Origin of the sequence: Mycolicibacterium agri (assembly GCF_002553505.1) — a bacterium.
Taxonomy (GTDB): Bacteria; Actinomycetota; Actinomycetes; order Mycobacteriales; family Mycobacteriaceae; genus Mycobacterium; species Mycobacterium agri.
The window spans coordinates 1-57,671 of the sequence record NZ_PDCP01000025.1; the positions used below are offsets into that span (position 1 = coordinate 1).

52 protein-coding genes, 1 tRNA gene and 1 pseudogene (1 of these 54 running past the window's edge) are annotated in these 57,671 nt (G+C 67.3%); 25 read left to right on the plus strand and 29 right to left on the minus strand.

The window, feature by feature from the left end:
- From CQY20_RS15290 to CQY20_RS15300, 3 genes are all read right to left on the minus strand, one after another.
- Positions 1-671 (minus strand): FtsB family cell division protein (locus CQY20_RS15290; protein WP_097940934.1); only part of this gene is annotated, 671 nt, incomplete at its 3' end.
- Between the two features lie 3 nt (positions 672-674).
- Entirely contained in the window at positions 675-1,964 is a 1,290-nt protein-coding gene (gene eno / locus CQY20_RS15295; RefSeq protein ID WP_097940935.1) for a phosphopyruvate hydratase, read from the minus strand.
- A 135-nt stretch (positions 1,965-2,099) separates the two neighbouring features.
- Positions 2,100-2,831 carry a lytic transglycosylase domain-containing protein gene (locus CQY20_RS15300; protein ID WP_097940936.1) on the minus strand — a complete coding sequence of 244 codons (732 nt, stop codon included), beginning with the start codon at positions 2,829-2,831 and terminating at the stop codon, positions 2,100-2,102.
- 164 nt (positions 2,832-2,995) lie between these two features.
- On the opposite strand from CQY20_RS15300, the gene efeO reads away from it, so the two are divergent.
- The 3 genes from efeO (at position 2,996) to CQY20_RS15315 (ending at position 6,370) form a co-directional block, all read left to right on the plus strand.
- Positions 2,996-3,922 carry an iron uptake system protein EfeO gene (efeO, locus tag CQY20_RS15305; protein WP_097940937.1) on the plus strand — a complete coding sequence of 309 codons (927 nt, stop codon included), beginning with the start codon at positions 2,996-2,998 and terminating at the stop codon, positions 3,920-3,922.
- Positions 3,919-5,166, plus strand: a complete 1,248-nt coding sequence (gene efeB / locus CQY20_RS15310; protein ID WP_097940938.1) for an iron uptake transporter deferrochelatase/peroxidase subunit — start codon at positions 3,919-3,921, stop codon at positions 5,164-5,166. The genes efeO and efeB overlap by 4 nt, the downstream gene beginning before the upstream one ends.
- A 355-nt stretch (positions 5,167-5,521) precedes the next feature.
- On the plus strand, positions 5,522-6,370 hold the full coding sequence (locus tag CQY20_RS15315) for a type IV toxin-antitoxin system AbiEi family antitoxin (protein ID WP_097940939.1): 849 nt from the start codon (positions 5,522-5,524) through the stop codon (positions 6,368-6,370).
- A 512-nt stretch (positions 6,371-6,882) separates the two neighbouring features.
- Here the strand turns inward: CQY20_RS15315 and CQY20_RS15320 are convergent.
- The 4 genes and pseudogenes from CQY20_RS15320 to CQY20_RS15335 all read right to left on the minus strand — a co-directional run.
- Positions 6,883-7,858 (minus strand): annotated as a pseudogene (locus CQY20_RS15320) (nucleoside triphosphate pyrophosphohydrolase); the annotation flags it as partial.
- A 171-nt stretch (positions 7,859-8,029) separates the two neighbouring features.
- Positions 8,030-8,275, minus strand: a complete 246-nt coding sequence (locus tag CQY20_RS35505; RefSeq protein WP_234816260.1) for a hypothetical protein — start codon at positions 8,273-8,275, stop codon at positions 8,030-8,032.
- Between the two features lie 437 nt (positions 8,276-8,712).
- Positions 8,713-12,330, minus strand: coding sequence for a transcription-repair coupling factor (gene mfd, locus CQY20_RS15330; protein ID WP_097940940.1), 3,618 nt, complete (start codon positions 12,328-12,330; stop codon positions 8,713-8,715).
- A gap of 170 nt (positions 12,331-12,500) precedes the next feature.
- Entirely contained in the window at positions 12,501-13,103 is a 603-nt protein-coding gene (locus tag CQY20_RS15335; protein WP_097940941.1) for a TetR/AcrR family transcriptional regulator, read from the minus strand.
- Between the two features lie 86 nt (positions 13,104-13,189).
- Here CQY20_RS15335 and CQY20_RS15340 point away from each other — a divergent pair.
- From CQY20_RS15340 to pth, 8 genes are all read left to right on the plus strand, one after another.
- Positions 13,190-13,261 (plus strand) — tRNA-Gln (locus CQY20_RS15340).
- 34 nt (positions 13,262-13,295) lie between these two features.
- Positions 13,296-14,777 carry a bifunctional UDP-N-acetylglucosamine diphosphorylase/glucosamine-1-phosphate N-acetyltransferase GlmU gene (glmU, locus tag CQY20_RS15345; RefSeq protein ID WP_174814794.1) on the plus strand — a complete coding sequence of 494 codons (1,482 nt, stop codon included), beginning with the start codon at positions 13,296-13,298 and terminating at the stop codon, positions 14,775-14,777.
- A 105-nt stretch (positions 14,778-14,882) separates the two neighbouring features.
- Entirely contained in the window at positions 14,883-15,863 is a 981-nt protein-coding gene (locus CQY20_RS15350; protein ID WP_097940943.1) for a ribose-phosphate diphosphokinase, read from the plus strand.
- A complete protein-coding gene (gene arsC / locus CQY20_RS15355) occupies positions 15,864-16,211 on the plus strand; it encodes an arsenate reductase (glutaredoxin) (RefSeq protein WP_097940944.1) in 348 nt (115 codons plus the stop codon).
- Entirely contained in the window at positions 16,208-16,855 is a 648-nt protein-coding gene (locus CQY20_RS15360; RefSeq protein ID WP_371871144.1) for an LpqN/LpqT family lipoprotein, read from the plus strand. The genes arsC and CQY20_RS15360 overlap by 4 nt, the downstream gene beginning before the upstream one ends.
- Before the next feature lie 54 nt (positions 16,856-16,909).
- On the plus strand, positions 16,910-17,782 hold the full coding sequence (locus tag CQY20_RS15365) for an oxidoreductase (RefSeq protein WP_097940946.1): 873 nt from the start codon (positions 16,910-16,912) through the stop codon (positions 17,780-17,782).
- 143 nt (positions 17,783-17,925) lie between these two features.
- Positions 17,926-18,618: a 50S ribosomal protein L25/general stress protein Ctc gene (locus tag CQY20_RS15370; protein ID WP_097940947.1), complete on the plus strand. Its 693-nt coding sequence runs from the start codon at positions 17,926-17,928 to the stop codon at positions 18,616-18,618.
- A 23-nt stretch (positions 18,619-18,641) separates the two neighbouring features.
- Positions 18,642-19,220 carry an aminoacyl-tRNA hydrolase gene (pth, locus tag CQY20_RS15375; RefSeq protein ID WP_097940948.1) on the plus strand — a complete coding sequence of 193 codons (579 nt, stop codon included), beginning with the start codon at positions 18,642-18,644 and terminating at the stop codon, positions 19,218-19,220.
- A 195-nt stretch (positions 19,221-19,415) separates the two neighbouring features.
- Here the strand turns inward: pth and CQY20_RS15380 are convergent, their stop codons facing one another.
- Positions 19,416-20,450: an epoxyqueuosine reductase gene (locus CQY20_RS15380; protein ID WP_097940949.1), complete on the minus strand. Its 1,035-nt coding sequence runs from the start codon at positions 20,448-20,450 to the stop codon at positions 19,416-19,418.
- Between the two features lie 215 nt (positions 20,451-20,665).
- Between CQY20_RS15380 and CQY20_RS15385 the strand changes: the two genes are divergently transcribed.
- Complete coding sequence (locus CQY20_RS15385; protein WP_097940950.1) at positions 20,666-21,208, plus strand: DUF6611 family protein; 543 nt, start codon at positions 20,666-20,668, stop codon at positions 21,206-21,208.
- A gap of 83 nt (positions 21,209-21,291) precedes the next feature.
- Here CQY20_RS15385 and CQY20_RS15390 read toward each other — a convergent pair whose 3' ends face one another.
- Both CQY20_RS15390 and CQY20_RS15395 read right to left on the minus strand, forming a co-directional pair.
- Complete coding sequence (locus CQY20_RS15390; protein WP_097940951.1) at positions 21,292-22,926, minus strand: fatty acyl-AMP ligase; 1,635 nt, start codon at positions 22,924-22,926, stop codon at positions 21,292-21,294.
- Positions 22,927-23,182: 256 nt separating this feature from the next.
- Positions 23,183-24,151 (minus strand): 4-(cytidine 5'-diphospho)-2-C-methyl-D-erythritol kinase, encoded by a 969-nt coding sequence (locus tag CQY20_RS15395; RefSeq protein ID WP_097940952.1) that lies wholly within the window; start codon positions 24,149-24,151, stop codon positions 23,183-23,185.
- Positions 24,152-24,238: 87 nt separating this feature from the next.
- On the opposite strand from CQY20_RS15395, the gene CQY20_RS15400 reads away from it, so the two are divergent.
- Complete coding sequence (locus CQY20_RS15400; protein ID WP_097940953.1) at positions 24,239-25,030, plus strand: serine/threonine-protein kinase; 792 nt, start codon at positions 24,239-24,241, stop codon at positions 25,028-25,030.
- A gap of 17 nt (positions 25,031-25,047) precedes the next feature.
- Here CQY20_RS15400 and rsmA read toward each other — a convergent pair whose 3' ends face one another.
- The 3 genes from rsmA to CQY20_RS15415 all read right to left on the minus strand — a co-directional run bounded on the left by rsmA (position 25,048) and on the right by CQY20_RS15415 (position 28,042).
- Complete coding sequence (gene rsmA / locus CQY20_RS15405; RefSeq protein ID WP_097940954.1) at positions 25,048-25,947, minus strand: 16S rRNA (adenine(1518)-N(6)/adenine(1519)-N(6))-dimethyltransferase RsmA; 900 nt, start codon at positions 25,945-25,947, stop codon at positions 25,048-25,050.
- Positions 25,944-27,071, minus strand: a complete 1,128-nt coding sequence (locus CQY20_RS15410) for a resuscitation-promoting factor (protein WP_097940955.1) — start codon at positions 27,069-27,071, stop codon at positions 25,944-25,946. Before CQY20_RS15410 ends, rsmA begins: the two co-directional genes overlap by 4 nt.
- Positions 27,072-27,196: 125 nt before the next feature.
- The gene (locus CQY20_RS15415; RefSeq protein WP_371871145.1) at positions 27,197-28,042 is read right to left on the minus strand and encodes a TatD family hydrolase; all 846 of its coding nucleotides are present in this window, start codon (positions 28,040-28,042) and stop codon (positions 27,197-27,199) included.
- Positions 28,043-28,060: 18 nt separating this feature from the next.
- On the opposite strand from CQY20_RS15415, the gene metG reads away from it, so the two are divergent.
- The 7 genes from metG to CQY20_RS15450 all read left to right on the plus strand — a co-directional run bounded on the left by metG (position 28,061) and on the right by CQY20_RS15450 (position 36,698).
- Positions 28,061-29,647, plus strand: coding sequence for a methionine--tRNA ligase (metG, locus tag CQY20_RS15420; RefSeq protein WP_097940956.1), 1,587 nt, complete (start codon positions 28,061-28,063; stop codon positions 29,645-29,647).
- A 9-nt stretch (positions 29,648-29,656) separates the two neighbouring features.
- Positions 29,657-31,000: an NADP-specific glutamate dehydrogenase gene (gene gdhA, locus CQY20_RS15425; protein WP_097940957.1), complete on the plus strand. Its 1,344-nt coding sequence runs from the start codon at positions 29,657-29,659 to the stop codon at positions 30,998-31,000.
- Between the two features lie 166 nt (positions 31,001-31,166).
- On the plus strand, positions 31,167-32,345 hold the full coding sequence (locus CQY20_RS15430; RefSeq protein WP_097940958.1) for an NAD(P)/FAD-dependent oxidoreductase: 1,179 nt from the start codon (positions 31,167-31,169) through the stop codon (positions 32,343-32,345).
- Positions 32,342-33,244: an RNA polymerase sigma-70 factor gene (locus CQY20_RS15435; RefSeq protein ID WP_097940959.1), complete on the plus strand. Its 903-nt coding sequence runs from the start codon at positions 32,342-32,344 to the stop codon at positions 33,242-33,244. Before CQY20_RS15430 ends, CQY20_RS15435 begins: the two co-directional genes overlap by 4 nt.
- A gap of 101 nt (positions 33,245-33,345) precedes the next feature.
- Positions 33,346-34,518 (plus strand): NAD(P)/FAD-dependent oxidoreductase, encoded by a 1,173-nt coding sequence (locus CQY20_RS15440; protein WP_097940960.1) that lies wholly within the window; start codon positions 33,346-33,348, stop codon positions 34,516-34,518.
- The gene (locus CQY20_RS15445; RefSeq protein WP_097940961.1) at positions 34,515-35,420 is read left to right on the plus strand and encodes an RNA polymerase sigma-70 factor; all 906 of its coding nucleotides are present in this window, start codon (positions 34,515-34,517) and stop codon (positions 35,418-35,420) included. Before CQY20_RS15440 ends, CQY20_RS15445 begins: the two co-directional genes overlap by 4 nt.
- A gap of 12 nt (positions 35,421-35,432) precedes the next feature.
- Positions 35,433-36,698 (plus strand): aminodeoxychorismate synthase component I, encoded by a 1,266-nt coding sequence (locus tag CQY20_RS15450; RefSeq protein WP_097940962.1) that lies wholly within the window; start codon positions 35,433-35,435, stop codon positions 36,696-36,698.
- Here the strand turns inward: CQY20_RS15450 and rsmI are convergent.
- Positions 36,668-37,504: a 16S rRNA (cytidine(1402)-2'-O)-methyltransferase gene (rsmI, locus tag CQY20_RS15455; protein ID WP_097940963.1), complete on the minus strand. Its 837-nt coding sequence runs from the start codon at positions 37,502-37,504 to the stop codon at positions 36,668-36,670. The two genes, CQY20_RS15450 and rsmI, sit on opposite strands and share 31 nt — an antisense overlap.
- Positions 37,505-37,527: 23 nt before the next feature.
- Here rsmI and CQY20_RS15460 point away from each other — a divergent pair, with 23 nt between their 5' ends.
- Complete coding sequence (locus tag CQY20_RS15460; RefSeq protein ID WP_097940964.1) at positions 37,528-39,063, plus strand: dolichyl-phosphate-mannose--protein mannosyltransferase; 1,536 nt, start codon at positions 37,528-37,530, stop codon at positions 39,061-39,063.
- 15 nt (positions 39,064-39,078) lie between these two features.
- On the opposite strand, the gene arcA is transcribed toward CQY20_RS15460, so the two are convergent.
- On the minus strand, positions 39,079-40,290 hold the full coding sequence (arcA, locus tag CQY20_RS15465; RefSeq protein WP_097940965.1) for an arginine deiminase: 1,212 nt from the start codon (positions 40,288-40,290) through the stop codon (positions 39,079-39,081).
- A gap of 66 nt (positions 40,291-40,356) precedes the next feature.
- On the opposite strand from arcA, the gene soxR reads away from it, so the two are divergent.
- Together soxR and CQY20_RS15475 are read left to right on the plus strand one after the other, a co-directional pair.
- Positions 40,357-40,788 carry a redox-sensitive transcriptional activator SoxR gene (gene soxR / locus CQY20_RS15470; protein WP_097940966.1) on the plus strand — a complete coding sequence of 144 codons (432 nt, stop codon included), beginning with the start codon at positions 40,357-40,359 and terminating at the stop codon, positions 40,786-40,788.
- Between the two features lie 35 nt (positions 40,789-40,823).
- Positions 40,824-41,420, plus strand: coding sequence for an alpha-ketoglutarate-dependent dioxygenase AlkB (locus CQY20_RS15475; RefSeq protein ID WP_097940999.1), 597 nt, complete (start codon positions 40,824-40,826; stop codon positions 41,418-41,420).
- 22 nt (positions 41,421-41,442) lie between these two features.
- Here the strand turns inward: CQY20_RS15475 and CQY20_RS15480 are convergent, their stop codons facing one another.
- Both CQY20_RS15480 and CQY20_RS15485 read right to left on the minus strand, forming a co-directional pair.
- Positions 41,443-42,111: a DUF5642 family protein gene (locus CQY20_RS15480; RefSeq protein WP_097940967.1), complete on the minus strand. Its 669-nt coding sequence runs from the start codon at positions 42,109-42,111 to the stop codon at positions 41,443-41,445.
- 28 nt (positions 42,112-42,139) lie between these two features.
- Positions 42,140-42,814, minus strand: coding sequence for a DUF5642 family protein (locus CQY20_RS15485; RefSeq protein ID WP_234816262.1), 675 nt, complete (start codon positions 42,812-42,814; stop codon positions 42,140-42,142).
- A gap of 104 nt (positions 42,815-42,918) precedes the next feature.
- Here CQY20_RS15485 and CQY20_RS15490 point away from each other — a divergent pair, with 104 nt between their 5' ends.
- On the plus strand, positions 42,919-43,245 hold the full coding sequence (locus tag CQY20_RS15490) for a hypothetical protein (RefSeq protein ID WP_165789263.1): 327 nt from the start codon (positions 42,919-42,921) through the stop codon (positions 43,243-43,245).
- A gap of 4 nt (positions 43,246-43,249) precedes the next feature.
- Here the strand turns inward: CQY20_RS15490 and CQY20_RS15495 are convergent, their stop codons facing one another.
- The gene (locus tag CQY20_RS15495) at positions 43,250-44,860 is read right to left on the minus strand and encodes a PE-PPE domain-containing protein (RefSeq protein WP_097940969.1); all 1,611 of its coding nucleotides are present in this window, start codon (positions 44,858-44,860) and stop codon (positions 43,250-43,252) included.
- 334 nt (positions 44,861-45,194) lie between these two features.
- Here CQY20_RS15495 and lpqN point away from each other — a divergent pair, with 334 nt between their 5' ends.
- Positions 45,195-45,896 (plus strand): envelope biogenesis lipoprotein LpqN, encoded by a 702-nt coding sequence (lpqN, locus tag CQY20_RS15500; protein WP_097940970.1) that lies wholly within the window; start codon positions 45,195-45,197, stop codon positions 45,894-45,896.
- Positions 45,897-45,899: 3 nt separating this feature from the next.
- On the opposite strand, the gene CQY20_RS15505 is transcribed toward lpqN, so the two are convergent.
- The 11 genes from CQY20_RS15505 to CQY20_RS15555 form a co-directional block, all read right to left on the minus strand.
- Entirely contained in the window at positions 45,900-46,718 is an 819-nt protein-coding gene (locus CQY20_RS15505; RefSeq protein WP_174814795.1) for a shikimate 5-dehydrogenase, read from the minus strand.
- Entirely contained in the window at positions 46,718-47,716 is a 999-nt protein-coding gene (locus tag CQY20_RS15510; RefSeq protein ID WP_097940972.1) for an acetyltransferase Pat, read from the minus strand. The genes CQY20_RS15505 and CQY20_RS15510 overlap by 1 nt, the downstream gene beginning before the upstream one ends.
- Positions 47,717-47,768: 52 nt before the next feature.
- Positions 47,769-49,244 (minus strand): adenylate/guanylate cyclase domain-containing protein, encoded by a 1,476-nt coding sequence (locus tag CQY20_RS15515; protein ID WP_097940973.1) that lies wholly within the window; start codon positions 49,242-49,244, stop codon positions 47,769-47,771.
- Positions 49,245-49,271: 27 nt separating this feature from the next.
- Positions 49,272-50,540 carry a cytochrome P450 gene (locus CQY20_RS15520; protein ID WP_097940974.1) on the minus strand — a complete coding sequence of 423 codons (1,269 nt, stop codon included), beginning with the start codon at positions 50,538-50,540 and terminating at the stop codon, positions 49,272-49,274.
- 55 nt (positions 50,541-50,595) lie between these two features.
- Positions 50,596-51,834 carry a cytochrome P450 gene (locus CQY20_RS15525; protein ID WP_097940975.1) on the minus strand — a complete coding sequence of 413 codons (1,239 nt, stop codon included), beginning with the start codon at positions 51,832-51,834 and terminating at the stop codon, positions 50,596-50,598.
- Positions 51,835-51,848: 14 nt separating this feature from the next.
- Complete coding sequence (locus CQY20_RS15530; RefSeq protein ID WP_097940976.1) at positions 51,849-53,333, minus strand: aldehyde dehydrogenase family protein; 1,485 nt, start codon at positions 53,331-53,333, stop codon at positions 51,849-51,851.
- Positions 53,326-54,258 carry an SDR family oxidoreductase gene (locus tag CQY20_RS15535; protein WP_097940977.1) on the minus strand — a complete coding sequence of 311 codons (933 nt, stop codon included), beginning with the start codon at positions 54,256-54,258 and terminating at the stop codon, positions 53,326-53,328. Before CQY20_RS15535 ends, CQY20_RS15530 begins: the two co-directional genes overlap by 8 nt.
- Entirely contained in the window at positions 54,251-55,384 is a 1,134-nt protein-coding gene (locus CQY20_RS15540; protein WP_097940978.1) for a spirocyclase AveC family protein, read from the minus strand. Before CQY20_RS15540 ends, CQY20_RS15535 begins: the two co-directional genes overlap by 8 nt.
- A gap of 6 nt (positions 55,385-55,390) precedes the next feature.
- Entirely contained in the window at positions 55,391-56,503 is a 1,113-nt protein-coding gene (locus CQY20_RS15545; RefSeq protein WP_097940979.1) for an ABC transporter substrate-binding protein, read from the minus strand.
- 24 nt (positions 56,504-56,527) lie between these two features.
- Positions 56,528-57,331, minus strand: coding sequence for a CbbQ/NirQ/NorQ/GpvN family protein (locus tag CQY20_RS15550; protein ID WP_097940980.1), 804 nt, complete (start codon positions 57,329-57,331; stop codon positions 56,528-56,530).
- Between the two features lie 74 nt (positions 57,332-57,405).
- Positions 57,406-57,671: the end of a nitric oxide reductase activation protein NorD gene (locus CQY20_RS15555; protein WP_174814796.1), read on the minus strand. The gene runs 1,474 nt beyond the window's last position; 266 of the gene's 1,740 nt are visible here — the last part of the coding sequence; the start codon falls outside the window, past its right edge — the gene reads right to left on this strand; the stop codon is at positions 57,406-57,408.

The following is a 57,671-nucleotide window of genomic DNA, read 5'->3' on the forward strand; positions in this document are numbered from 1 at the left end:
GTCGGAGGTGGGCCCGGCGGGGGCGGCGTCGGTTCGGGCACATTGTGCGGTTCGTCGGCGATGGTGTGCCACAGCGCGCCATACCAGGGCTGGCCTGCCCGCTCGGCGGCAGCCTTGGCTTCCGGCGTCTGCTCCCCCGGCACCTCGGCCCCCGGCGGCAACTGCACCTGATACGGGATGTCACCGGGCTTGACGAAACCGAGCCGTTCGCGGGCCTGGGCCGCAATGTAAACCGGGTCAGCCAGTTTCGCCTTCTGCTCCTCGAGTTCGGCGATCTCGGCACGTAGCCGCGCCTCGGTCGCCTTCAACTGGTGCATCTCGGTCCGCTGGGCGAAGTAGGTGCGCACCGGGCCTGCGATCGTCAGCGTCAGCACGCACACCACCGCAGCCAGAATGGCCGCGCGACGCGCCGCCGAGCCGAAGCGCTGCTCGGACTGTTGCTCGACGGCTTCGGCGATCGTCTTCCGGATCGAGGTGGCGACGGTCTGCTCGTCGGCCTGCGGCTTCGTCGGCTTGGTCGACGAAGCAGTCTTACGCGGTTCGCGGCGCGCAGGCGCTCCCGGGCGTGGACGGCCGCGGGCGGCGTCACCCGGCTTGCCCGACTTGCCGGTCTTAGCCGGTCGGGATGCCGGTGACCTCCGCTTGGGGTCGGGCCGTTTCGCTTCGGGCACAGGCTATTTGGTCTCCAATGCAAACCGCGGGAAGGCCAGGTCGCCGGCGTAGCGTGCGGCGTCGCCGAGCGTCTCCTCGATCCGCAGCAATTGGTTGTACTTGGCGACGCGCTCGCTGCGGGCGGGTGCGCCGGTCTTGATCTGGCCGCTGCCGACCGCGACCGCAAGGTCGGCGATCGTGGTGTCCTCGGTCTCGCCGCTGCGATGGCTCATCATCGTGCGGTAGCCGCTGTTGTGTGCCAGCGACACCGCGTCAAGCGTCTCGGTCAGAGTGCCGATCTGGTTGACCTTCACCAGGAGCGCGTTCGCCGCACCGCGCTGGATGCCGTCCTCGAGCCGCTCGGGGTTGGTGACGAACAGGTCGTCGCCGACGAGCTGGACGCGGTCGCCGATCGCGGTGGTCAGTGCCACCCAGCCGTCCCAATCGTCTTCCGACAGTGGATCTTCGATCGACACCAGCGGATAGGAGTCCAGCAGTGAGGCGTAGAACTGCGACATCTCCTCGGCACTCCGGGTTTCCTTCTCGAAGCTGTAACCCGTTCCGGCGGTGTAGAACTCGGTGGCCGCGACGTCGAGTGCCAGAGCGACGTCACTGCCCGGCTTGAAACCGGCCGACTCGATGGCCGAAAGGATGAGATCCAGCGCGGCCTTGGTGCCCGCCACGTCGGGCGCGAAACCGCCCTCGTCGCCGAGGCCGGTGGCCAAGCCCTGCTTCTTCAGAACGGATTTCAGCGAGTGGTAGACCTCGGCGCCCCAGCGCAGCGACTCCTTGAAGCTGGGCGCCCCGATCGGCGCGACCATGAACTCCTGCACGTCGACGCCCGTGTCGGCGTGCGCGCCGCCGTTGAGGATGTTCATCATCGGCACCGGCAGGACGTGCGCGTTGGGCCCGCCGACGTAGCGGAACAGCGGCATCCCGGCCGACTCCGCGGCGGCCTTGGCCACCGCGAGCGATACGCCGAGGATGGCGTTGGCGCCCAACCGCGACTTGTCCGGTGTGCCATCGAGGTCGACGAGGGCCTGGTCGACCAGCCGCTGGTCGTCGGCGCTCATCCCGATGACCGCGGGTGCGATCTCGTCGAGCACCGCTTCGACGGCCTTCTGCACACCCTTGCCGCCGTAGCGAGCGCCGCCGTCGCGCAGCTCGACCGCCTCGTGCTCTCCCGTCGACGCGCCCGACGGCACCGCCGCCCTGGCGAATGTGGCGTCCGTCAGGGCCAACTCCACCTCGACCGTGGGGTTGCCCCGGGAGTCGAGGATTTCGCGAGCTCCGACCTGCTCGATGATGGGCACTGGCGTTCTCCTTGGTCGGTCTGGGTTCGTCTATGGGCTAGAGGTTGAGACTAGTCGGATGACGATCAAGCGGCGGGAGCCGCGTTGAGGAATCCGGCAACTTGGGCCTAGTCGGATGACGATCAAGCGGCGGGCTCAGAGTGGGTGGCCGTTGGCGTAGGCGGTGGCCCAGTCACGAACGGTACGGGCGTACTGGTCGGAGAGGTTGTAGGCGCGCAGCGCATTCATCCAGCCGCGCGGTGTGGCCAAATCCTTGCCGCTCCAGCAGAGGTAACCGGCCGCCGACAGCGCCGCGTCGTCGAAGTTGTCGGGACTGACCTTGCCGTCGTTGTTGGCGTCGACGCCGTAGAGCCGCCACGTCTCCGGGATGAACTGCATCGGGCCCATCGCGCGGTCCAGGCCGGGGTCCCCGTCGAGCAGGCCGGAGTCGCTGTCGAGGATTTCCAGATTGCCCATCGTGCCGTCGAGCCGCACACCGCGGATGAACGGGGTGACGTCGCCGTTGGGTGCGATGGACGCGCCGCGGTAGGTGCCGTGATGGCTCTCCACCATGCCGATGCCGGCCAGAGTGGGCCACGTCAGGTGGCAATCGGGGTTCTCCACCTCGGCGACCCTGGCGGCATAGGCGTATGCCTCCAACGCGCTGGCGGGGATGCCGAGCGCAGGCGCGCGTTCGGCGGCCCAGTCACGGAGCTGGTCGGCCGGCCTGCCCTTGGCATAGGTGTCGATCGGCGGCACGGGGTCACCCCCAGGAGGCGGGACGCCCTCGGGAATAGGAATGCCAAGCTGCCACGAGCAACTTGAGGCCATCAGCAGCACTGTCGCGCATATCACCGCGACAGCCCGCGGCCAAAGCACTGGCGACACCGGACTCCCTCGAACCCCTCTTGTTGCTGATCCATCGTCCCATGGCCGAAGGCGTGCTTCGGGGGACCCGGCGCCGAAAAGGGTTCAAGTTTGTGATTAGGTATGCCTACCCTTCGTGCGACAAAAGCGGGTATTGTGCACGCGTCTGACAACTAGGAGGCTCAATGAAACTGCATCTCGCCTGGCCCGTGACGGTCGCGGCCACGGCCCTGGTCCTTGCCGGCTGCTCCAGCAGCGACGCGGACAGTTCCGAAGAGACCAGCGCCTCCCCGACAGCCGAGACGACGACGTCGGCGACCGCGACGGCCAGCCCCGAGGTGCAGAAGGCTGCCGAAGACTACAAGACGTATGCGACAGGCCAGATCGACGAGCTCGTCGGCGTCGTAAAAGTGTTCACCGACGCGGTGCGCGCCAACAACCTGCAGGCCGCGCAGGACGCATACGCCCCATCGCGCGTGCCGTGGGAGCGCATCGAGCCGCTGGCCGGCCTGGTCGAGGACATCGACGGCAAGGTCGACTCCCGCGTCGACGATTTCGCCGGCGAGGACGACCCGGAATTCACCGGCTGGCACCGGCTGGAGTTTTTGCTGTTCAACCAAAACACCACCGAGGACGGCGCGCCCTTCGCCGACCAGCTCGACAAGGACATCGCTTCCCTGAAGGAACAGTTCGCAACGGTCGAGGTGACGCCGCTGGACGTGGCAAACGGCGCCGCCGAGCTGATCGAAGAGGTCTCCGAAGGCAAGATCACCGGCGAGGAGGACCGCTACTCCAAGACCGACCTGTGGGACTTCGGCGCCAACCTCGAGGGGTCACAGGCCGCCGTCGACACCCTGAAGCCGGCGCTGCAGACGGCGGACCCGGAGCTGCTCGCCAACATCGAGAAGGGCTTCGCCGACATCAACGCCACGCTGCAGCCGCTGCGGCGCGGTGATGGCTGGGTGCTGTTCTGCCCGGAGGACGACCAGTACCCGTCGCCGCGCTGCCCGGAGGTCACGGTGACACCGCAGGTGGTTGACACGCTCAAGGCGCAGCTGGCCGGGCTGTCGGAGAACCTGTCCCAGGTCGCCGGGGTGCTGAAACTGCAGTGACCGAGCGGCGGGGAATCTCGCGCCGCGGCTTTGTCGCCGGGGCGTTGGGGGCCGGCGCCGCAGTCGGCGCGGGCGCGCTGGCCGGGTGCTCGTCGCCCGAGCCGGCCACGCCGTCGTCGCAGCCCGCGTTCATCCCTTTCGAGGGCCCGCACCAGGCGGGCATCACGACGCTGCCGATCCCGGAACAGGGGTTGGTGGCGTCCTTCAACGTGCACGCCGCCGACCGGCGCGCGCTGACGGTGATGTTCCGCGAGCTCACCGAGGAGATCCGCGGGCTGATGGCGGGCAAGCCGCCCGAGACGCGGGATCCGGCGTATCCGCCCGTCGACTCCGGCATCCTCGGCGACAAGCCGCCACCGGACAACCTTGCGATCGTGGTCGGCGTCGGTGCGTCGCTGTTCGACGACCGCTTCGGGCTGGTCGACCGCAAACCCAAAGAACTGGTCACGATGCCGTTTCTGGCCAACGACCGGCTGGACCCGACGCTGTCGCACGGCGACATCTCGATCATTTTCGAGGCGGGCCACAACGACACCGTGCAGTTCGCGCTGCGGCAGCTGATGCGCCGCACGCGCAGGCATCTGACACTGCGCTGGATGATCGACGGCTACGCGCGCGGCATCGGGGCGGGTAAGACGTCAGCAGATTCAACACCGCGAAACCTGTTGGGCTTCAAGGACGGAACCGCCAACCTCGATGTGCGCGACGGCGCACTGATGGACCGCCACGTCTGGGTGCAGCCAGGCGACGGGGAGCCGTCGTGGGCGGTCGGCGGGTCCTATCAGGCGGTGCGGATCATCCGCATGTTCGTCGAGTTCTGGGATCGCACGCGCCTGGCCGAACAGGAGGCGTTGATCGGCCGCAAGAAGGTCAGCGGGGCTCCGCTGGGGATGACCGACGAATTCGCCGACCCGAACTACGCCGAAGACCCCGACGGCAAGCGCATCCCGCTGGACGCCCACATCCGGCTGGCCAATCCGCGGACCGCCGAAACCGAGGAAAACCTCATCCTGCGAAGGGGTTTCAACTACTCGCGCGGATTCGACGGCGCAGGCCGACTCGATCAGGGCTTGGCGTTCATCGCCTATCAGCGCAGTCTGCAGAAGGGATTCTTGACCGTGCAGTCGCGGTTGAAGGGCGAGCCGCTGGAGGAGTACATCCTGCCGGTTGGCGGCGGCTTCTTCTTCGTACTGCCGGGCGTGACGGGCTCGGACCGCTTCCTCGGCGACGAACTCGTGGCGTAGCCGTCTAGCCGGTCTAGCCGGCATCCAGCCGCCGAACGTGAAACCTCTGCGATTTTTCGGCCGTTTTCTCGCAAAAGCTTCACGCTCGGCAGCTTGTCGGGGTGTCGCGGCCGGGGTGCCGGGGTGCCGCGGCCGGGGTGCCGGGGTGCCGCGGCCGGGGTTCCGGGGTGCCGCGGCCGTTCTAGCGCCGCTTAGCCGTCGCGCCTGCGCGAACCCGCTGAGCCCGCTTCTGGCCGACCCCGATCCTGGCCGACCCTCATCTGGCCCAACGTGAAGCCTCTGCGATTTTTCGGCCGTTTTCTCGCATAAGCTTCACGCTCGGCAGCTTGTCGGGGTGTCGCGGCACACTCCTGCCATGGGGGAGTCATTCATTGCATTCAGGGGAAGTGACGCGGTCGCATCCGGTGCGACGACGCCGTATGCGCTGCGTAGCAAGTGTGTCGCCGTATATCCGGGCGTCTATGTGCCGCGGGAAACCACACTGACCGCCATCGACCGCGCCGCGGCGGCCTGGTTGTGGTCGCGTTGCCGCGCTGTCGTCGCGGGGCAGTCGGCTGCGGCGCTGCACGGCGCGAAGTGGGTGGACGGTCGCAGGCCCGCGGAGCTGCTGTGGCCGAATCGACATGCGCCGCAGGGTATTTCGACGTGGTCGGACCGGTTCTCCGACGACGAGATCGAAGTGATCGATGGCATGCGGGTGACGACGCCCGCGCGGACAGCGCTTGACCTGGCGTGCCGATACCCGCTGGGCAAAGCGGTAGCGGCGATCGATGCACTTGCCAATGCGACTCAGTTGAAGATGGCCGATGTCGAATTGCTCGCCGAGCGGTACCCGGGCAGGCGCGGCATCGTCAAGGCGCGCAAGGTTCTTGACCTGGTCGATCCCGGCGCAGAGTCCCCGCAAGAGACATGGCTGCGACTTGTCGTCATCCGCAACGATTTTCCGCGTCCACAGACACAGATCCCGGTGTATGACGAGTTCGGCGTGCTGGTCGCCGTGTTCGATCTCGGCTGGGAGGACCTGAAGCTCGCAATGGATTACGAAGGCGAACACCATTGGCTCACTCGTAGCCGGCTCAACCGCGACATCCGCAAGGCTGAAGCGGTGGCCGAACTCGGCTGGATAGACCTGCGCGTGACGGCCGACGACACCGAGGGCGGGATCGTGCGACGGCTGTCAGCGGCTTGGCAACGACGAACGTGAAGCCTGGGCGATAATTCGCGCGTTTTTTCGCAGAGAGTTCACGCTCGGCGGCTACTGCGGCTCTGCCTTCGCCGGTTCGTCGGTTTCGGCGCCCTCAGCCTGGCCGTCTTTCGCCGATTCGTCGGTTTCGGCGCCCTCAGCCCGGCCGTTTCGCGCCGGTTCGTCGGTTTCGGCGCCCTCAGCCTGGCCGTTTTTCGCCGATTCGTCGGTTTCGGCGTCGTGGGCGACTTCAGAGTCGACGTCTTCGGGCGTGGACTCGGGGACGTCGGTGGGCTCGGCTTCGGGCACCTCGACGGGAGCGGGTTCGGGCACGTCAGCGGGCGTCGGCTCCGGTACCCGATCCGGCGCCGGCTCGGTGTCCTCGGCGTCGGCGGACTCGCCCTCGAGTTCGTCCTCGGTAGTTGCCTGGGCTTCGTCTTCGACGGCATCTTCGTCGTCGACGGCATCTTCGTCGTCGGCGCCCTCGTCATCGACGGCCTGAGCTTCGAGAACCTCAGCTTCGACGGCCTCGGCCTCGTCATCGACATCTTCGCCCGGGGCGATCACGTCGTCGGACGGCCAAAACGCCCGCCACTCCTCTTCGGTGATCGCCCCCAGCGAGTTGACGTCGAGCTCTTCGGGCACGTCCTCGCCGCGGCGGTCGGCGGCGATCGCCTTCTCCACCGCGCGGACGGTGTCCATGAACTCCAAAACCGATGCCCGCAGCTCGTTTTCCGCATCGCCCTGCACCGATAGGGCCACGCTTGTGATTCCCGCCGGAATCAGATCGCCGGGCAACCCCGCCTGTGTGACGCGGTCAATCACCTTCTGCGCCAAAGCTAATGCGGGTTGACCCGTCGGCACGTCATCGAGGACCGACTTGCGCGCCTTCGACCTCTTCTCGGCTGCCTTGCGCTCTTCCCATTGCGCCAGTTGATCATCCAGCGATATCGGCTCGCCGGCGAGCACCGCGGGCACGCGATTGGCCAGCTTGCGCAGCAGCGAATCAGCGACGTCGTCGATGGTGAACGGATGCGACGGTGCATCCTCGGCGATGCGCGCATGGAACAACACCTGCAGCAGCACGTCGCCGAGTTCCTCGCGCAGCGAGTCGGCGTCGCCGGAGCGCACGGCGTCGAACAACTCGTACGTCTCCTCCAGCAGATAGCGGCGCAGCGAGTCGTGCGTCTGCTCGCTCTCCCACGGGCCGGAGGTCCGCAGCTTGTCCATCATCGCGACCGCGTCGACCAGCCGCTCACCGGCTTGCGGCTCCGGCGCCGAGATCAGCTTGTCGCCGGCAGCCAGCCGCGCCTGCACCGCGGGATGCTCTGGGTCCGACGACAGCAGGACAGGGGCGTCCTCGCCCTCGTATGCAGGGCGCGCCGAAGGCAACGACCACGGCACCTTGATCGGCATTTCCTCGGTGTATTGCACGTCACCGGTGAGCAGTTCGATCGCTTCGACCGGGATCAGCGAAGGGCGTCGGGGGTCGACCAATACCACGGTCATAGGCTCTCCCCCTCACGCTCTCCGAATGACACCGTTGACCTCGGTTATACCAACACGTTGCCGGCCCCGGCCCTTCCGGTGGGAACCGCCAGCGCTACACGTTGCTGACCGCCAGATGAGGAATGGCCGCCCGACCCGAAGGCAAGGCGGCCATCCTGCCACATTCGTTACTTAGCTGTCTTCTGGCAGATCAGGGATCTCCCAGTGCTCCGGGTTCCCCTCGAAGAACGGGTTCTCGAGCCCGTTCACCTCGGGCAGCTTCTTCAGCTCGCCAGGAGCGATTCCGAAGAACGGATTCTCGACACCGTTGATGGTCTCGGCGTTCATCAGCTGGCCGGGCGGAATGTGTCCGGTCGGCAGGTGGAAGTACTCACCGATGTGCGGGAACTCCACCACCGGCAGCTCAACGTCCGGCACATTCCCGCAGGAAGGTTCACATCCGGCACATGCACACCCGGCACGCTCACATCAGGAACGTTCGGCGCCGGAATCGAAGGCGGATGCGGCACACCATGATCGGCCTGCGCGAGGCCCGATCCCAGGCCAAGCGCGCCGAGTCCCAACGCACCGGTCATCGTCGCCGTTACAGCAAGCTTCTTCAGGTCCATGCATTACTCCTTCGCCTTGCGTCAACGCGACGCACGCCGATGGGCATCGCGTGATGTTCGGTTTAGGAAATTGCTTGACCGCCGGATGACGATCGCCGCGCTGTGGACTACACGGCCACGCAATACCTTGACCCCCCGCGAGGTATGTCGGACCCGGCGCGGTCAGCGTTATCAGCGCCCGTTCGATTCAGCGGCCGCAAAACGCTATAAATGCGCGCTGCGCAGGCAATAGTCGACACGAAAAAACTACGCGGTTAAGTCGACGCTTCCCTGCGGTTTTCCGTTGAGCGCCAAGATCAAATCAGCGACCATCTGCACGAGCTCGACGTCGCGGATCCGCGGTGACCCGACCCCGCTGCCTGCCCGCGGGATCGGCACCTGCACCGTCGACGTGGTGGCCCGGTACCCGGCGCCGGGATACATCCGCTTCAACCGCAACTGTTGCGAATCGAGCAGCGTCATCGGCGCCAGCCGCAGCGTCGCCTCCGACGGCGCGCTGATCTCGGTGACGCCGTACTCGCGGGCCAACAGCCGCAGCCGCGCAACCGCCACCAGCCGCTGCGCCGGCTCGGGCAGCGGGCCGTACCGGTCGACCAGCTCCTCCACCACCGCGCTGACGCCGTCCTGATCGGCGGCCGAGGCCAGTCTGCGATAGCCCTCCAACCGCAGCCGGTCGCTGGCGATGTAGTCCGGCGGCAGATGCGCGTCGACAGGCAGATCGATGCGCACATCCTTCGGTTCTTCAACGGCGGCAATGGTTTTCCCGTCGGCGGCGGCGCGGTACGCCTCCACGGCCTCGCCCACCAGCCGCACGTACAAGTCGAATCCGACACCCGCGACATGCCCGGACTGCTCGACGCCGAGCACGTTGCCCGCGCCGCGGATCTCCAGATCCTTCATCGCGACGGCCATGCCCGCACCCAACTCGTTGTTCTGCGCGATCGTGGCCAGCCGGTCATACGCCGTCTCCGTCAACGGAACCTCCGGCGGATACATGAAGTACGCGTAGCCGCGCTCGCGCGAACGGCCCACCCTGCCGCGCAGCTGATGCAGCTGTGAGAGACCGAACGTGTCGGCGCGCTCCACGATCAGCGTGTTGGCGTTGGAGATGTCCAGGCCGGTTTCGACGATCGTCGTGCAGACCAGCACGTCGTACTCGCGATTCCAGAAGCCCTCGACCGTGCGCTCCAGCTGCTCCTCGGGCATCTGGCCGTGCGCGACCACGACCCGCGCCTCAGGCACCAGATCCTTGAGCCGCGCGGCGGCTTGGTCGATCGAGCGCACCCGATTGTGGATGTAGAAGACCTGCCCGTCGCGCAGCAGCTCGCGGCGGATCGCCGCGGCGATCTGCTTGTCGGAGTGCGGCCCGACGTAGGTCAGCACCGGGTAGCGCTCCTCGGGCGGGGTCAGGATCGTCGACATCTCGCGGATCCCGGCCAGGCTCATCTCCAGCGTGCGCGGAATCGGTGTGGCGCTCATCGTCAGCACGTCGACGTGGGTGCGCATCGACTTGATGTGCTCCTTGTGCTCGACGCCGAAGCGCTGCTCCTCGTCGACGACGACCAGACCGAGGTCCTTCCACGTCACGCCGGTCTGCAACAGCCGATGCGTGCCGATGACGATGTCGACCGACCCGTCCTTCATGCCCTCCAGCACCGCGCGCGACTCCGCCGGATCGGTGAACCGCGACAGCCCCTTGACCGTGACGGGGAAGCCGGCCATCCGCTGGGTGAACGTCTGCAGGTGCTGATCGGCCAGCAGCGTCGTCGGCACCAGCACCGCGACCTGCTTGCCGTCCTGCACGGCCTTGAACGCCGCGCGCACGGCGATCTCGGTCTTGCCGTAGCCGACGTCGCCGCAGATCACCCGGTCCATCGGGACGGGCTTTTCCATGTCGGCCTTGACCTCTTGGATCGCGGTCAGCTGGTCGACAGTCTCGGTGAACCCGAACGCGTCCTCCATCTCGGCCTGCCACGGGGTGTCCGGCCCGAACGCGTGCCCCGCCGACGCCTGCCGCTTGGCGTACAGCGACACCAGCTCGCTGGCGATCTCGCGCACCGCGCGGCGCGCCTTGGTCTTGGTGTTGGCCCAGTCGCTGCCGCCCAGCCGGCTCAACGTCGGCGACTCGCCGCCGACATAGCGCGACAGCTGATCGAGCGAGTCCATCGGCACGAACAACTTGTCCGACCCGCCGCCCCGCTTGCTCGACGCGTACTCCAGCACCAGATATTCGCGCCGCGCACCGCCGACGGTGCGTTCCACCATTTCGAGGAAGCGGCCGATGCCGTGCTGATCGTGCACGACGAGGTCGCCGCGGGTCAGCGCGAGCGGGTCGACGACGTTGCGCCGCTTGGCGGCCAGCCGCTTGCCTTCCGGCGCGGTGACCCGGTTGCCGGTCAGGTCGGTCTCGGTGATGACGACGAGGTTGCTGCCCGACATGACGACGCCGTCGTGCAGCGGGCCCTTGAGCACACCCACGACGCCGGGCTTGGGTTCGGCGCCCTCCTCCAGCATCGCGGCCGGTGTGTCAGCGTCGGCCAGCTGCTCGCAGACGCGGTGCGCGGTGCCGGTGCCGGGGGTGACGACGACGGCCGTCCCGCCGGTCGAGACGTGTGCGCGCAGCATGGCGAAGATCTCGTCGACGCTGGACTGCTTGCCGCGCGCTGTCGGCGCGGGCCGGATGTCGAGTTCGATGGCGCCCTCGTCGCCGAGCTGCGAGAGCGTCCACCACGGATGTCCGCCCGCACGGGCGCCGGCCGCCACGTCGTCGAGTTCGAAGTAGCCCGACGCGCCCAAGGCCTCGACGTCAATCGGCGCGTCGCCGCCGATCGCGGCCGCCGACCATGACGCCTCGAGGAATTCGCGGCCGGTCTTGATCAGGTCGGCAGCGCGGGTGCGGACCTTCTCGGGGTCGCAGATCAGCAGCGGCGTCTGCGCAGGCAGATGATCCGACAGCAGCGACAGCTCGGTGGGCCGCAGCAGCGGCAGCAACGCTTCCATGCCGTCGACCGGTATGCCCTCGCCGAGCTTGGCCAGCATGTCGGGCACGCTGCCGGGCACCTCGTTGCCGGTGCGTGGATGCTCGGCCGACAGCTCGAACGCGCGCACCCGCACGTCGTCGGTGAGCAGCAGTTCCCGGCACGGCACCGCGATCACCGTGTCTACGTCGATGTCGGGGATCGACCGCTGATCGGCGACGGCGAACATCCGCATTTCGGAGATCTCGTCGCCCCAGAACTCCACGCGCACCGGGTGTTCGGCCGTCGGCGGGAACACGTCGAGGATGCCGCCGCGTACCGCGAACTCGCCGCGTTTGCCGACCATGTCGACGCGCGTGTAGGCCAGCTCGACCAGCCGCGCGATGACGTCGTCGAACTCGGCCTCCGCGCCGACCGTCAAAGTGACCGGCTCGATGTCGGCCAGATCCGGCGCCATCGGCTGCACCAGCGAGCGCACCGTCGTCACCACCACCCGCAGCGCCGGCCCGAGCCGCGCGTCGTCGGGATGGGCCAGCCGGCGCAGCACCATCAGCCGCGCGCCGACGGTGTCCACGCCGGGTGAGAGCCGCTCGTGCGGCAGCGTCTCCCAGGACGGGAACATCGCCGCCGCGTCGCCGTAGACCGCGCGCAGTTCTGCGGTCAGGTCGTCGGCCTCGCGGCCGGTCGCGGTGACGACGAGCAGCGGCCCGGTCGAGGCGAGCGCGCAGGCGGCCAACAGCCGCGCGCTGGCCGGGCCGATGAGCGAGAGATCGGCGGGTCTGTCGGCGGCGCGACGCGCGACGTCCTGCAGGCAGGCATCGCGCAGCGCCAGGTCAACGAGGCCCGCGATCGGGGTGTGGACACGAGCGGTCCCCGATGCGGTCATGATGATCCCATCCTAATCCGGCGCCCAAACCGACATTTGGGCGCGAAAGATCCGCCGCCCAAACCGACATTTGGGCGCGAAAGTGCGAGTAGTCCGAGCCATTTCGTCGATCTCGGCGCGGGTGCGCGCATCACGAGTCGAGCACCCGCATCACGAGCCGAGCACGCGCATCATTCGTCGAGCAGCTGTGGGTCATCCTCGAGGTGCATCAACCCGTTCCAGCACAGGTTCACCAGATGGGCGGCCACCACTTCCTTCTTCGGCTCGCGCACGTCGAGCCACCACTGCGCCGTCATCGACACCGACCCCACCAGCGCCTGCGCGTACAACGGCGCCATGTCGGGGTCCAGCCCACGGCGGTCGAAATCGCCGGCCAGGATCGACGACACCTGGTTGACGGCCTCGTTCAGCAGCGTCGAATACGTGCCCGACGTGATCGCCGCCGGCGAGTCGCGAATGAGAATCCGGAAGCCGTCGGTGCGCTCGTCGACATAGGTCAGCAGCGCCAGCGCGACCCGCTCGATGCGCAGCCGCGACCGGTTGTTCGTGGTGCGGGTCAGCGACGACGTGATGCCGTCCAGCAACGCCGACATCTCCCGGTCGACGACGACCGCATACAGGCCTTCCTTGCCGCCGAAGTGCTCGTAGACGACCGGCTTGGAGACGTTGGCACGCTGCGCGATCTCCTCGATCGAGGTGCCTTCGTAGCCGCGCTCAGCGAATAATGACCGGGCGATGTCGATGAGCTGGTGACGCCGCTCGGCTCCGGTCATCCGGGCGCGGGGTGCACGCAGTTCCTTATCCGGTACTGCCACACCAGCCAGGGTAGTTGCTTGGACTAGCATCACGAGTTGATCAGTCCGTCGTGGTGTAATCGGCAGCACATCTGATTTTGGTTCAGATAGTTCAGGTTCGAGTCCTGGCGACGGAGCGAGCAGTGTGAGCGACCACCGCCGGCGAGCTTTGTGAGGGCGAGCATGACATCGCGTGGCCAATCCGCGGTCCTGGTGATGGCCGCTGGGGCCGGCACCCGGATGAGTTCGGACATCCCCAAGGTGCTGCATCCGTTGGCGGGCCGCAGCATGCTCTCGCACGTGCTGCACGCGGTGGCCAAGGTCGCCCCGCAACATCTCGTCGTGATCCTCGGCCATGACCGCGAGCGCATCACCCCCGCCGTCGCCGAGTTGGCCGACTCGCTGGGCCGCCCGATCGACATCGCCGTGCAGGAACAGCGGCTCGGCACCGGACACGCCACCGGCTGTGGGCTGACGGCGCTGCCCGCCGACTTCTCCGGCACCGTCGTCGTGGTTTCCGGCGACGTCCCGCTGCTGGACGCCGACACGATCGCCGCGCTTATCGACACTCACGGCAGCGAAGCCGCCGCGGCCACGGTGCTGACGACGACGCTGGGAGACCCGACCGGCTACGGCCGCGTGCTGCGCACGCAGGACGGCGAGGTCATCGGCATCGTCGAGGAAGCCGACGCAAGCCGGTCGCAGCAGGCGATCACCGAGGTCAACGCCGGCGTGTACGCATTCGATGCGGCAGTGTTGCGCTCGGCGCTGGAGCGGTTGCGGCCGCACAACGCCCAGCAGGAGTACTACCTGACCGACGTCATCTCGATCATCCGGCAAGACGACGGGATCGTGCGGGCCCAGCATGTCGACGACGCCGCGCTGGTGGCAGGCGTCAACGACCGCGTGCAGCTCGCCGAGCTGGCCGCCGAACTGAACCGGCGCATCGTGGCCGACCATCAACGCGCGGGCGTGACGGTCGTCGACCCGGCCACCACGTGGATCGACGTCGACGTGACGATCGGCCGCGACACCGTCATCCAGCCCGGAACCCAGCTGCTCGGGGCCACCAGCATCGGCGGTCGATGCGAGATCGGCCCCGACACCACGCTGCGCGACATGACGGTCGGCAACGGCGCCTCGGTGGTGCGCACCCACGGCTCGTCCTCGGTCATCGGCGACGACGCCAACGTCGGCCCGTTCACGTACCTGCGGCCCGGCACGGTGCTCGGCGTCGCGGGCAAGCTGGGCGCCTTCGTCGAGACGAAGAACGCCAACATCGGCGCGGGCACCAAGGTGCCGCACCTGACCTACGTCGGCGACGCGGACATCGGCGAGCACAGCAACATCGGCGCATCCAGCGTCTTCGTCAACTACGACGGCGAAACCAAGCGACGCACCACCATCGGCTCGCACGTGCGCACCGGTTCGGACACGATGTTCGTCGCGCCGGTCACCATCGGCGACGGCGCCTACACCGGCGCGGGCACCGTGGTGCGCCACGACGTGCCGCCCGGCGCGCTGGCCGTGTCGGCCGGCGCCCAGCGCAACATCGAGGGCTGGGTGGAGCGCAAGCGGCCAGGGTCGGCCGCTGCGGAGGCGGCGCGACGGGCCAAGGAGGCCGGCGAGAAGGACCAGACGGACGACGAATGAGGTAAGCAGGTCGATTGCCGTTCGCGTTCTGGCAACCCGGCCACGTATGTTCATTCGCCCTACGTACGATTGACCCGATATCGATCCCCGACCGGCGAGGGCACAGTGGGCACCGAGTGGACCGACAACCGCAAAAATCTCATGCTCTTCTCCGGTCGAGCGCATCCGGAGCTGGCCGAGCAAGTGGCCAAGGAGCTCGACGTCCCGGTCACCGCGCAGACCGCACGTGACTTCGCCAACGGCGAGATCTTCGTCCGCTTCGACGAATCGGTCCGCGGCTGCGACGCATTCGTTCTGCAGAGCCACCCGTGGCCGCTGAACCAGTGGCTGATGGAACAGCTGATCATGATCGATGCGCTCAAGCGCGGCAGCGCCAAGCGGATCACCGCGATCCTGCCGTTCTATCCCTACGCGCGTCAGGACAAAAAGCACCGTGGCCGCGAGCCGATCTCGGCGCGGTTGGTGGCCGATCTGCTCGGCACCGCGGGCGCCGACCGCATCGTCACCGTCGACTTGCACACCGACCAGATCCAGGGCTTCTTCGACGGGCCGGTCGACCACATGCGGGCGCAGAACCTGCTGACCGGCTACATCCGGGAGAACTACCCGTGCGAGAACATGGTCGTCGTCTCCCCCGACTCCGGCCGCGTGCGCATCGCCGAGAAGTGGGCCGACTCGCTGGGCGGCACACCGCTGGCGTTCATCCACAAGACGCGTGACCCCAAGGTGCCCAACCAGGTGGTGTCCAACCGCGTCGTCGGCGACGTGGCCGGACGCACCTGTGTGCTGATCGACGACATGATCGACACCGGCGGCACCATCGCCGGTGCCGTCAAGCTGCTGCACGACGCCGGAGCCGGCGACGTCATCATCGCCGCAACCCACGGCGTGCTGTCCCCGCCGGCCCGCGAGCGACTGGCCGAGTCCGGCGCCCGCGAGGTGATCGTCACCAACACCCTGCCGATCGGTGAGGACAAGCAATTCCCGCAACTGACCGTGTTGTCCATCGCGCCGTTGTTGGCCAGCACAATCCGTGCGGTGTTCGAAAGCGGCTCGGTGACAGGACTTTTCGACGGGTCTGCATAGATGGCAGAAGACGCAACCATCTACCACAATCCCCGCTGCTCGACGTCGCGTAAGACGCTGGAGTTGCTGCGCGACAACGGGATTGAGCCGAAGGTGATCCAGTACCTGAAGACGCCGCCGTCGCGCGACGAACTGGTCAAGCTGATCGCCGACGCGGGTATCGACGTGCGCACCGCGGTGCGCAAGCGCGAACCGCTCTACGCCGAGTTGAACCTGGCCGACGCCGACGACGACGCGCTGCTGGACGCGATGGTCGAGCATCCGATCCTGATCGAGCGGCCGTTCGTCGTCACGCCGCGCGGCACTCGGCTGGCCCGGCCGATCGACAACGTTCGCGAGATTCTGTGACACCTCACCGCTTTGCGGCGGGAATGGCGATGGTGGTCATCGCCGTCGCGGGTTGCGGCGAGAAGGCGCCCGACTACACGTCGCTGCTGACAGCGACGACGAGCGCCAAACCGACCGAGACGACGACACCGGTGCCGATCGCGCAGTATCTCGAAAGCGCCGGTGTCGTAGGCCAACCCGTCGCCCCCGACAAGCTGACCGATCTGACGGTGGCCATGCCGAGGCCGAAAGGCTGGGAGCAGTACAGCAATCCGCGATTCGCGCCCGGCACGCGCGTGATCGCCAAGGGCGACACCTACCCCACCGCGATGTTGATGGTGTTTCAACTCAACGGCGCCGACTTCGACCCGAGAAGGGCTGTCCAGCACGGCTTCGCCGACGCCGAGATGTCGGAGAACTTCCGTCGACTCAACGCCTCACTCGACGACTTCAAGGGCTTTCCGTCGGCCATGATCGAGGGCAGCTACGACCTCAACGGTCGCCGCATGCACACCTACAACCGGATCGTCATCGCCACCGGTTCACCGCCGGCCAACCAGCGCTACCTGATCCAGTTCACCGTGACCGGCTACGCCGACAAGGCCGCCGAGGAGGCGTCCGACATCGAGGCGGTCATCGCCGGATTCGACGTCGCCAAGAAGTAACGCCGGGAAGTCGGACGGGCCCCGCGTCGCGCGCTCCCCGTTAGGGTGACAGCCATGAGTGGATGGACAGCCGCCGATCTGCCCTCGTTCGCCGGGCGCACCGTGATCGTCACCGGCGCCAACAGTGGCCTTGGCGAGGTCACCGCCCGTGAGTTGGCCCGCGTCGGGGCCAAGGTGATCCTGGCCGTCCGCAACACCGAAAAGGGCGACGCGGCCGCGGCGGGCATGACCGGCGATGTCGAGGTCCGCAAGCTCGACCTGCAGGACCTGTCGACGGTGCGGGCGTTCGCCGAGGGCATCACCGGGTCGGTCGACGTGCTGGTCAACAACGCCGGCATCATGGCGGTGCCGTACGCGCAAACCGTCGACGGCTTCGAAAGCCAGATCGGCACCAACCACCTCGGCCACTTCGCGCTGACCAATTTGCTGCTGCCGAAGATCACCGACCGCGTGGTGACGGTGTCGTCGATGATGCATTGGATCGGCTACATCAGCCTCGACGACCTGAACTGGAAGTCGCGGCCGTATCTGGCCTGGCCGGCCTACGGCCAGTCCAAGCTGGCCAACCTGCTGTTCACCAGCGAGCTGCAGCGCCGCCTCGAAGCGGCCGGCTCGCCGGTCAAGGCGCACGCCGCCCACCCCGGCTACTCGGCGACCAATCTGCAGGGCCAGACCGGCAACCCGATCGGCACAAAGCTGGTCAGGCTGGGCAATCGCCTTGCCACCGACGCCGCGTTCGGCGCGCGCCAGACGCTGTATGCGGTGTCGCAGGACCTGCCGGGCGACTCGTTCGTCGGCCCGAAGTTCGGCATGTTCGGCCCGACCATCCCGAACGCCCCGCGCAGCCCGCTGGCCCGCGACAAGAAGAAGGCCGCCGCGCTGTGGGAGCTGTCGGAGCAGCTCACAGACACCAAATTCGCGCTCTGAGGGCTTCGTCGGCTACTCTGTGTCGGCGTCACGGCGAGGGTGGCAGAACGTCCACCGTTATCGACGGGCACACACTGTGTTGTTGGTGTTGTTGCGACCCATGCCGTGCAAACGATGACCGGCACTAGAGGAGCAACACCGAAATGGCCAAGACTGCGGCCCGCACCGAGAACAAACTGACCGCCGCCGTGCGCACCGAAACGGGCAAGGGCGCATCGCGCCGGGCGCGTCGCGCAGGCCAGATTCCCGCCGTGCTCTACGGCCACGGCACCGATCCGCAACACCTGCTACTGCCGGGCCACGACTTCGCCGCCGTCATGCGGCACGAGGGCACCAACGCGGTGTTGACTCTGGACGTCGACGGCAAGGAGCAGCTGGCGCTGACGAAGGCACTCGACATCCACCCGATCAAGCGCACCATCCAGCACGCCGACCTGCTGGTCGTGCGCCGCGGCGAGAAGGTCACCGTCGAGGTCAACGTCATCGTCGAGGGCGAGGCCGTTCCGGGCACCCTGGTCACCCAGGACGCCAACACCATCGAGATCGAGGCCGACGCGCTGTCGATCCCGCAGCAGCTGACGCTCTCTGTCGAGGGCGCCGAGGTCGGCACCCAGTTCACCGCAGGCTCGATCGCGTTGCCTGACGGTGTCTCGCTGGTCTCCGATCCCGAGATGCTCGTCGTCAACGTCGTCGCCGCCCCGACCGCCGAGGAGCTTGAGGCCGAGGGCGCAGGCGAGGCCGGCGAGGCGCCCGCGGAAGAGGCCGAGGGTGCCGAGGCCGCGGAGGCGGCTGGTGGTGGCGAGGAGGCCCCCGCCGCCGAAGAATCATCCGAATAATCGGCTTCCGGCGCGACCGCGACATGGCCGAACCGCTTCTGGTGGTGGGCCTGGGAAATCCCGGGCCCCGCTACGCCACCACGCGGCACAACCTCGGCTACATGGTCGCCGACCTGCTGGCCGACCGCATGGGCTCGGCGTTCAAGGTGCACAAGAAGTCCGGCGCCGAGATCGTCACCGGTCGGCTGGCGGGTCGATCGGTCGTGCTGGCCAAGCCGCGGGTGTACATGAACGAATCCGGCCGTCAGGTCGGACCGCTGGCGAAGTTCTATTCGGTGCCGCCCGCCGACATCATCGTCGTGCACGACGAGCTCGACATCGAGTTCGGCCGGATCCGGCTGAAGTTTGGCGGCGGCGTCGCGGGCCACAACGGGCTACGCTCTGTGGCTTCGGCCTTGGGCACCAATGACTTTCAGCGAGTCCGTATCGGCATCGGCCGTCCGCCGGGCCGCAAGTCGGGCGCGTCGTATGTGCTGGAGAACTTCACCGCCGCCGAACGCAAAGAGGTTCCGGTGATCTGCGAGCAGGCCGCCGACGCGACCGAGCTGTTGATCGCCCATGGCCTCGAGCCCGCACAGAACACCGTGCACGCCTGGGCCTAGCCCTTCTTGCGTGAGTTCCGTGGCCCTTCTTGCGTGAGTTCCGTGGCCCTTCTTGCGTGAGTTCCGTGGCCCCTCTTGCGTGAGTTCCGTGGCCCCCTTTTGCGCGACCGCGCGTGTCTGCGGGCGACACGCCGTGGAAATCCATGAGATTGCGCACGCTCGCGGCCGGTCGGCCGGTCGGTGAACCAGCGGCCGTCAGCGCCCCTGGATGCCGCTGTCCACCACCTTGACCTTCTTGTGCGGATAGCGGCGTTCGGCGTGCGCCTTGGCGTCTGAATTCGGCAGTACGTAAAGCGTTTCCACCTTGTCCTGCAGTGGTTTGAGCACCAGATCCATGAAGCCTTTGCGGTCCTCGAGGTAGGGCTCGATGACGTCCTCGCCTGCCGGGCACACCGCGAGGCAGTACGCCGCCTTGTAGTTGGCCTTGAACGACAGGCTCTGCCACATCGAGGCGTTCTCCGAATCGCTTACCCGCGAACGGAAGTCGGCGGCGTCGGAACTGTCGGCGATGGTCTGCGCCCAGTCGGTGAACCCGCCCATGAACTCGCGATAGTTGTGCACCGAGCAGGCGACGAAGTCGAAGTCGCCGTTCTTCTTGATGGCGCCGACGGGACACGCGGCCACACACAACTTGCACTCCAGGCACGGCGAATAGTCAAGCGGCTCACCGTATTCGCTGATCGGCGCCGCCACAAGAACGGTACCCAGCAGGATGAAATTGCCGAACCTGGGGTGAATGACGTTGCGGTGTATGCCCATCACGCCGAGGCCGGCGGCGACGGCGATGGGCTTGTGCGCGACGACCCAGATGCGGCCGGGAAACCGGTCCATCTCCATCGGGAAGGACATCGACGGATTGATCGCACGGTAGCCGGCATCCTCCAGCGCGCGGGTGATCCGGTGCGCGGCCTCATTCATGATCTCGCCGCTGCGGTGGAACTCCTGGTTGGCGACGCTGCGCGCGGCCGAACGCACGTTGTCGCGGTTCATCCTGACGACCAGCGAGATACAGCTGCGGACTCCGGGAAGCGCGGCGTCCGCATGCTCGCGTTCCGTCGCCAGGTCCGGGTTGTCGACACTGACGAACCCGACGTCGTCGACGCCCGCGTCCAGGCAAACCCGCCGCAGCCAGTCGGCGTCGATGACGCCGGGTTTCGGCGTCGTTCGCGTCCGCACCTTGCGGACCGTCGGGTGCTCGGCGATCCGCGGCGGCAGGTTTTCGATCGCCATGCTGAGTATAGTACACAATACTCAGATCGGTAAAAGTGTGGTCCTCGACACAGAACCCCTGCGGCGGATGCGCGGGAAGCGGACTGCGCGGAATCCGTCTCGCAGGTGCGGCCAGAAGTCACCGCGACACGCGATCCCGTAATGAACCCGCCGCCGTCTGCAAAAAATTCGTTCGGACGTGGCCGTCGACGCGCCAACGGGCGTAAACCTGAAGTATGCAGGTCGAGCATGTGGGCCCGCTGCGCCGGTGGACGTCGCGGCTGCTCGACGGCGGCAACCGGTGGGGCTCGGTGCACGTGCAGGCGGACCGCTTCGGCGCCGTCCGCTATCGCCTGGTGGTGTACCCGCCGGGGATCAGCGACTCGGAACGCCGTCGCCTGCGCCTCTGGCGTGGCGCGCCGGTCTGGGGCACCGCGCTGTGGGTTCTGGCCGAGATCGTGCTGCAGCACCTCATGGCCCCGCGCGCGGCGCTCGTCGTTTCGACCGTACTCGTAATCGCCTCGGTCGCAGTCGCTTTCACGATGGCCGGGCCGACGCGCGGGCTCGTCCGGATGATGCTCGTGGACGCCATACTCGGCCATACCGACGCGACCATCGCCGCACGCGACCGGCTGTACTCGTTGGCGTCGATGCTTCAGGACGCCGAGGAACGCCTTGACGCCGGACTCATCTCACCGCTGGAGCATGAGGCGCTGTGGTGGCGGGTGTACGAGCAGCTCGACCCGGGCCCCTCGAACGTGCGCAAACTCCCGTCTTGACTCGGCGTGTCGCCTGCAGACACGCACGCTCGCCGAAAAAGGGGCCTCCCGCTCGCCGAAAAGGGACCTCGCCGAAAAGGGACCTAGGTGACCAGGGAGACCGAGTTCGCGCGACGCAGCTTGCCCGACGGCGTCTTCGGAATGGTGCCGGGGCCAAGCACGACGACATTGCGGGGCCGCACATCGACCTCGGCGACGACCTCGTGGGCGACCTGGTGCTCGATGCGGCGCACCTCGGCCGGGTCCTGCCACGCGTTGGATTCGACTGCGACGGCGAAGGTTTCGCGCGAATGCCCGGCGTCCAGGCGTACCGCGACCGCGCAGCCGGGCCGCACACCCTCGACGCGGCTCGCGGCGCGCTCGATGTCGGTCGGGTAGATGTTGCGGCCGGCCATGATGATGACGTCCTTGACGCGACCGCACACCACGATGTGGCCTTCCTCGGTCATGTAGCCGAGGTCGCCGGTGTCATACCAGCCGTTCTCGTCCTGCGCCGGGATGAAGCCGCCCATGGTGAGGTAGCCGGGCGTGACCGGCTCACCGCGCAATTCGATGATGCCGACGCCGCGAGGAGGCATGACGTTGCCCTGCTCGTCGATGATTCGGGCCTCCAGGCCGGGCAGCAGCGGACCGAGGTCGGCCAACCTGCGGGTGTTGCCCTTCGTCGCGGGCACCGCGCGGCGCAGCGCGGCCAGCAGGTCACGGTCGACCTCGTCGACGACCAGGCCCTTGCCGCACGGTGAGAACGACACCGCCAACGTCGTCTCCGCCATGCCGTAGGCCGGCAGGATCGCCTCCGGCTTGAGCCCGAACGGCTTACCCGCATCCAGCAGATCCTCGACGTCGGCCGGTTCGACGGGCTCGGCACCCGAGAGCGCGAAGCGCAGCGTCGACAGGTCGAAATCGCCGGGCTTGGCCTGCCTGCGCAGCCGCTTGGCCAGCAGCGCATAGGCGAAGTTCGGCGCGGCGGTCATCGTGCCCTTGTACTTGTCGATGAGCTTGGCCCACAGCAGCGTGTCACGCAGGAAGTCCATCGGCGTGACCTTGACCAGCTCGGCGCCGAAGTACATCGGGATGGTGAGGAAGCCGACCATGCCCATGTCGTGGAAGCAGGGCAGCCAGCTGACCATGACGTCCTTGTCGACGTCGTACTCCGCGCCGATGAACATCGCCTCGGCGTTCGAGTGGATGTTGCGGTGGGTGATCTGCACGGCCTTGGGCGCGCCCGTCGAGCCCGACGTCAGCTGCATCAGGGCCAGGTCGTCCTCGCCGACGTCGATCGGGTCGATCGGGTCGTGGTCCAGCAGTTCGGGGATCCTGAGGACCTTGATGCCCTGCTCCTCGAGTACGGGGATGGCGACCATGAACGGCTCGGACACGATGACGGCCTTGGCCTCGATCATCCGGACGACGTTCATGGTGTCCTCGGCCCACATCACCAGGTCGGTGCGCGGGGTGGGCTGGTGCAGCATCGTCAGGCTGGCACCGCGCATCCACAGTGCCTGCGCGGTCGGAGCGATCTCGACCGGGTAGCCGGCCAGCACGCCGACGGCGTCCCGGTGCCCGATGCCCGCGGCAGCCAGGCCGCCCGCGATCCTGCGCGCACGTTCGTGCACCTCGCGCCAGGTGTGGCGGACCGGATCATGAGGTTCACCGGTGACCATGCCCGTCTTGGCGTTACGGGCATTGCGGTACATCTTCTCGGTGAATCTGCTCACGACAGCCTCCTCGGGGTCCCCGCAAGTGCCAAGGTGTAATGGTCCGCCTGATGGGCGGACGTTTCGCGTAACCGCGCACACGGTTGAGGCGCGGTTTCGTCTCGATTCGGTGATGCGCTAGAGCGGGACGACCGCCCGCCGGAATGTCCGGCGCCGACGGTATCCGAGTCCGCTGACTGGTCGCGAGTTTTCACCGTCAAACATCTTAAGCAACTCTTAAGTAACTGCCAAACTCACGCAGGAATCGCGAGGTGTATCACATTTGGTGCGTCGGCGCAGGCACCACCCGCGCCCCCTGCACTGGTCCGCTGGCCACCCGCACCGTACGGCACACCCCTGCCCCGGCCAACTGAGCGCCGACGTCGACGGCCGCCGTGCTCGAGGCGCACAGGAAGGCGCACGTCGGTCCCGACCCGGAGATGATGCCCGCGAGCGCACCGGCGTCCAGCCCGGCCCGCAGTGTGCGGCGCAGGCCGGGGTCGAGGCTCAGCGCCGCCGGCTGCAGGTCGTTGCCGAGCAGCGGCGCGAGCGTCGCCGGGTCGCCGGTGGCCAGCGCGGCGAGCAGGGGTTCGGGATCCTTCAGCCGCGGCGGCAGGTTACGCCCGCGGCCGGGAGACTCGCGCAGCCGGTCGATCTCGGCGAACACCGCGGGCGTGGACAGGCCGCCGTCGGCGAAGGCCAGCACCCAGTGAAAGGTGTTCCTGGCCAGCACGGTGGCCAGCTCCTCGCCCCGCCCGGTGCCCAGCGCGGTGCCGCCGTGCAGCGCGAACGGCACGTCGCTGCCGAGCTTCGCGGCCAGGGTGTGCAGGTCGCGCCGCGGCACGCCCAGTTCCCACAGCGAGTTCATCGCGACCAGCACCGCGGCCGCGTCGGCACTGCCGCCCGCCATGCCGCCGGCGACGGGGATCGACTTCTCGATGGTGATCGCCACGTCGGGAGCCCGCCCGACGTGCTCGGCCATCAGCTCGGCGGCCCGCCACGCCAGGTTGCGTTCGTCGGCGGGCAGCGACTCGGCGCCCTCCCCGAACACCTCCAGCGACAGCATGTCGGCGTTGCGGACGGTGACCTCGTCCAGCAGCGACACGGCGTGGAACACCGTCGTCAGCTCGTGGTAGCCGTCGTCGCGGCGGTCACCGACGGCGAGGTACAGGTTCACCTTGCCCGGCACCCGAACGGTGACCGACCCGGTGGGAACCCACTCAGAGGCGGTGCTGCCGTTGGACACGGCACGACATTAGCGCCGACGGACCCCCGACAAGTAGTCAAGCGAGAGAAAACCCGCAGCTACACCGGCCAACCTTAGGCTGGACTGGTGCTCACGGCCGACGAGGACTTCGAGGGATACGTCATCGACGCCACCCTCGGGCGGGGCGGCTACGCCACGGTGTACCGGGCGCACCGGGCCGGCGACCCCGACCATCCCGTCGCGCTGAAGATCCTCGACGAGGACCAGCGGCACGAGGACCAAACCGCCCGGCTGCGACGCGAATTCGAGTTCGCGCACGAGATTCACCATCCGCACGTCATCACCGTCTACGAGCACGGCCCCGGCTGGCTGACGATGGAGCTGATCGACGGTGGCACCTCAAGCGCGCTGCCCGGGGTCACCGAGAAACTCACGGTGCTGGCGCAGGTCGCCGACGCGCTCGACCACATCCATCACCAGGGCATCGTGCACTGCGACGTCAAACCGTCGAACATCCTCGCCACGAAGGACTTTTCGCGTGCGGTGCTGACCGACTTCGGCGTCGCGTACACGGTGGCCGAAACCGTGGACTGGCGCTACGCCCAGCTGGAGGCGTCGCTGCACTACACCGCCCCCGAACTCCTGCACGGCAGGCCGCCGTCGGCGCTGACCGATCAATACGCGTTGGCCGTCACGGCCGTTGAGCTTCTCTTGGGCGCGCCGCCGTTCACGGCGGAGAATCCGATGGAGCTGGTCGACGCGCATCTCAACCAACCGGTGCCCGACTACTCGGACAAGATCGATTGGGTGCCACGCATTTTCGACTCGGTGCTGGGCAGAGCGCTGGCGAAGATCCCGGAAAGCCGCTACGACACGTGCGCAGAACTCATCGCGCAGCTCACCCACGCATTGGACTGACGAGCCGTAAAACCGCCCTATTCGACCGGCTGAATCACCTGGCGGGTCTGCGGATCCCACACACCGGAACGCTCCAGCAGCCGGACGAAGTCGGCGATCGAGAGCGTCTCGCCGCGGCGGGCCGGATCGATGCTGGCCGCCAGCAGCCGACGCGCCGACTCGTTGCCGCTGCCCGCCCATTCGGCGAACGCGTTACGAGACGTCTTGCGCCGCTGGGCGAACGCGATATCGATCAGGTGGAAGACCTGTTCGCGGAACGCCGGATCAGTCGGCCACGGCGAGGTCTCGTACCGGTCGAGGCGGACCAGCCCGGAGTACACCCGCGGAATGGGCCAGAACACCGTCGGCGACACCATGCCGTGCCTGCGCACCTTGCCGTAGAACCGGATCTTGGCGCTCGGCACGCCGTAGTCCTTGCCGCCGGGCTCGGCCGCCAGCCGCTCGGCCACCTCAGCCTGAACCATCACCATGACGGTGCGGATCGACGGCAGTTCGGCGAGCAGATGCAGCAGCGCAGGGACGGCGACGTTGTAGGGCAGGTTCGCCACCAGCGCGGTCGGCTGCTCCGGCAGGTCGCTGGGCTGCAGTTCGAGAACATCCTGGTGCAGCACGCTCAGCCGGTTGATCTCGCTGTGCGAATGCTCGGCGACGGTCTGCGGCAGCTGTCCGGCCAGCACCGGGTCGATCTCGACGGCGGTGACCCGGGCGCCGCGATCCAGCAGCGCCAGCGTCAGCGAGCCGAGACCGGGTCCGACCTCGAGGACATGGTCCTGCCGGTTGATCCCAGACGCCGAAACCACACGACGCACCGTGTTTGCGTCGTGCACGAAATTCTGTCCGAAGGCTTTACGCGGCCGAAAGTCGAGCTCTTTGGCGAGGTGACGAATTTCGGTCCGGCTTAGCAGTCTGATTGTCAGGACGCCCCCACTCTCCCGCTACATACGGGCCACGCGCCCCAACCTTGACGGGCCCGAGTGACCTCAGCAATCGCGATCTGTTCTTCACGAGTTGCCAAATCTGCCCTCGCAGCATACCTCAAACCGCCATTTCTTTCCCAAGTATTTTGATCAAATTGCACGCCGCCGAAGAAACCGTTGCCGGTATTGATCGACCAATTGCCACCGGCCTCACATTGGGCGAGAGCGTCCCATTGCGCTCCGTTGATCACCGGTGGCACCTCTGTACCGGGCTTTGCACCAACCCGGAGGACCCCGTCGATTGCGGGTGCAACTATCACATTGGCTACTGGCAGTCTTCCAGTTTCTTTACCGTTAACCTTAGAAATGGCAAACGTAACGTCCTGAACGCCGGGGGTCCCGGGATTCTCCACGACCTGCCGGCTCATGTTCATCGTCGGGTCTTCGATGCGCTTGTTCTGCGGCGGGAGCGGCACGCGCTCGGTGACCTTTTCGATCCGGATCCGGGTGACGTCGATCTGCATCCCCTCGACGACCGGCGCGCTGGCCGGCGGCGACACCGTGTCGCTCTGCTCGAGCGGTGCGCCTGCGGCAGCCAGCAGGGCCCCGACGTTCGGGGCGGCCAGATGCACGGTGCGCACGGTGCCGCCTTCGTTGATGTGCACGGTCTTTGGGCTCACGACCGGCAGCGACATGCCCGCCAGCGGCACGCGGCTGCCGCGCGACGCCGCGGCGGGCGCCTTGTCGGTCATCGCCAACTGGGACAGCGCCCCGTCGACGGTCGACGCGGTGGTCCATACTTCGCGGCTGCCCTGGCCGTCCAGCGAGATCTGCAGCGGGCGGCTGCGGCGCAGCACGATCGTGTCGGACTGATGCACCTGCTGATCGCCTGCCGGGTACAGATCGTCGCGCTCGTCGACCTCGTAGCCGTTCTCCTTGACGACGTCGATGACGCGCGACTTCATCGTCGAGACCGACATTTCGGCGCCGTCGACGGTGAGCGTGACGGTCTTGTGGGCCGCGACGGCAACGGCGCCGGCGAACGTCAGCGCGAGCAACATCAGGAACACGAGCACACGAAGGTAGGGCGATCGCGACTCGTGCAGTTTGTTCAGTGCGTTCAAATCAGTACTAATCCCCGAGTCGGGCCACGGTCTCGCGTCAGCAGTCCATTGCCAGTTCTGTGCCAGCCGTCATCGATCACAAGACGGTAACGAACCGGCCAAGGAACGGCAACTCTGACGCCTGATTACGGCTGGTTCGTCGGCAAGCCGTACACGCGGCTCGCGGTCGCCGTCGTCTGGCGGGCCAATTCGACGGCGGGCCGGTCGACTATATCGGCCAGCGCCCGCACGGTGTACGGCAGGCAGTACGACTCGTTCGGCGCGCCGCGGTACGGGTGCGGCGTCAGGAACGGCGCATCGGTCTCGACGAGCATCTGATCGGGCGGAATGAGCCGGGCGGCCTCGTGCAGCGCGCGGGCGTTGCGGAAGCTGACGGTCCCCGAGAGGCTGAGCACCCATCCCGCGTCGACGCAGGTGCGCGCCATCTGCGCGTCCGACGAGAAGCAGTGGAAGATGACCGTCGGCGGCGCCCCCTCGGCCCGCAGCACGTCGAGCACATCGGCGTCGGCGTCGCGGTTGTGGATCATCAGCGGCTTGCCGGTCCGCTTGGCCAGGTCGATGTGCCAGGCGAAGGCCTCACGCTGGTCGGCGGGCTCGGCGCAGCCCTCCAGCCGGCCCGGCCAGTAGTTGTCCAGCCCGGTTTCGCCGACGGCCACGACGCGCGGCAGCCCGGCCAGTCGCTCGATGACCGCCTTGGCCTCGTCATTGAGCGCGTTGGCGCGTGTCGGATGCAGCGCGACGGCCGCGTAGACGCGCGGATCCCAGTCGGCGGCCTCGGTCACCCAGTGCACCGAGTTCAGGTCGTCAGCGATGGTGACGACGGCCTGCACGCCCACCGCCGCGGCGCGGTCCACGATCGCGCGCACGTCGTCGGCGCCGACAGCTCCGCACGCATCGAGATGGGTGTGCGCGTCGACCAATGGGCTCAACGGCTCTGGGGGTGGCGGTGCCGGACGAGAGCTCACCGCCACACCATAAGGTGAGAACAAATGAGCACAACCATCCCCGGCGCGAGGACGCGCACCCCAGGGGCGCCGTTCTACATCACCACAGCGATCGCCTACCCCAACGGCGATCCGCACATCGGCCATGCCTACGAATACATCGCCACCGACGCGATCGCGCGGTTCAAGCGGCTGGACGGCTACGACGTGCGGTACCTGACCGGAACCGACGTGCACGGCCTGAAGATGGCCGAGACCGCCGCGGCTGAGGGCATCCCGACCGCCGAACTGGCGCGGCGCAACTCCGATGTGTTCCAGCGGCTGCAGGACAAGCTCAACATCTCCTACTCCCGGTTCATCCGCACCTCCGACGCCGACCACTACGAGGCGTCCAAGGAGATCTGGCGCCGGATGAACGACAACGGCGACATCTACCTCGACGCGTACAAGGGCTGGTACTCGATCCGCGACGAACGCTTCTTCACCGAGGCGGAAACCACCGTCGCCGCCGACGGCACCCGCGTGGCCACCGAGACGGGTGCGCCCGTCACGTGGACCGAGGAGCAGACCTACTTCTTCCGGCTGTCGGCCTACACCGACAAACTGCTGGCCCACTACGAGGCCCACCCCGAGTTCATCGGCCCCGACGTCCGACGCAACGAGGTGATCAGCTTCGTCTCGGGCGGGCTGCGCGACCTGTCGATCTCGCGCACCACGTTCGACTGGGGTGTGCCGGTGCCCGACCATCCCGATCACGTCATGTACGTGTGGGTGGACGCGCTGACCAACTACCTGACCGGTGTCGGTTTCCCCGACACCAACTCGGAGTTGTTCCGGCGGTTCTGGCCCGCTGATCTGCACATGATCGGCAAGGACATCATCCGGTTCCACACCGTGTACTGGCCGGCGTTCCTGATGTCGGCGGGAATCGAGTTGCCGCGCAGGGTTTTTGTGCACGGCTTCGTGCTCAACCGCGGCGAGAAGATGAGCAAGTCGGTGGGCAACGTCGTCGACCCCGTGAACCTCGTCGACACGTTCGGCCTGGACCAGGTGCGCTATTTCTTCCTGCGCGAAGTGCCGTTCGGCCAGGACGGCAGCTACAGCGAGGACGCGATCATCACGCGCATCAACGCCGACCTGGCGAACGAACTGGGCAACCTGGCGCAGCGGTCGCTGTCGATGGTGGCCAAGAACCTCGACGGCGTCGTTCCCGAACCCGGCGAGTTCACCGACGACGACCGCGCGCTGCTGGACATGGCCGGCGAGGGTCTGCTCGAGACGGTGCGCACGCATTTCGACGTGCCCGCAATGCATCTGGCGCTGGAGGCCATCTGGCGGGTGCTCGGTGAGGCCAACCGGTACTTCTCCGCGCAGCAGCCGTGGGTGCTGCGCAAGTCGGAGGCGGCCGCCGACCAGGACCGGTTCCGCACCGTGCTCTACACGACGATGGAGGTGGTGCGCGTCGCCGCGCTGCTCGCGCAGCCGGTGATGCCGGAGTCGACGGCCAAGCTGCTCGACCTGCTCGGCCAGGGTCCCGACGACCGCACCTTCGCTGCCGTCGGCGCCCGACTGAAACCGGGCACCTCGCTGCCCACCCCGACCGGTGTGTTCCCCCGATACCAGGCTGAGTGATTCAAGGAAGTGCTGCACGAGAAGCTGGGCGGACTCTACGAAGAGGTCGCACGACGCAACGCAGGCGAGACGGAATTTCACCAGTCCGTCTACGAAGTGCTGACCAGTCTCGGTCCGGTGGTCGACAAGCATCCCGAATACGTCGACTCCGAGGTGATCCGGCGGCTGTGTGAACCGGAGCGCCAGATCATCTTCCGGGTGCCGTGGGTCGACGACAACGGCACGGTGCAGATCAACCGCGGCTTCCGCGTCGAGTTCAACTCCGCGCTTGGCCCGTTCAAGGGTGGCCTGCGGTTTCACCCGTCGGTGTACCTCGGCATCGTCAAATTCCTTGGTTTCGAACAGATCTTCAAGAACTCGTTGACCGGCATGCCGATCGGCGGGGCCAAGGGCGGCGCCGATTTCGACCCCAAGGGCCGGTCCGATGACGAAGTGATGCGCTTCTGCCAGTCGTTCATGACCGAGCTCTACCGCCACCTGGGCGAGTACACCGACGTGCCCGCGGGTGACATCGGCGTGGGCATGCGCGAAATCGGTTACCTGTTCGGGCAATACAAGCGGATCACCAACCGCTACGAATCCGGTGTGCTGACCGGCAAGGGCACGACCTGGGGCGGGTCGCTGGTGCGCACCGAGGCCACCGGATACGGCACCGTCTACTTCGTCAACGAGATCCTCAAGTCGCACAACGACTCTTTCGAGGGCAAGCGCGCCGTGGTGTCGGGCTCGGGCAATGTGGCGATCTATGCGGTCGAGAAGGTGCAGGAGCTCGGCGGCGCGGTGATCGCGTGCTCGGACTCGAACGGGTATGTCGTCGACGAGAAGGGCATCGACGTCGACCTCCTCAAGGAGGTCAAGGAGGTGCGGCGTGGCCGCATCGCCGACTACGCAGAGATGCGCGGTGGCGCGGCCTCTTTCGTTGCGGACCGCAATGTGTGGGAGGTGCCGTGCGACATCGCGCTGCCGTGCGCCACGCAGAACGAGATCAACGGCGACGAGGCGAGGTCGCTGATCACCAACGGCTGCCGCATCGTCGCCGAAGGCGCGAACATGCCGTGCTCCCCCACCGCGATCAAGCAGTTCGCCGATGCGGGCGTGACGTTTGCGCCGGGCAAGGCGGCCAACGCCGGCGGCGTCGCCACCAGTGCGCTGGAGATGCAGCAGAACGCGTCGCGTGATTCGTGGACTTTCGCCGAAACCGAGCAGCGGCTGGAGCAGATCATGCACCGCATCCACAACCGCTGCCTCAGCACGGCCGACGAGTACGGCCAGCCCGGCAACTACGTCGCAGGCGCGAACATCGCCGGCTTCATCCGCGTGGCCGACGCGATGCTGGCCCTCGGCGTGGTCTGAGCCCGACCTTCCTCCCGCGAGCAGACGCTTGTGCACGCCTTCACCTGGGCTTTTGCGGGCATTAGCGTCTGCTCGCCGGGGCGAGGGGAGTGACGCACGTCACGTTCTGTCACGTCTCGCAGCCGGGCGGTGTCTTGAGGGCATCACCCCGACGAGAGGAGACATCATGACCGACAACCGCACACGCGTCGTCGTCATCGGCGGCGGCTATGCAGGCACCCTGGCAGCCAACCGTCTGCGGATGCGCGACGACGTGCACATCACCCTGGTGAACCCGCGGCCGCAGTTCGTCGAACGGATCCGGCTGCACCAGCTCGTCGCGGGCACGCACGTGGCGACCGCGGACTACGACAGCCTTCTCGGTGAGGGCATCGACCTGGTCGTCGACACCGCGACCCGCATCGACACCGCCAACCAGACCGTCGAGCTCAAAACCCTTCCCGCGCTGCCCTACGACTACGTCATCTACGCGGTGGGCAGCACCGGCACGGTGCCGGAAACCATCCCCGGCGCAACCGAATTCGCCTATCCGATCGCGGAGTACGAGCAGGCCCAGCGACTGCGCGCCGCCATCGACGACCTGGACCCCGACGCCCCGATCACGGTCGTCGGCGCGGGCTTGACCGGCATCGAGGCGGCCACCGAACTCGCCGAGCAGGGACGCAAGGTCACACTGGTCTGCGGCGGGCAGTTGGGCCCGTATCTGTCGGAGCCCGCGCGGCGATCGGTCGCCAAGACGATGCGCAAACTCGGTGTGGTCGTCATGGAGGACGACGTTGTCGCCGAGGTGCGCGCCGACGCGGTGGTCTTCGCCGACGGCGCCGTGCGCCCGAGCGCGCTCACGGTCTGGACCGCCGGATTCGGCGTGCCCGGGCTGGCGGCGGCCAGCGGCCTGCACACCGACGAGATCGGCCGCCTCATCACCGACGAGACGCTGACGAGCATCGACGACGCGCGTATCGTCGCCGCCGGTGACTGTGCTGCTCCGTCGAACGAACCGCTGCGGATGTGCTGCGCGACCGCGTCGCAATATGCGCCGCAGGCGGCCGACACCGTGCTGAGCCGCATCGCGGGCACCGCGCCCGCCGAGTTCGAGTACGCCTACGCCGGGGCATGCATCAGCCTGGGCCGGCGCAGCGCCACCCTGCAGGTGTCCCGCAAGGACGACTCCGCGACGAAGGTCTACTTCGCGGGACGGCCGATCGCCGCGGTCAAGGAGGCGGTGTGCAAGGGCACGCTGTGGGCGTTGCGGCGCTCGGCCCGCAAGCCGGAAGCGGCGTTCTGGCTCAAGGGCGGCCCGCGCCCCGAGCAGCCTGCCCTCGACAAGGTGGTCGCGCAAGCGTGACCACCACCGCGGACGAGCACGCCGAGCGTTTCACGCTGCTGCGGCCGCTGCTGTTCACGATCGCCTACGAAATCCTGGGATCGGCAACGGAATCCGACGACGTGCTGCAGGACAGCTATCTGCGGTGGGCCGAGGTGGACCTCGCGACGGTGCGCGACACGAAGTCGTATCTGGCGCAACTGGTGACGCGCGAAGCGCTCAACGCGCTGCGTTCACGCGCCCGCCGCCGCGAGGACTACGTCGGGCCGTGGCTACCAGAGCCGCTACTGCTCGACGAGAACGACGCATCCGCCGACGTCGTTCTCGCCGAGTCGGTTTCGATGGCGATGTTGGTGCTGCTGGAGTCGCTCACGCCCGACGAGCGCGCCGTGTTCGTGCTGCGCGAGGTGTTCGGCTTCGACTACGACGAAATCGCCGGAGCCGTCGGCAAATCCGCGGCGGCGGTGCGGCAGATGGCGCACCGCGCCCGCGAACATGTGCAGGCGCGCCGCAAGCGGTTCGGGCCCGTCGACACCAAGCGGAGCACACAGATCGCCGAGCAGTTCATGTCGGCCGCCGCCACCGGCGACATGGATCAACTGATGTCGCTGCTGGCGCCGGGAGCCACCTGGGTCGCCGATCACGGCGGCAAGGCCGCCGCACTGCCACGGCCCATCGTTGGCGCCCGCAAGGTGGCCGCGGTGATGAGGGCGCTGTTCCGTGCCGCCGAACGCATGGACATCCGGTTCGAGACGGCGATCTACAACGGCGCGCCCGCCGTGGTCGTGTACAACGAGGACAACCTCGAGGGTGTCTTCGTGTTCGAGGTCATCGACGACGTCATCACCAACCTTTACGCGATGCGGAACCCGGACAAGCTGGTCGGCGTCACGATTCCGCGGACGATCACCCGAGCGTGACGTCCACCACATCGGCGGCGAACCTGTCACACTCCGGATATGCGCGGTGTCTCGAGGTCAGACCGGCTCAACGAAGAGCCGGATGACCCGAGGAGATCGACATGACCGAACAGAAGAAAAGAGTCGTGGTGCTCGGCGGCGGATACGCCGGCGTGATGTCCGCCAATCGGCTCAACCCGCACGCCGACGTCACGCTGGTCAATTCCCGCCCCCAATTCGTCGAACGGATCCGGCTGCACCAACTGGTCGCAGGCAACGACGACGCCATTGCCGACTACCCAAGCGTGCTCGGTGACGGCGTCCGACTCGTCGTCGACAACGCCTCCCGCATCGACGCGGACGCCCACACCGTGGCACTGGCGTCCGGCGACACGCTGGCCTACGACTATCTCGTCTATGCGGTCGGCAGCACCGGTTCCGTTCCGGCGGGCGTGCCGGGCGCGGCCGAATTCGCCTACCCGCTAAGCGAATACGAGCAGGCACAAAAGCTGCGCAGCCGACTGGCCGACGTGCCGCGGTCTGCGCCGATCGTGGTGGTCGGCGGCGGGCTCACCGGCATCGAAGCCGCAACCGAATTCGCCGAAGCGGGGCGTTCGGTCACGCTGGTCACCGATGTGCTCGCACCGACGCTCAGCGCGGGCGGTCGCCGGTCGGTGGCCAAGCAGCTGGCGCGGCTGCGGGTGTGTGTCATCGAGGGCCCGACGGTCGAGCGGGTCGCCGACGACCACGTGCTGCTCGCCGACGGGCGCCGCGTGCCGAGCGCTGTCACGGTCTGGACTGCGGGCTTCGGTGTACCCGGGCTGGCGGCAGCAAGCGGCCTGACCACCGACGAGCTCGGTCGGCTGCTCACCGACGAAACCCTCACCAGCGTCGACCATCCCGCGATCGTAGCTGCCGGCGACGCGGTGTCGCCGTCGAACTTGCCGTACCGGATGAGCTGCCAGGCCGCCTTGCCGCTCGGCGCACAGGCCGCCAACACCGTCATCAGCCGAATCGCAGGCGAACGTCCCGCCAACGTGAACCACGGGATGGCCGCCCAGTGCATCAGCCTCGGCAGGCGCGCGGGCACCTTCCAGGTCAACAACATCGACGACTCGCCGCGAAAGCTCTACGTCGGCGGCCGCCTCGGGGCCGTGGTCAAGGAGCAGGTGTGCCGTTGGACGCTGAAGTGGATGCGCGACGAGGCCGAGAAACCCGGCTCCTATTCATGGAAGAAGTGGCCCGGCCGCCAGCGGCTGCTGGCCCAAGCCGCGGAGGTCGCACAGGTCCGATGAACGCAACGCCGGGTGACGAGCACGCCGAACGGTTCACGCTGTTGCGCCCCCTGCTGTTCACCATTGCCTACGAAATCCTAGGCAGCGCAACGGAAGCCGATGATGTGCTGCAGGAAAGCTACCTGCGGTGGGCGGGTGTCGACTTGGATACGGTCGTCGACACCAAGGCCTATCTCGCCCAGCTCGTCACCCGGCAGTCGCTCAACGCGCTGCGGGCCGCGTCCCGCAGGCGCGAGGAGTATGTCGGCCCGTGGCTGCCAGAGCCGCTGTTGGTCGACGCTATCGACGCGTCGGCCGACGTGGTGCTCGCAGAGTCGGTGTCGATGGCGATGCTCGTCGTGCTGGAGACGCTGAGCCCCGACGAACGCGCGGTGTTTGTGCTGCGCGAGGTGTTCGGCTTCAGCCACGACGAGATCGCGCAGACGCTGGACAAGACCCCGGCCGCGGTGCGTCAGCTGGCCCACCGCGCCCGTGAGCACGTACAGGCGCGTCGCAAGCGGTTCGAGCCCGTGGACCCGAAGGTGTCGAGCGAGATCACCGAACGGTTCTTCGACGCCGCCGCCACCGGCGACGTCGACGGGCTGCTGGAGATGCTGTCGGCCGACGTCGTGTGGACCGCCGACAGCGACGGCAAGGTCACCGCGGCACGCAAGCCCATCGAAGGCGCCGAGCGCGTCGCCAAGCTTCTCGTTGGCCTGGTCCGGGTGGCGGGCCAGGCGGGCCACGTCGAACCCGCGATGTACAACAACGCTCCCGCGCTCAAGCTTTACCTCGGCGACAGCTTCGAGGGCCTCATCACCCTCGAGGTCGTCGACGGGCGGATCACCCACTTCTACGTGATGCGCAACCCGGACAAACTGATCGGCGTCGACGTCCCGCGACAGATCACCCGCTCCGTCTGACAAGCTGAGCCGGTGCGGATCGACCGGCTCGGCGACCTCGGCAGCGCTCCCGCGGTGCTGCGGGCACTCGCCTACGCCGCGGCCCGCACCGGGCACGCCCCACCCGCGGCGCTCATCGGTGAATGGTTCGGCGCCGCAGCGATCATCGCGCCGTCGGTGACCGTGACCGCCACCGGCGTCGCCGAGGTCTTCGACGTGCCCGTAGGCGACGCGAAATCCGACGCGAAATCCGGCGCGGTGGGCGGCGGCTGGTTCGGGTACCTGTCCTACCCCGATTCCGGCGCCGACGGTCAAGCGGCGCGAGTTCCCGAAGCGGCAGGCGGGTGGAGCGACTGCGTGCTGCGCCAGGACGTTGACGGCCAGTGGTGGTATGAAAGCCTGTCCGGCGCAGAGCTTTCTCGATGGACGCTCGAAGCGTTGCACAACCCCGTGCCGCCGAACGTGTTTCGACTGCCCTGGGACGACGCCGACAGGGCCACGCACCGGCGAGGGGTGCTGAAGTGCTTGGAGGCGATCGCCGCGGGCGAGATCTATCAGGCGTGTGTATGCACGCAGTTCGCGGGCCGGATCGACGGCGCGCCAATCGATTTCTTCGTCGACGCGGCGGCACGCACCGCACCGGCGCGGGCCGCGTTTCTGGCAGGCGAATGGGGTGCGGTGGCATCGCTGTCACCGGAATTGTTCCTGCGACGGGCGGGCACCGCGGTGACGTCGAGCCCGATCAAGGGCACCCTGCCGCGCACCGCCGACCCGGCCGCGCTGCGGGCGTCGGTGAAGGACGTCGCCGAGAACATCATGATCGTCGACCTGGTCCGCAACGACCTGAGCCGCGTCGCGGACATCGGCACGGTGACGGTGCCGGAACTGCTGGCGGTGCGGCCCGCGCCGGGTGTATGGCATCTGGTGTCGACGGTGACGGCGCAGGTGCCGGTCGACGTGTCGATGGCCGCGCTGCTCGACGCGGCGTTCCCGCCGGCGTCCGTCACGGGCACACCCAAGACGCGCGCACGCGAACTGCTCACCGGCTGGGAGCCCCGCAGGCGCGGAGTGTATTGCGGCACAATCGGTTTGGCTTCACCTGTCGCGGGGTGCGAGCTCAACGTGGCGATCCGGACGGTTGAGTTCGGCGCCGACGGCTCCGCCGTGCTCGGCGTCGGCGGCGGCATCACTGCGGACTCCGACGTCGACCGCGAATGGGAGGAGTGCCTGCACAAGGCGGCGCCCATCGTCGGCGCGAAACCCACCGCTCAGTCGCGCGACCTCAGCACCGCGTCGTAGAGCTCACGCCGCGACGGCGAGCCCGGGTTGGCGGCGACGACCTGCGCGCACGCGTCCTTGACGCGGGCGCCGTCGTCGACAAGCGCGTTCACCTCGGCGACCAACGACTCCATGTCCGCGTGCGGCTCGGCGCCGGCGAGCACCACGGTGATCTCGCCGAGCACACCGTCGGCGGCCCATGCGGCAAGCTCGCCGAGGGTGCCGCGGACGATCTCCTCGTGGGTCTTGGTCAGCTCGCGGCACACCACCGCCCGCCGCTGCGGGCCAAGCACCTCGACGGCGTCCTGCAGGAAGGCGGCCAGCCGCCGCGGCGACTCGAAGAACACCGCGGTCCGCGGCTCGGCGGCCAGGCCGGCCAGCCACGTCTTGCGGGCCGAATGCTTGCGCGGCGGGAACCCCTCGAAGCAGAACCGGTCGGCGGGCAGCCCCGAGACCGCCAGGGCTGTCGTCACCGCCGACGGGCCGGGCAGGCAGCTCACCGGCAGCCCGGCCGCCGCACAGGCCACCACCAGGCGGTAGCCGGGGTCGTTGATCACCGGCATGCCCGCGTCGCTGACCACCAGCACGGTCGCACCGCCGCGAATGTCAGCGACCAGCGCCGGGACCCGCGTCGCCTCGTTCTGGTCGAACAGGCTGACCACGCGTCCCGTGATCTTCACCTCGAGCGCCTGCGCCAGCGCACGGACCCGCCGGGTGTCCTCGGCGGCGACGACGTCGGCGCTGCTCAGGGCGCTGACCAGGCGCGCGCTGGCGTCGGAGGGCTGACCCAGCGGCGTGGCGGCGATGAGCAGTCGGCCTGAGGTCACGCCGACAGCCTACGATCGCATCCGTGACCGCCCCTGCCACAGAAGCGCCGCGCGCGGTCCCCGTCATCAGCCCAGGGCCGCTGCTGCCGGTCGCCGACTTCGGGCCGGTCGACCGCCTCAACGGCTGGACGATGACGGCGGTGATCACTGCGCTGGCCGCGGTGACACGCTTCCTCAACCTCGGTTCGCCCACCGATGCGGGCACGCCGATCTTCGACGAGAAGCACTACGCGCCGCAGGCCTGGCAGATGCTGCACAACCACGGCGTCGAGGACAACCCCGGCTACGGCCTTGTGGTGCACCCGCCCGTGGGCAAGCAACTGATCGCGATCGGCGAGGCGATCTTCGGCTACAACGGGCTGGGCTGGCGGTTCAGCGGCGCGGTGCTGGGCGTCATCGGCATCGCGTTGGTGGCGCGCATCGTGCGACGGATCAGCCGCTCGACGCTGGTCGGCGGGATCGCGGGCCTGCTGCTGATCGCCGACGGGGTCAACTTCGTGTCGTCGCGGACTGCGTTGCTCGACGGCTTCCTGGCGTTCTTCGTGGTGGCGGCGTTCGGCGCGTTGATCGTCGACCGCGACCAGGTGCGCGAGCGAATGCACGTGGCGCTGATGGAGGGCCGCATCGCCGAAACGCCGTGGGGCCCACGCCTCGGCGTGCGATGGTGGCGCTTCGGCGCCGGGGTGCTGCTCGGGTTGGCTTGCGCCACAAAGTGGTCCGGGCTGTACTTCGTGGTGTTCTACGGGTTGATGACGCTGGCGTTCGACATCGCCGCGCGCAGGCAGTACCGGGTGCCGCGGCCGTGGCTGGGCACGCTGCGCCGCGACCTCGGGCCTGCCGTCTACGCGTTGGGGCTGATCCCGTTCGGCGTGTATCTGGCGTCGTATGCGCCGTGGTTCGCCTCGGAGACGGCGGTGAACCGCCACGAGGTCGGCCAGTCGATCGGACCTGGCGGATTCCTGCCCGACGCCATCCGGTCGCTGTGGCACTACACCTACGCCGCCTACAGGTTTCACGCCGGGCTGACCAACGCCGACGGCAACCACCACCCGTGGGAGTCCAAACCGTGGACGTGGCCGATGTCGCTGCGGCCGGTGCTCTATGCGATCGACCAGGAGAACGTTCCCGGCTGCGGCGCGCAGTCGTGCGTGAAGGCCGTGATGCTGGTCGGCACGCCCGCGATGTGGTTCATCGCGGTGCCCGTGCTCGGTTATGCGCTGTGGCGGGCGTTCATCAGGCAGGACTGGCGATACGCCGCCGTGCTGGTCGGCTACAGTGCGGGCTTTCTGCCGTGGTTCGCCGACATCGACCGGCAGATGTACTTCTTCTACGCGGCGACGATGGCGCCGTTCCTGGCGATGGCCATCGCGCTGATCCTCGGCGACATACTGCATCAACCGAATCAGAACGCCGAGCGAAGAACCCTGGGCCTCATAGCCGTCAGTTGCTATGTGGCCCTGGTCATCACGAACTTCGCGTGGCTGTATCCGATCCTGACGGGTCTGCCGATTTCACAGTCGACGTGGAACCTGCAGATCTGGCTGCCGAGCTGGCGCTGAGTTTTCTCGCCCGCGCTATATCGGGTCGCGGGCCGCCGGGCACGACATGCAGCGCGGCCCGCCGCGGCCCGTGCCCAGCTCGGAGGCCGCTATCGCCAGCACCTCGATGCCCGAATCCTGCAGGCGCGCATTGGTTTCGGTGTTGCGTTCGTAGGCGACGACGACGCCGGGCGCCAGCGCCAGCGTGTTGTTGCCGTCGTCCCACTGCTCACGCTCGGCGGTGACGGGATCGAGGCCGGTGGGAATCACCCGCAGCTTGTCGATGCCCATCGCTTCGGCGGCGGCCTCGAGGAACGGCGCTTCGTCGTCCATCTTGACCTGGCCGTCGCCGTGGCGGTGAATCGCGAACGCCGACAGCGAGTCGACGATGTTCGGGTACATCACGACGGCGTCGGTGTCGACCATCGTGCACACCGTGTCGAGATGCATCTGCGCCCGCTCCTGCGCGATCGGCACGACCAGCACCGTATGCGCCAGGTCATCGTCGAACAGGCTGCGTGCCAACGCCTCTGCGCCGGCGGGCGTCGTCCGCTCCCCCACCCCGACGGCCACCACGCCTGGCGCCAGCAGCAATACGTCGCCACCCTCGACCGGCGCCGACCGTGACTCGTAGGCCCGCCGCACGCCAAGGAACCGCGGGTGGTGCGCGTAGATGACGTCGGTCAGCGACGTCTCGCGGATGCGCGCGGGCAGCGCCAGCGAGGTGATGGCCACTCGCGGGCCGATCCAGAACGAGGAGTCGCGGGTGAACAGCAGGTTCGGCAGCGGCTCGATCACGAAGTCGCCGCCGTGGTGCATGCGACGGACCAGCGACATCTCGCCGCCGCTGATGGGCAACTCGGTGAAGGTCATGCCTGCCATCAGCACATGCGCCAGATCAGCGGGCTCCAGCGTTCGCAGGTATTCCGAAAGTTGCTGCGCCAGCGGCAATCCCAGTCTGCGAGCGTCGACCGCCGCCGAGATCCCGTGCATGCGCGCGGCCCCGCTGTGCGCCAGCGCCTCGGTCAGCAGGTCCGACAGCAGCAGCACCTCGACCCCGCGCGACCGCAGCAGGTCGGCGAACGCGTCGTGCTCCTCCTGCGCCTTGGCCACCCACGGCAGCCCGTCGAACAACAGCGCGTCATTGTTGCGGGGCGTCAACCGCTGCAATTCGGGGCCGGGACGATGCAATATGACGACGCGCAACGCTCCGACCTCGGAGTTCACGCCCAGTGCAGTCTCTGCCACACCTAGCACCGTAGCGGGACCAGCTCCTCCGTTCGTCGCGAGCGCCACCTTAACTATTGTTTAGGTATGGACACCCACGAGCTGACGCCGGGCGAGTTGGCCGCCCGCAGCGGCGTGGCCATCTCGGCGCTGCACTTTTACGAACGCCAGGGCTTGATCATCAGCCGCCGCACCACAGGCAACCAGCGCCGCTACACGCGCGACATGCTGCGCCGCGTGGCGTTCATCCGGATGTCGCAGCGGCTCGGCATCCCGCTGGCGCGCATCCGCGAAGCCCTTGCGACGCTGCCCACCGACCGGGTTCCCACCAGCAAGGACTGGGCGCGGCTGTCCGCAGGCTGGCGCCGAGATCTCGACGACCGCATCCTGCATCTGCAGCGGCTGCGCGACAACCTCGCCGACTGCATCGGCTGCGGCTGCCTGAGCCTCAAGACTTGCGCGCTGACCAATCCCAACGACGTCCTCGCCGAGCAGGGCCCCGGGCCGGTTCGACTATGACCGTATTCGAACGCGTGTGCGATAGACTCGCGAGCATGGAGGTAGCGCTGCAGAGCTCGCTCTTCGACCCCGCCGAACGGCAGCATCTCGGCAGCGGCGCATGGGTCGAGGTGCGCTCCGGCTGGCTGAGCGATGCCGACACCCTGTTCGACGAGCTCCTCGACGCCATCCCGTGGCGCGCCGAGCGCAGGCACATGTACGACCGCGTGCTCGACGTGCCACGGCTGGTCAGCTTCCACAATCTCGTCGACGAACCCGCTCCCCACCCCCGACTGAGGGAGATGCGGCGACGGCTGAACGACACCTACGGCCGCGAACTCGGCGAGCCGTTCACCACCGCTGGCCTGTGCCTGTACCGCAACGGCGACGACAGCGTCGCCTGGCACGGCGACACGATCGGCCGCAGCAGCAACGAGGACACCATGGTGGCGATCGTCGGCCTTGGCGCGACAAGGGTTTTCGCGCTGCGTCCGCGTGGCGGCGGCAAATCGCTTCGGCTGCAACACCATCACGGCGACTTGCTGGTGATGGGCGGGTCGTGCCAGCGCACCTGGGAGCACGCCATTCCGAAGACGTCGAAGCCGGTCGGTCCGCGGATCAGCATCCAGTTCCGGCCGCACGACGTCCGCTGAACGTCCTGAATACCCTTGCCGCTCAACCCTTTACGGTCGACACACCTTCGGTCAGCAGATCCGTCGCGCGCTTGGTGTTGACGGGCACGATGGGCTTGTCCGGAACGACGAGCGGATTCGCGGTGACGATGACAACGAACGTGCCGAACTTGGCGACGTAGTTGTACAACTCACCGGTGGCGGGCTTGCCGTTGACCGCTGTCTGCACCACTCGGTGGGCGCCCGAGGTGTGCACGCCGTCGATCTTGGGCGCCTCGACGACCTCGACGAGCCCGCGCACCGCACCCCCGCTGTAGCCGACCTTGTGGCAATTCGCGGGAGGATCGTCGGCGGGCACCGTCTCCGACGTTTCGACGGCGATCACGATGAACCGGTTGCCGTCGCCTTCTGCGGTGATCGCCGACATGTTGCCTTTCACACCCTTGGGCAGCACCTGCTGGCTGGCGAACTCCGCGCAGCCCGGCGGCTCGAATTTCATTCCCGGAGGCAACTTTTGCGGTTCGAAGAGCTTGGGGTCGATGCCCGTCGGACCGATGTCGGTGACCTTGAACGGCGCCGGGAAACTCGACCGCAGATTCTTGATGTTGGCGATGTCGGCGTGCGAAAGGTCCGGCTCGGCGGATTCGGCGGAGCCGCACGCGGCGAGCGTGCCAACGCATGCGATGACAAGCATCGCCCTCGGGTTGAACATCGCCGCCAATGTACCTGCAGACAGCGCGTCAACCGCGCAACGCCGACACCGTTTCGACCAACAGATCCGAGGCGAATTCGACGCCGAGAGGAGGGTTCGGCGATCCCGGATCGTCGACGACGGTGACGAAGGCCAAGTAGTCACCGAGGTAGGCGCAAAACGTGCTCGCGGTCGTGGAGGTGGCGGTGCCACCCTCGACGACGGTGGTCGCCTCGGTGGCCATCCCGACGGTCGTCGCCCCGTCGATGGCCGGGGCGTCGATGAGGTGGACGGTGCCGGTGGTGTTGCCCGATGCCGCCGTCCACTGGCCGCACTCGGCCAACACCGCGGGGTCGAACGCGACAGGCGCGGCCGGCGACCCGGTGACGACGGCGTGCACGATGCCGCCGGGCCCCGACGCCGACCAGGCACGTGTCGTCGCCTCGTCGGTCGGCGGCGAGGCGAACATCGTGCACTGCGACGGTTCGATGACCCAGCCGGGGCCGAAGCCCCAATACGCGACAGGTGATGCCGGACCGCCCATGTCCGCGAGCTCGTATCCGGCGGGCAGTATCCCGCGGACCCGCCCGATGTTGGCCGGGTTGACCTGCGCGTTCGCCAGGGTGCTCGGCGACGGCGACGGCGGCGGCGCCGCGGTCGGCTGCCCGCAGGCGGTCATCAGACACACCGCCGCCAGCGCTGGACCGGGCCAGGATCGCCGCACGGCCCGTTGATACCACAGAGAACGCTTAGGAAAGCGGCGCAACGCTTTGCGGGTTTCGAACGATCAAACAAATGGTCGGGCTCATAAAAGTACGGAGAACTGTCATGCGCGCAGCGTGGGGTATGGCAGGGGGGATCGTGATCGCGGGCCTGGCGCTCGCCTCAGGGGTGACGGCAACGGCGCAGCCCATTGCGCCGGGCGGGGCCTACGCGACGATCGCAGAGCTCGAGGCGAGCGGCTACGACGTGAACATCGACCGGGTGGGCAACGCCCCGCTCGACCAGTGCATCGTCACCAGCGTGCGCAATCCGCAGGACATCACCCGCACTATTTGGGTGGACAACGGCCGCAAGGGCAAGCATCGGGACCGCGAGCTGGTGACCATCGTCGTCCGCAGGACGATCAGCGTGTCGCTCAACTGCGACGTCTAGCTGATCACTCCGAATCGCCGCTGTCCGACGGCTCGTTGTCCGGCTGGTTCGCCTTGGTCCCGGTGGGCCGTTGACCGGTCAGCGTCTTGACGATCCGTGACAGCGGACCGTTGCCCGGACGGATCCCCAACGGCCGCTTCGGCGGGTTGAAGTTCAGCGACTCGCGGATCACCTGCAGTGGGCGCGGCCTGGTGGCCTTCGAAGGCGCACTCGCATCCGGCGTTTCACCCTGTTGCGCCTCGATGACGTTGGTCTGCTCCTTGGCGGCTGCCTGTTTCGCAGCCGGCTCTGGCTGGGTGAGCGCCAATGGAGCCTCGGGTGTGATCTCGGGTGTGGCCTCGGATGTGACCTCGGGCGTGGGGTTTGGCACGCCGACGTTGTCCTCGGCCTGCTCGCCCGTGGTCTTGTCGTAGACGGGGCCGCCGACGCCGAACGGCCGGTAGACGTTCGCGGTGCCGAGCGGGCGCAGCGTCGAATTCGGACCAGTCGCTTGTTGAACCGTGTCGTCGATGCCGACGGGGATGGCGCCCAACATGTTTCCGACGAGGTTGATCGGGTTGCCGATCGGGCTCAGCTGGAACTTCACGTGCTGGCCGGGGCTGAGGTCGCGGCGGTACTTGTCCTCGATCCACACCCGCAGCAGCGCATCGGGCAGCGCCAGCGCCGGTCCCGGTACGCCTGCCTGCTCCAGCAGCATCAACAGCGGCAGCCGCGGTGCGGTCACCATGTAGTACGTCGTGTCGCCGTACTTGCCCTGGTAGACGATTTGCACGTCTTTGTCGACGCCGTCGTCGATATTTCTCGTCGGCATGTTGCCGTGCAGAAGCGCATACGACGCAATCGAGTTCGCGAAGGCGAGCGGGGAGAGCCGCGCCGGCGCATCGCCGCCGAGGAAGTCGTACTGCGCCGCGGCGTCGACGGTCGGGAAAACGTAGTCGTCGTCAGGCGAACACGTCGGGCCGTCGCAACTGTTCTTCGTGGGTCCGTAGAACGGGATGCCAATGATCGGGATGGTGAAACCTTCAAAGCCGCGCGCGAGGATTCCACCGTTGGCCCGCATGGGATTTGAGACCAGGAAGAACTCGGTGCCGTCGAGATAGGGGTTGAGGTCACCGTCCTCGATCATCTGGTTCTTCACCAGTGAGGCGACGACGGCGCTCTGCGAGTACCCGAAGACGATGAAGTATTCGCCATCGCCGGGTGCAGGCGGATTTCCGTTCCCGTTGACGCCCGGGTTGTTGTTGACGGAGCACGTGCCTGCTGCCGCGCCCAGACAGTGTCCGAGGTTGCCCACCCCGTCGCTGACCGAATTCTCGAACGTCGTCGTGCCGAAGGCCGGGAAGAACTCCGCCGGATACACAACGGCGTACGGCGTGATCTCCCCGTTTTGTCCCGTCCCGTGAACGATGTAGTGGTTGAGGGCCTGCCCGAAGTACTCGTTGACGAAGGCGTCCGTGTCGCCGGTCGACGACAGCGGATGCTGGGTTCCGCCCATGATCAACGCCGTGGCGGCCAGTAGCTGAACGGCGCTTGTGATCGCGACCGAAACCACCAGCGCGGGCACGGTGAGCACCGCCACCAGAATGACCACCAGCGAACGCGCAATCGCCTTCATCGACGACCTCTCCCCTCACTTCACCGCACTGCGGCGATGCAAACCGAAAATCCGGTGGACCCGAAACCGAGCCAGCCCCCACCACACAGGACAGAGCGATTTTGCACTATTCGGCTACAAATGGATAGCGAAACGCTCAAACTTCTCTTGGCGCGGCTAAAGCCCTGCGTGTCTTATGGGTTCACGGGGGTGTCATCGAGCCTGTGGCAAACCGCTCTGACCTGTGCTTCGATTCACGGCGGCCCGGCTCGATCTTCACGGCGATTCGGCACCCATCCGCGGTTTGCCGACCGTAGAGTCATTGCCCAAATTGCCACGGACACGGGAGACCCCAATGACGAAACTGAGGGCTGGCGGCATCGCCATCCTTGCGGTCGCACTCGGCCTCGGGCTGGCGAGTTGCAGTTCAGAGGAGAAAAAGGCCGAGGAAACCACATCGGCCACCACGTCCGCCGCGGACGAAACCAGTGCGCCGGCGGCGGCGCCCGAGACGCCCGCCGTCCCGGTGCCGCACAAGACCATTCCCGACTACATCAAGGAGAACGGCATCACCGAGACACCGGTGAAGCGGGGCGACCCAGGCTCCCCCGAGATCAACCTGACGCTGCCGCCGGGCTGGGAGGACCTGGGTGAAGGAACACCGCCGTGGGCGTGGGCCGCTTACCGATTCACCGGCGACCCCGCGATGGCCGAGAACCCTCCGACGATCACGGCGCTGTTGTCCAAGCTGCAGGGCAATGTGGACCCCGCGAAGATCCTGGAATTCGCACCTGGCGAGATGATGAACCTGCCCGGATACGAGGGCGGCTCGGGAACCGCAAGCACGCTGGGCGGATTCGACGCCTGGCAGATCGGCGGCGTGTACACCAGGGACGACGCGAAGCGGGCCGTTGCCCAGAAGACGGTGACGATTCCCGGGGCCGACGGGCTGTTCGTTCTTCAGGTCAACGCCGAAGGCACCGAGGACCAGATGGGCGTGCTGATGGACGCCACCAGCCTGATCGACGAGCAGACGACCATCACGCCCGCTCCCTAGCGGTCAGGCCCGCGACACCGCCGAGGCCGCATCGACCTGCTCGGGCGTCGGCCGGACACCGGTGTAGCGCTCGAACTGCTCGGCGGCCTGCAGCGCGATCACCTCGGCGCCGCTGATGACTCTGACACCCGTTTCGCGTGCCGCGGTGATCAGCGGCGTCTCCGAGGGCATCGCGACGACGTCGAACACGGTGTCGGCGGCCGCGATCGTGGACGCGTCGAACGCGCTTTGGTGTTCCTCCTGGCCGCCCGCCATCCCGATCGGTGTGACGTTGACGACGATGTCGGCGCTGCGCGAGCCGATTTCGGCGGCGTACTCGTAGCCGATGTGACGCGCCAACGCCGCACCCGTGTCGGTGTTGCGGGCGATGACGATGCCGTTGGCGAAACCGCTGTCGCGGAACGCCGCGCCGACGGCATTGGCCATTCCTCCGCTGCCGTGGATCAACACGGATTGCGAACTGTCCAGGCGGTGTTCGGTGATCAACCGCTGCACGGCAAGGTAGTCGGTGTTCGACGCGGTCAGGTGCCCGTCGTCGTTGACGATGGTGTTGACCGCGTTGATCGCGCGGGCGGAGTCTTCGACCGTGTCGACGAGGCCAATGACGTCTTGCTTGAACGGCATTGACACCGAGCATCCGCGGATGCCCAGTGCCCGCACTCCCCCGATCGCCGCGGCGATGTCGGTCGTGGTGAACGCCTTGTAGATGAAGTCCAACCCGAGCAGGTCGTAGAGGTAGTTGTGGAACCGGGTACCGATGTTGCTCGGTCGTCCGGCCAGCGAGATGCACAGTCGGGTGTCCTTGCTCAGCGGCGGGCGCATCAGCCCACGGCACCCATGACTTGGCGTGCCATGGAATGGATTTCCCGGAACAGCTCACGCGGCATGTCCAGATCGCGCAGTCCCGGCACGTCGATCGTCGTCGTCACCACACCGAGGTCGTCCCGCTCCCATTGCGCACCGAACCGGTCGAAGATAGTGCGCATCGCCATGTTGTCGGAAAGCACCCGCGCAGTGAACCGGCGCACGCCGTCGCCGCGCGCCGCAATGGCCAACGCCGCCATCAGAAATGAGCCGATGCCGCGGCCTTGATAGTCGTCGGCGACGATGAACGCCACCTCGGCCAGCGTCGGATCGTTTCCGTCGCGCACGAACCGGGCGTCGGCGACGACGGGGCCGTCCTCGCCCTCGGTCATCACCCACACGAAGTGATCCTTGTAGTCGACCTCGAACAGGTAGGTCATCATCGACTTCGTCGGCTTGCGCGGGGTCTGAAACCGGCGGTACAGGGTCTCACTCGAGAACTCGATCGCGCCGTCGGTGGTGCGCTCGCTGTCGCCGGGCAGAACCGGCCGCAGATACAGCTGACTGCCGTCGCGCAATTGGACGGGGATCGGGGTGATGAACGCCGCGAGCCGTTGGCGGGCGGTCCGCAGCAGTTTCTCCGTCATGCCCGGCACTTCCAGCATGACGGAGAAGGCCGCGTGCCCGCCGACCCAGCCGGTCAGCGGCTCAGTCGCCACCACGGTCGCGGTCCGTGGGGCGTGGCGCAGCAGTGCGATCTCGCCGACCACCGTCGGCGCCGTCAGCTCGACCACGGTGGCCACGCCGTCGTCGCCGGTGTGGATGACCTCCGCGCGCCCCGACCCGATCAGCAGGAAGGATTCCGCCCGTTCTCCCTGGCGCATCAGGGTCTGGCCCGCCTGCGCTGAGAGCGGGCGTAGCTGTGCCGCCAGCTGCACCAGAGACTCGGTGGAGCAGCCCTTGAAAACCTCGAGGGCTGCGAGCTCGTCGGCGCTGACGGCCGTCACTCCGGCCACGTCACGAGGCTACGGGCTGCCCGCCGCGACGAGCAAGGATGCGGTCGCAGGGTCACTGACGGCCGCCGGGTGCCGAGATCTCGGTGGCCTCGACGCGTCCCCGCAACACCTCGCTGCCCTTCGAGATCCAGTGCCGCCGCTCGTCTTCGTCGGCGCGTTCGATGGCCGCCGACGAGGCCAGGATGCGCCGCTCCGACGCCTTCGCCAGATCGGCAAGGCGCGCCGCTTCGTTGACCGCGTCGCCGATCACGGTGTACTCGTAGCGGTTTTCCGCGCCGATGTTGCCTGCGAACACCGCGCCCGCCGAAACCCCGATGCCGAAGTCGACCAGCGGTAGCGCCCGCAGTTGCTCGCCGAGCGCCCGCGAGGTGGCCAGCGCCGCGGAGGCAGCGCTGTCGCTTCGCAGCGGAGCGCCGAAGACCGCCAGCGCAGCGTCGCCCTGAAACTTGTTGATGAGCCCGTCGTGTTCGTCGACGGCCTTGACGACGATGCGGAAGAAGTCGTTGAGCACTTCGGCGACCTGCTGCGGAGGATGGCTGGCCGCCAACGCCGTCGAGCCCGTCAGGTCGATGAACAGGATCGCCGCCTCCTGTACGTCGCCCGACATCGACGCGCCTTCCTCGATGGCGCGGCGCGCGACGTTGGTGCCGACGTGGCGGCCGAACAGGTCACGCAGCCGTTCCCGCTCGGCGAGGCCTGACACCATCCGGTTGAATCCGCTTTGCAGCCTGCCGATTTCGGAGCGCTCGAAGACGTCGACGCTGACGTTGAAGCGGCCCTGCTCGACCTCGGCCATGGCGTCGACGACCTCACTGATCGGGTCGGAGATCGACCGCGACGTCAGGATCATCGTCGGCAGGCCGAGGACCACGGCGGCGAGCGCGACCATGAGAACGGCGATCTCCACCGACGCCGTCTTCGGGATCAACCAACCGTTGGCCCGGACCACGATGAGCGCCACGATGACGAGCGACGGCAGCCCGCTGCACAACAGCCACAACAGGACCAGTCGGGCCAGCACACCGGGCGCGGCGATGAGCCGCTCCGAGGCGTGTGTGGCGGCGGCCAGGATCGGGCGGACGATGTTCAACGTCAACAGCATGCCGATGCCTGATGCCGCTGCTCCGCCGAGTGCGACGCCCACCACCGTCGGCACCATGATGCCGACTCCGCCGTCGTGGTTGAGGATGATCGACACCGCGCCGCTGAGCGCCCATACGCCTGCCAGTAGCGCGGACTGCCGAGCAAGCAGGCGGGTCAACGCTTTTCGCTGACGCGCGTTGGGCTTCTCGCCCGCGTCGAACCACTTCAGCGTCGGCAGGATGTTCAGCGCGCCACCGACGGCGACGGCCGCCGTTCCGACGACGATCAGCACCGCGGAGCCGATGATGTTCTTTGCGGTGAAGTAGTTCTGCGCGCCGAGCAGCGCCTCGCCGCCGAGCGGTATCAGGATGGCGATGGCTGCCGTGACCGACAACAGATAGGCGACTGCGAGCCGGCCCGCATAGTTGACCGCCAACCTGCTCATGTGAACAAGGTAGCGGGGCTCGACGCGTTACGGGATGGGCTTGAACTCCAAGTGCAGTTCGGTGAGGCCGCGCATGATGAACGTCGGCTCGTAGTTGTACCGGCGGTCGTGCGCCGGACCGTGGTGTTCGTCGGAGATTGTCAGGTCGGTCATCCGGTCGAGGATCCGGTTCACCGAGATGCGGCCCTCGGTACGCGCCAGCGGCGCACCGGGACACGAGTGCACGCCGCGGATGAACGCGATGTGCTCGCGCACATTGCGCCGGTCGATGCGGAATGTGTCTGGATCCTCGAACTTTCGGGCGTCGCGGTTGCACGCGCCCGGCAGCAGCATGACGGTGGTTCCCGCGGGCACCTCGATGTCGCCGATGCGGGTCGACGTCCGCGCCATCCGGAAGTGCGCCTTCACCGGGCTTTCCATCCGCAGCGTCTCCTCGAGAAACACCGAAATGCGGCTGCGGTCCTCGCGCAGTTGCCGTTCGTACTCCGGGTTCTCGGCGATGATCCGCAACGCGGAGCTGACCAGTTTGGTGGTGGTTTCGGTGCCGGCGGCGAACAGGAACGTCGAGAGGTTCATGACGTCGACGATCTCGGGCGTCGAGCCGTCCTCGTATTTGGCCTCCGCCAATTCGGCCAGCACGTCCCCGCGCGGTGTGCGCCTGCGGTCTTCGATGTAGGCGTAGAACTTGTCGTTCAACCACTGCAGCGGGTTGTGCGACGTGGGCGCCTCATCGCCCAGTGCGCCAACGGTTTCCATCGCGAAGACGGCGCGGAACTCGTCGTGGTCTTCGGCAGGCACACCCAGCAGGTCGGCGATGACCAGCAGCGAGAACGGTTTCGCGTAGTCCTCGAGGAATTCGCAGCTGCCGTTGCCGATGAACTTGTCGATCTGCTGGTCGGCCAGCCGCCACATGAACTCTTCGTTCTCCTTGAGCCGCTTGGGCGTCAGCAGCTTGGCCAACAGGCCGCGGGTGCGGGTGTGCAGTGGCGGATCCTGCGACGTGATGTGTTCGGCCATCGGTACGTTCGCGCGGTGCTGCTCGATGAGCTCCGAGACGTCGTCGCTGGCGCCCGGGGTGATCGGCATTCCCGAGAACGGGCCCGCGACCGATACGCACGACGAGAACGCCGGGTTCTTGTATACCGACAGTGCCTCTTCGTGACCGGTCACCGCGAGCACGTTGAACGGCGTGGCGCCGGTGACGGGGCATTTCGCGCGCAGATGGTCGAAATACGGGTAGGGGTTGGGCACCAGGTTCTCGTCGGTGAAGAAATCGACGGTATCGAAGTCGGTCACGAAGCGCTCCTTTTATCAGCGCGAGCAGACGCTAGTGTCCGCAAAAGCCCAGGAGTCACCGGACTTTAGCGTCTGCTCGCGGGGAAACGGGGTCGAAGAGGATCGGGACGGAGGTCGGTGACCGGAACACCTGCCCGCGGATGTATGGGTCGTCGGCGGCGGGATCCATGCGCAGATTGGGCAGCCGGTCGAGCAACAAATTCATCGCCACCCGCATCTCCAGGCGCGCAAGGTGCATGCCGAGGCAGACGTGAACGCCGTGTCCCCAGCCGATATTGGGCTTGGCTTCCCGGAAGATGTTGAACTCATCGGGATCCGGATAGCGTTCCTCCTGCCGGTTGGCGGCACCCAGCACCGGCATCACCGACGACCCCGCGGGTATCGAAACCCCGCCGAGCTCGGTGTCGCGCGTCGCGACGCGCGTGATCATGCTCAGCGGCGGCTCCCAGCGCACCGCCTCCTCGATGGCCTGGGCGAGCAGCGACCGGTCTTTCCGCACCGCGCCCAGTTGGTCGGGGTTGGTCAAGAGCCCGAACAGCAGGTTGCCCAGCGCGCGATAGGTGGTCTCGACGCCCGCGGGCAGCAGCAGCCGCAGAAACGAATAAATCTCTTCGTCGGAGAGCTTTTCGCCGTCGATCTCCGCGGCAGCCAGCCCGCTGATCAGGTCGTCGCGCGGTTCGGCGCGCCTGGCCGCCAGGATCGGCGCGAAGTAGTCGGCCAGCGCCTGCGACGCTTCGCGGCCGCGCTCCGGGTTGACGGTGAACGACAGCAACGAGATCGACCAGCGCTGGAACTGCGCGTAATCCTCCTGCGGCAGCCCCAGCAGGCCCGCGATGATCAGCGTGGGATAGGGAAAGTTGAACTCCTTCACCAGGTCCGCGCTGCCCCGGCCCGCGAAGCGGTCGATCAGCGCGTTGCCGACCTTGCCCACCAACTCGTCCTCCCAGCGGGCCAACGCCTTCTGCGAGAACGCCTTCGCCACCAGCGACCGGTGCCGACCGTGCTCGGGTTCGTCCATGCCGAGCATCACATGCTTGCCGAAGACGTCGCCGAACGCCTGTATGATGATCTCCGACGAGAACGTCTCGTTGTCGCGCAGCATCTGCTGGGCGTTCTCGTAGCGGTACACCATCACGATGGGTTTGCCCTCTTGCCCCGGGATGCCGGGGATTTCGATCTTCTGCACCGGCTCTTCGCGACGCAGCCGGGCCAGTTCGGTGTAGGGGTCGCGCACATCGCCCGACACGAAGTCGTCGAACTCGCCGAAGTCCGCCAGGTCTTCAAATAGATGCAAAGCTGCTCCTCATCTCAGTTGGCTGGATAGGCGACGGACTTGACTTCGGTGTACTGGTCGAAACCGCAGACGCCGTTCTGCCGTCCGATGCCGCTGGCCTTGTAGCCGCCGAACGGCGTGTCGGCGCCGTATCCCGCGGTTCCGTTCACGCCGATGAATCCGGCGCGCAGCCGTTTGGCCACCGCCAGCGCGTGGTCGAGGGTGCCCGCCATCACGTTGCCCGCCAGGCCATACGGGCTGTCGTTGGCGATTCGCACGGCGTCGTCTTCGTCGTCGTAGGGGATCACCGCCAGCACCGGGCCGAAGATCTCTTCCTGCGCGATCGTCATCGAGTTGTCGACATCGGTGAAAAGCGTTGGTCTGACGTAGAATCCCTTGTCGAATCCGGTGGGCGCATCCGGGCCGCCGACCAGCGCGGCGGCGCCTTCCTCGACGCCTTTTCGGATGTAGCCGAGCACGCGTTGGCGTTGCTTGTCCGAGATGACCGGGCCGCACAGCGTCCCAGGATCCTGCGGGTCGCCCGGCATCACCCCTTCGTAGATGCCCTTGAGGATCTCGACGCCCTCGTCGTATCGGGAGCGTGGCAGCAGCATCCGCGTCGGATTGGCGCAGCCCTGGCCCGCGTGCATGCAGGGCGCGATGCCCATCAGACATCCCGTCGCGAAATCGGCGTCCTCCAAAACGATCGTGGCCGACTTGCCGCCGAGTTCGAGGAACAGGCGCTTCATGGTGGCCGAGCCCTTCTCCATGATCCGCTTGCCGACGACCGTCGATCCGGTGAACGAGATCAGGTCGACCTTCGGCGACAGCGTGAGTTCTTCGCCGACGAAGTGATCCGATGCGGTGACCACGTTGACGACACCGGGTGGGATGTCGGTGTTCTCGGCGATCAGCCTGCCCAGCCGGGTCGCGTTGAACGGCGTGTTCGGCGCCGGCTTCAGCACGACGGTGTTGCCGGTGGCCAGCGCCTGGCCGATCTTCTGGATGGTGACCTCGAACGGGAAGTTCCACGGCACGATCGCGCCGACGACGCCGACGGGTTCGCGCCACACCAGACGCGTGGTGTTGACGCCCGTGACCGAGACGAGCGCATCGCCCAGCGATGTCTCCCAAGGGTATTCGTCGATCAGCTCGGCCGGGTATCGCAGCGCGTCGGCCAACGGCGCGTCGAGTTGCGGACCGTGGGTGATCGCCCGCGGGCATCCGACTTCGAGGATGAGTTCCTCGCGCAGCTCCTCCCGTTCGGCCTCGAGCGCCTCCTGCAGTTGCAGCAGACATTTCTGTCGAAACGAGCGATTCGTGGACCAGTCCGTCTCATCGAACGCGCGGCGCGCCGCGTCGATGGCACGCTGCATGTCCTCCTTCGACGCATCAGCCACCTCGCCGATCGGTTCTTCGGTCGCGGGGTTGATGTTGACGAACGTGCCCGCCGAACCGTCGACGAGCTTGCCGTCGATCATCATCTTGGGTTCGAAACGGACGCTCGGCTTGTCAGTCATGCTTGTCGCTTTCGTCGGAGTGCGGGTCTGGAGGTCCCATCGTCGCGGCGGGTGTTGCGGCCAACGCGCCGAATCGCGGGATCCCCATCATCAACCGGGTCATGGTGTGCATCGCCCGGCCAGGAAGTATGTGGTTGGCGATCAACAGCATTCGCGCATCGAGCCCGACCGAGCGGCGTACGAACGGCTTTCGCGCGTCCAGCGCCTGCGCCAACCCGACGGCGAAGCGGCCCGGCGACTTGGCGACCTTCTTCATCGCCGCGCGGCCGCGCTTGTCCATGGTGCGGTGATGGCGGGCGTACGGGCCGTCGAGCACCCGGCTGTCGGTGGTGCCCGCGTCGGTGATGATCTCGGTGTCATAGGTGCCGGTGACCAGGATCGTCACGCCGATGCCGAACGGTGCCACCTCACCGGCCATCGCTTCGCCCCAACGCTCCAGCGCGCCCTTGACGGCCGAATAGGGCGCCGTCGACGGCATTCCCCGCACACCGCCTGCGCTGGAGATCAGTACGATCCGCCCCCGCCCGGCCGCCCGCATCGACGGCAGCAACGCCTTCGTCAAGGCCACCGGCCCGAAGACGTTGGTGGCGAACATCCGCTCCCACAGGCTGATCGGGGCTTCTTCAACCATGCCCGCCGCGGAGATGCCCGCGTTGTGCACCAACCCGTACGGGGCGCCGACGGCTTCCTCGATGGACTTAGCCGCTGCGGTGACCGACGCGGCATCGGTGAGGTCGAGCGCTACCCCGATCAGGCGGGGGTCGTCGGCGCCGGCGCCGGTGGCAGCGCGCAGCCGGGCCATGCCCGTGTCCACCGACCGCATGGCCGCAACGACCTGCCATCCGCGTTGGTAGAGATGGATGGCCGAGGCCAGCCCGAGGCCTCGTGAGGCGCCGGTGATGACGACGTTGCGTGTCTCAGCCATCGACACCTTCCGGTGCGCAGCGATCGCTCTTGGAGCCGAGCTCGACATCGGGGCGACCGTCGGGCTGTGCGCTCATCCACGTCGACCAGATGCCGACCGAATAGGGTCCGGGATGGCCGTTCTCTTCGTAGAAGCCCTGCGGGTCATAGACTTTAGCCTCCGGATACGGCCACGGGCAGGCCACCGACGTGGCGATCCTGGTCCACTTGAGGATCGCGAAGCCGGTGCCGTAGGCGAAGTACGCGAGGTTGACGATCACGAACATCACCACGAACATGCCCAGCGCGGGCCGGCTTGCGAAGATGCGCGCGCGCTGGGCCAGCTTCTCGGCCACGGTTCGGCCGGTGTCGTCGCGATACAGCAGCACGCCCGCCGGGATCATCACGAAGGTGACCATCACCGTTTCCCAGATGAACGGGAATTGGTATGTCTCGCCGACGAACACGGAGCCGAACGGGACGACTTGCGAGTAGATGTAGAAGCCGGTGCGCACCAGCGTCACCTCGAGCATCGCGTCGATGATGATGCCGCACGGCAGGATGATCAGCGCAAGGCTGATGAGCGGGTGACGCCACACGAACGAGTCGACGGGCCTGCGCGCCTGCAGTTTGCGCAGAATCCAGATCGCCGGGAAGTACGGGCCAAGGTAGAACATGATGTAGCCGATCACCAGAAACGGCTCGACCGTCGGCGACAGTGACACCAGCGGCCAATCCTCCGGCCAGTGCCACAGTTCCGGGTTGTACACGGCGAACGGTGACCAGTTCATGATCGGGTCCTGCCAGACGATCAGCGTCGTGACGATCCCCATCAACAGCACCGGATGGGCGCCGTGCCTGCGCCACGCGAAGACGTAGACGACGACGATGATCGACATCGAGATGATCGTGAAGATCTGAAACAGGTCCAGCCAGTGGTCGAACCCGAACAACGGCTCGACCGGTCGCGGCGCCCCCGTCACCTGGGGATTGCGGATGCGCGGCGACACCGCGCCTTTGCGCGCATTCACCGCGATGAGCGCCAGCAGAACCAGCGCGACGGCTATCCAGATCGCCCTGACCCACGAGCCCTTTTTGGTTTCGACCGTTGGGGTCTCGCCTGCGGGGACGGTCTGTTGGGTCGCCATGTCGGCCTACTCCTCACCGAATCGGTCGACGAGATGGGAGTTGACGCCGTCGGCGGCGAGCCTGCGCGCCACCAGATAGCCTGCGCCCATCCACGCGCGGCGCGTCCAGTTGCCGAACGACACCCTGGTGCCCGGTGCGCCTGCCGCGGCGGGCATCATCTTGACCCGTTCCAGTGCCTCCTTGACGCCGCGCGGGCTGAGCGGATGCGCGTCGGTGAACGCCCGCAACATGGCGTTGGCGACGTCGCAGTTGACCACCGGCACGCAGTACTGCGGGCGGCGGCCGTACTTGGCCTCGTACTTGTCCAGAAACGCCTGCCCGACAGGGTTTCCCTCGTCGTACTGGTCGACACCGGTCCACCCCATGAACGCGTTCCACATGATCGGGTTGATCCACGCGTTCTGGAAGGCGGTGCTGGTGAACCGCGGCGGATCCCAACCGGCCGATTCCAGAGCGGAGTTCAGAAAGACGATGCCGAAACCGAAGCCGCAGTGCACCAACGCGCTCGGCTTGGCCTCATGCATGGTCTGCACCGCAGCGGTGACGTCCTGCGCGGTCTGCGCGAGGGACTCCTCGGCGACGATCCGAATTCCCTTGCGCTTGCATGCGTTGCGGAAGTTCTTGACGTAGGTGTCGCCCACCAGCGACTGCTCGATCAGCACGCCGACCTCGGTGTGGCCGCCCTTGGCAAGCAGATCGGCCCAGAAGATCGGCTCGTCGGTCAGCGACCCCTGCGGGAACGAGAACGTCCACTCCCCCAGCCAGTCGTCGCTACCGGTGACGCTCAGGGCAGGCACCTTGAAGCGTTCTTCGATGGCCTCCCGGGTCGGGATGCAGTTGTCGGAGATGTGCGGCCCGAACACGACGAGACAGCCCTCATCGACCAGTTCGCCATACGCGTCGATGACCGCCTTCACTGACCCCTTCGGCAGCCCCTCCACCTCCCGGTAGACGATCTCGATGGGCCGGTCGATGACGCCGTTCTCCAGCGCCTCGCCGAACACCAACTCGAAGGGATTGGACAGGTCCTCCCGCATCTCCCGGGGGTAGAGATCGGGCAGCTTGAAGTCCATCAGGTAGCCGATTTTGATTGGCTCAGCAGAGCTTTCGTACGACATGCGGCTATCTCCTACGGCGGTGCGTCAGTCGGCGGTCGAATCGGGCATGTACACGTCGATCATTTCGGCCAGGCCGCGTGTGACAGTCGAGTCGTCGGTGAGGGGCCCTGCGATGGCGGCGCGGGCGGCCTCGCGCGCACTGAGCCCCTCCGCGATCAGCTGGCCCGCCGCGATCAGTACCCGGGTCGACGCCACTTCGCGCAGCCCGCCGGTCTCCAACCGCCGGATGGCTTGGCCCAGTCGAACGAGTTCGGCGGCGCGTTCGTGATCGATGCGCGCCTCGTTGACGAGGATCTTCTCCTCGACATCCGGTGTGGGAAAACCGAAGTCGATCGCCACCATGCGTTGGCGCGTCGAATCTTTGAGGTCTTTGAGCACGCTCTGGTAGCCCGGGTTGTACGACACCACCAGGCCGAACCCCGGCGCCGCGTCGAGCGTTATGCCGAGCCGCTCGATCGGCAACTGGCGCCGATGGTCGGCCAGCGGGTGCAGCACCACGGTGGTGTCCTGCCGCGCCTCGACGACCTCGTCGAGATAGCAGATCGCGCCGTCGCGCACGGCCCGCGTCAACGGTCCATCGACCCATTCGGTTTCGCCGCCGTGCAGCAGGAACCGCCCGACGAGATCGGCGGTGGTCAGGTCGTCATGGCAGGCGACGGTGATCAGCGGACGGTCCAGATCGTGCGCCATCGCCTCGACGAACCGCGTCTTGCCACATCCTGTCGGACCCTTCAGCACGATCGACAGGTTTTGCCGGTAGGCCGCCTTGAACACCTGCTCCTCGTTGCCCACTGGCACGTAATAGGGGCGGGGCGGCTTCACCGACATGACGTCCTCTCTGAAGACTCCGCGTTCTCAAGCACCCTAGCGCGGAACAGATGTTTGGTTCAAGATCCGGTTTGTCAGGCGACGCGCCGCCGCAGGTCCGCGGTGCGCAATGCGGCGCGAAACAGCGGCCCGATCACGTCGGCGAGCTGTTTGGGCTTGGGAATTGACGCGTGCGCTGCGCTGCCGAACACCCTGCGCAGTTCGCCCGATTCGGTGGCGGCGCCGATCGTCAGACACAGACAACCGATGCCCTGGCGGCGCGCTTCACCGAGTGCGCGATGCGCGTCGGCGGCCCCGTAGAACCGCTCGTAGCCATGGTCGTAGGCCAGTCCGTCCGACA

Excerpts from the sequence above, each read along its gene's own strand:
- efeO (WP_097940937.1), top strand. The coding sequence starts at position 2,996 with ATGAAACTGCATCTCGCCTGGCCCGTGACGGTCGCGGCCACGGCCCTG.
- CQY20_RS15315 (WP_097940939.1), top strand. The coding sequence starts at position 5,522 with ATGGGGGAGTCATTCATTGCATTCAGGGGAAGTGACGCGGTCGCATCC.
- mfd (WP_097940940.1), bottom strand. The coding sequence starts at position 12,330 with ATGACCGCATCGGGGACCGCTCGTGTCCACACCCCGATCGCGGGCCTC.
- CQY20_RS15335 (WP_097940941.1), bottom strand. The coding sequence starts at position 13,103 with ATGACCGGAGCCGAGCGGCGTCACCAGCTCATCGACATCGCCCGGTCA.
- arsC (WP_097940944.1), top strand. The coding sequence starts at position 15,864 with ATGGCAGAAGACGCAACCATCTACCACAATCCCCGCTGCTCGACGTCG.
- CQY20_RS15365 (WP_097940946.1), top strand. The coding sequence starts at position 16,910 with ATGAGTGGATGGACAGCCGCCGATCTGCCCTCGTTCGCCGGGCGCACC.
- CQY20_RS15370 (WP_097940947.1), top strand. The coding sequence starts at position 17,926 with ATGGCCAAGACTGCGGCCCGCACCGAGAACAAACTGACCGCCGCCGTG.
- pth (WP_097940948.1), top strand. The coding sequence starts at position 18,642 with ATGGCCGAACCGCTTCTGGTGGTGGGCCTGGGAAATCCCGGGCCCCGC.
- CQY20_RS15380 (WP_097940949.1), bottom strand. The coding sequence starts at position 20,450 with ATGGCGATCGAAAACCTGCCGCCGCGGATCGCCGAGCACCCGACGGTC.
- CQY20_RS15385 (WP_097940950.1), top strand. The coding sequence starts at position 20,666 with ATGCAGGTCGAGCATGTGGGCCCGCTGCGCCGGTGGACGTCGCGGCTG.
- metG (WP_097940956.1), top strand. The coding sequence starts at position 28,061 with ATGAGCACAACCATCCCCGGCGCGAGGACGCGCACCCCAGGGGCGCCG.
- CQY20_RS15430 (WP_097940958.1), top strand. The coding sequence starts at position 31,167 with ATGACCGACAACCGCACACGCGTCGTCGTCATCGGCGGCGGCTATGCA.
- CQY20_RS15440 (WP_097940960.1), top strand. The coding sequence starts at position 33,346 with ATGACCGAACAGAAGAAAAGAGTCGTGGTGCTCGGCGGCGGATACGCC.
- CQY20_RS15445 (WP_097940961.1), top strand. The coding sequence starts at position 34,515 with ATGAACGCAACGCCGGGTGACGAGCACGCCGAACGGTTCACGCTGTTG.
- soxR (WP_097940966.1), top strand. The coding sequence starts at position 40,357 with ATGGACACCCACGAGCTGACGCCGGGCGAGTTGGCCGCCCGCAGCGGC.
- CQY20_RS15475 (WP_097940999.1), top strand. The coding sequence starts at position 40,824 with ATGGAGGTAGCGCTGCAGAGCTCGCTCTTCGACCCCGCCGAACGGCAG.
- CQY20_RS15480 (WP_097940967.1), bottom strand. The coding sequence starts at position 42,111 with ATGTTCAACCCGAGGGCGATGCTTGTCATCGCATGCGTTGGCACGCTC.
- CQY20_RS15490 (WP_165789263.1), top strand. The coding sequence starts at position 42,919 with ATGCGCGCAGCGTGGGGTATGGCAGGGGGGATCGTGATCGCGGGCCTG.
- CQY20_RS15495 (WP_097940969.1), bottom strand. The coding sequence starts at position 44,860 with ATGAAGGCGATTGCGCGTTCGCTGGTGGTCATTCTGGTGGCGGTGCTC.
- lpqN (WP_097940970.1), top strand. The coding sequence starts at position 45,195 with ATGACGAAACTGAGGGCTGGCGGCATCGCCATCCTTGCGGTCGCACTC.
- CQY20_RS15505 (WP_174814795.1), bottom strand. The coding sequence starts at position 46,718 with ATGCGCCCGCCGCTGAGCAAGGACACCCGACTGTGCATCTCGCTGGCC.
- CQY20_RS15515 (WP_097940973.1), bottom strand. The coding sequence starts at position 49,244 with ATGAGCAGGTTGGCGGTCAACTATGCGGGCCGGCTCGCAGTCGCCTAT.
- CQY20_RS15530 (WP_097940976.1), bottom strand. The coding sequence starts at position 53,333 with ATGACTGACAAGCCGAGCGTCCGTTTCGAACCCAAGATGATGATCGAC.
- CQY20_RS15535 (WP_097940977.1), bottom strand. The coding sequence starts at position 54,258 with ATGGCTGAGACACGCAACGTCGTCATCACCGGCGCCTCACGAGGCCTC.
- CQY20_RS15540 (WP_097940978.1), bottom strand. The coding sequence starts at position 55,384 with ATGGCGACCCAACAGACCGTCCCCGCAGGCGAGACCCCAACGGTCGAA.
- CQY20_RS15545 (WP_097940979.1), bottom strand. The coding sequence starts at position 56,503 with ATGTCGTACGAAAGCTCTGCTGAGCCAATCAAAATCGGCTACCTGATG.
- CQY20_RS15550 (WP_097940980.1), bottom strand. The coding sequence starts at position 57,331 with ATGTCGGTGAAGCCGCCCCGCCCCTATTACGTGCCAGTGGGCAACGAG.